This window comes from Nostoc sp. (genome assembly GCF_036917095.1).
Taxonomy (GTDB): domain Bacteria; phylum Cyanobacteriota; class Cyanobacteriia; order Cyanobacteriales; family Nostocaceae; genus Nostoc.
In genome coordinates this window covers 1-57,671 of the sequence record NZ_JBALFH010000008.1, presented here as the reverse complement: position 1 = coordinate 57,671, position 57,671 = coordinate 1, and the positions used below count along the sequence as shown (strand labels likewise).

Annotated in this window: 42 protein-coding genes and 2 pseudogenes (1 of these 44 running past the window's edge); 27 read left to right on the top strand and 17 right to left on the bottom strand. The window is 42.1% G+C overall.

Going from position 1 to position 57,671, the window contains the following annotated elements:
* From V7L01_RS02200 to V7L01_RS02160, 9 genes are all read left to right on the top strand, one after another.
* Positions 1-1,424: the 3' portion of an ATP-binding protein gene (locus V7L01_RS02200; protein WP_335031505.1), read on the top strand. Its footprint begins 346 nt before the window's first position; only the last 1,424 of its 1,770 coding nucleotides appear in the window; its start codon lies off the left edge, out of view; it ends in the stop codon at positions 1,422-1,424.
* A gap of 444 nt (positions 1,425-1,868) precedes the next feature.
* Positions 1,869-2,099: a NifU family protein gene (locus V7L01_RS02195; protein WP_012408256.1), complete on the top strand. Its 231-nt coding sequence runs from the start codon at positions 1,869-1,871 to the stop codon at positions 2,097-2,099.
* A gap of 78 nt (positions 2,100-2,177) precedes the next feature.
* Positions 2,178-4,412 carry a glycoside hydrolase gene (locus V7L01_RS02190; protein ID WP_335031503.1) on the top strand — a complete coding sequence of 745 codons (2,235 nt, stop codon included), beginning with the start codon at positions 2,178-2,180 and terminating at the stop codon, positions 4,410-4,412.
* A 378-nt stretch (positions 4,413-4,790) separates the two neighbouring features.
* A complete protein-coding gene (locus V7L01_RS02185; RefSeq protein WP_335031501.1) occupies positions 4,791-5,843 on the top strand; it encodes a serine/threonine-protein kinase in 1,053 nt (350 codons plus the stop codon).
* A gap of 563 nt (positions 5,844-6,406) precedes the next feature.
* Positions 6,407-8,464: a serine/threonine-protein kinase gene (locus V7L01_RS02180; RefSeq protein WP_335031499.1), complete on the top strand. Its 2,058-nt coding sequence runs from the start codon at positions 6,407-6,409 to the stop codon at positions 8,462-8,464.
* Between the two features lie 461 nt (positions 8,465-8,925).
* Positions 8,926-9,225 (top strand): WGxxGxxG family protein, encoded by a 300-nt coding sequence (locus V7L01_RS02175; protein ID WP_335031497.1) that lies wholly within the window; start codon positions 8,926-8,928, stop codon positions 9,223-9,225.
* A 561-nt stretch (positions 9,226-9,786) separates the two neighbouring features.
* Positions 9,787-11,043 carry an O-antigen ligase family protein gene (locus tag V7L01_RS02170; protein ID WP_335031495.1) on the top strand — a complete coding sequence of 419 codons (1,257 nt, stop codon included), beginning with the start codon at positions 9,787-9,789 and terminating at the stop codon, positions 11,041-11,043.
* A 28-nt stretch (positions 11,044-11,071) separates the two neighbouring features.
* Entirely contained in the window at positions 11,072-12,217 is a 1,146-nt protein-coding gene (locus V7L01_RS02165; protein WP_335031494.1) for a glycosyltransferase family 4 protein, read from the top strand.
* A 724-nt stretch (positions 12,218-12,941) separates the two neighbouring features.
* On the top strand, positions 12,942-13,133 hold the full coding sequence (locus V7L01_RS02160; protein WP_335031492.1) for a hypothetical protein: 192 nt from the start codon (positions 12,942-12,944) through the stop codon (positions 13,131-13,133).
* 32 nt (positions 13,134-13,165) lie between these two features.
* Here the strand turns inward: V7L01_RS02160 and V7L01_RS02155 are convergent, their stop codons facing one another.
* From V7L01_RS02155 to V7L01_RS02135, 5 genes are all read right to left on the bottom strand, one after another.
* Positions 13,166-15,793 (bottom strand): chloride channel protein, encoded by a 2,628-nt coding sequence (locus V7L01_RS02155; RefSeq protein WP_335031490.1) that lies wholly within the window; start codon positions 15,791-15,793, stop codon positions 13,166-13,168.
* 232 nt (positions 15,794-16,025) lie between these two features.
* Positions 16,026-17,339, bottom strand: a complete 1,314-nt coding sequence (locus tag V7L01_RS02150) for a TldD/PmbA family protein (RefSeq protein ID WP_335031488.1) — start codon at positions 17,337-17,339, stop codon at positions 16,026-16,028.
* 377 nt (positions 17,340-17,716) lie between these two features.
* The gene (locus tag V7L01_RS02145) at positions 17,717-18,577 is read right to left on the bottom strand and encodes a Tab2/Atab2 family RNA-binding protein (RefSeq protein ID WP_335031486.1); all 861 of its coding nucleotides are present in this window, start codon (positions 18,575-18,577) and stop codon (positions 17,717-17,719) included.
* Positions 18,578-18,998: 421 nt separating this feature from the next.
* Entirely contained in the window at positions 18,999-19,646 is a 648-nt protein-coding gene (locus V7L01_RS02140) for an HAD-IA family hydrolase (protein ID WP_335031484.1), read from the bottom strand.
* A gap of 174 nt (positions 19,647-19,820) precedes the next feature.
* Positions 19,821-21,014, bottom strand: a complete 1,194-nt coding sequence (locus tag V7L01_RS02135) for an NAD(P)/FAD-dependent oxidoreductase (RefSeq protein ID WP_335031482.1) — start codon at positions 21,012-21,014, stop codon at positions 19,821-19,823.
* A 193-nt stretch (positions 21,015-21,207) separates the two neighbouring features.
* On the opposite strand from V7L01_RS02135, the gene V7L01_RS02130 reads away from it, so the two are divergent.
* Both V7L01_RS02130 and V7L01_RS02125 read left to right on the top strand, forming a co-directional pair.
* The gene (locus V7L01_RS02130) at positions 21,208-21,831 is read left to right on the top strand and encodes a 4Fe-4S single cluster domain-containing protein (protein WP_335031480.1); all 624 of its coding nucleotides are present in this window, start codon (positions 21,208-21,210) and stop codon (positions 21,829-21,831) included.
* A 739-nt stretch (positions 21,832-22,570) separates the two neighbouring features.
* Positions 22,571-23,902, top strand: a complete 1,332-nt coding sequence (locus V7L01_RS02125) for a serpin family protein (protein WP_442936929.1) — start codon at positions 22,571-22,573, stop codon at positions 23,900-23,902.
* A 175-nt stretch (positions 23,903-24,077) separates the two neighbouring features.
* Here the strand turns inward: V7L01_RS02125 and V7L01_RS35300 are convergent.
* A pseudogene (locus V7L01_RS35300) lies at positions 24,078-24,224 on the bottom strand (AI-2E family transporter); the annotation flags it as partial.
* Here V7L01_RS35300 and V7L01_RS02115 point away from each other — a divergent pair.
* Complete coding sequence (locus V7L01_RS02115) at positions 24,223-25,239, top strand: FecCD family ABC transporter permease (RefSeq protein ID WP_335031476.1); 1,017 nt, start codon at positions 24,223-24,225, stop codon at positions 25,237-25,239. The pseudogene V7L01_RS35300 and the gene V7L01_RS02115 overlap by 2 nt on opposite strands.
* 538 nt (positions 25,240-25,777) lie before the next feature.
* Here V7L01_RS02115 and V7L01_RS02110 read toward each other — a convergent pair.
* Complete coding sequence (locus V7L01_RS02110) at positions 25,778-26,098, bottom strand: DMT family transporter (protein ID WP_335031475.1); 321 nt, start codon at positions 26,096-26,098, stop codon at positions 25,778-25,780.
* A 510-nt stretch (positions 26,099-26,608) separates the two neighbouring features.
* Here V7L01_RS02110 and V7L01_RS02105 point away from each other — a divergent pair.
* A complete protein-coding gene (locus tag V7L01_RS02105; protein ID WP_335031474.1) occupies positions 26,609-27,055 on the top strand; it encodes an Hsp20/alpha crystallin family protein in 447 nt (148 codons plus the stop codon).
* A 278-nt stretch (positions 27,056-27,333) separates the two neighbouring features.
* Here the strand turns inward: V7L01_RS02105 and V7L01_RS02100 are convergent, their stop codons facing one another.
* Positions 27,334-27,630 (bottom strand): ferredoxin, encoded by a 297-nt coding sequence (locus tag V7L01_RS02100; protein WP_335031472.1) that lies wholly within the window; start codon positions 27,628-27,630, stop codon positions 27,334-27,336.
* Between the two features lie 102 nt (positions 27,631-27,732).
* The gene (locus tag V7L01_RS02095) at positions 27,733-28,587 is read right to left on the bottom strand and encodes a uroporphyrinogen-III synthase (RefSeq protein ID WP_335031544.1); all 855 of its coding nucleotides are present in this window, start codon (positions 28,585-28,587) and stop codon (positions 27,733-27,735) included.
* A gap of 753 nt (positions 28,588-29,340) precedes the next feature.
* Here V7L01_RS02095 and V7L01_RS02090 point away from each other — a divergent pair.
* The 4 genes from V7L01_RS02090 (at position 29,341) to V7L01_RS02075 (ending at position 33,755) form a co-directional block, all read left to right on the top strand.
* Positions 29,341-30,252, top strand: a complete 912-nt coding sequence (locus V7L01_RS02090; RefSeq protein ID WP_335031470.1) for a S1C family serine protease — start codon at positions 29,341-29,343, stop codon at positions 30,250-30,252.
* Between the two features lie 330 nt (positions 30,253-30,582).
* A complete protein-coding gene (locus tag V7L01_RS02085) occupies positions 30,583-31,419 on the top strand; it encodes a S1C family serine protease (RefSeq protein ID WP_335031468.1) in 837 nt (278 codons plus the stop codon).
* Complete coding sequence (locus V7L01_RS02080; protein WP_335031467.1) at positions 31,416-32,048, top strand: response regulator transcription factor; 633 nt, start codon at positions 31,416-31,418, stop codon at positions 32,046-32,048. The genes V7L01_RS02085 and V7L01_RS02080 overlap by 4 nt, the downstream gene beginning before the upstream one ends.
* A 489-nt stretch (positions 32,049-32,537) precedes the next feature.
* Positions 32,538-33,755 carry a glycosyltransferase family 4 protein gene (locus tag V7L01_RS02075; RefSeq protein WP_335031465.1) on the top strand — a complete coding sequence of 406 codons (1,218 nt, stop codon included), beginning with the start codon at positions 32,538-32,540 and terminating at the stop codon, positions 33,753-33,755.
* A 221-nt stretch (positions 33,756-33,976) separates the two neighbouring features.
* On the opposite strand, the gene V7L01_RS02070 is transcribed toward V7L01_RS02075, so the two are convergent.
* A complete protein-coding gene (locus V7L01_RS02070) occupies positions 33,977-34,258 on the bottom strand; it encodes a hypothetical protein (RefSeq protein WP_335031463.1) in 282 nt (93 codons plus the stop codon).
* Positions 34,251-34,484, bottom strand: coding sequence for a hypothetical protein (locus tag V7L01_RS02065; protein ID WP_335031461.1), 234 nt, complete (start codon positions 34,482-34,484; stop codon positions 34,251-34,253). The genes V7L01_RS02070 and V7L01_RS02065 overlap by 8 nt, the downstream gene beginning before the upstream one ends.
* A gap of 861 nt (positions 34,485-35,345) precedes the next feature.
* On the opposite strand from V7L01_RS02065, the gene V7L01_RS02060 reads away from it, so the two are divergent.
* The 4 genes from V7L01_RS02060 (at position 35,346) to V7L01_RS02045 (ending at position 40,711) form a co-directional block, all read left to right on the top strand.
* Complete coding sequence (locus V7L01_RS02060) at positions 35,346-36,452, top strand: calcium-binding protein (protein WP_335031459.1); 1,107 nt, start codon at positions 35,346-35,348, stop codon at positions 36,450-36,452.
* A 271-nt stretch (positions 36,453-36,723) separates the two neighbouring features.
* Positions 36,724-37,533 (top strand): hypothetical protein, encoded by an 810-nt coding sequence (locus V7L01_RS02055; RefSeq protein WP_335031457.1) that lies wholly within the window; start codon positions 36,724-36,726, stop codon positions 37,531-37,533.
* Positions 37,534-38,317: 784 nt separating this feature from the next.
* A complete protein-coding gene (locus tag V7L01_RS02050; protein WP_335031455.1) occupies positions 38,318-39,538 on the top strand; it encodes an MFS transporter in 1,221 nt (406 codons plus the stop codon).
* 174 nt (positions 39,539-39,712) lie between these two features.
* Entirely contained in the window at positions 39,713-40,711 is a 999-nt protein-coding gene (locus V7L01_RS02045) for a hypothetical protein (protein WP_335031453.1), read from the top strand.
* Between the two features lie 167 nt (positions 40,712-40,878).
* On the opposite strand, the gene V7L01_RS02040 is transcribed toward V7L01_RS02045, so the two are convergent.
* Positions 40,879-42,918, bottom strand: coding sequence for a bluetail domain-containing putative surface protein (locus tag V7L01_RS02040; protein WP_335031451.1), 2,040 nt, complete (start codon positions 42,916-42,918; stop codon positions 40,879-40,881).
* Positions 42,919-43,304: 386 nt separating this feature from the next.
* Entirely contained in the window at positions 43,305-44,750 is a 1,446-nt protein-coding gene (locus tag V7L01_RS02035; protein ID WP_335031449.1) for a deoxyribodipyrimidine photo-lyase, 8-HDF type, read from the bottom strand.
* Between the two features lie 210 nt (positions 44,751-44,960).
* Here V7L01_RS02035 and V7L01_RS02030 point away from each other — a divergent pair, with 210 nt between their 5' ends.
* Entirely contained in the window at positions 44,961-45,515 is a 555-nt protein-coding gene (locus V7L01_RS02030; protein WP_335031447.1) for an acireductone dioxygenase, read from the top strand.
* Positions 45,516-45,624: 109 nt separating this feature from the next.
* Here the strand turns inward: V7L01_RS02030 and V7L01_RS02025 are convergent, their stop codons facing one another.
* Complete coding sequence (locus tag V7L01_RS02025; protein WP_335031445.1) at positions 45,625-46,422, bottom strand: hypothetical protein; 798 nt, start codon at positions 46,420-46,422, stop codon at positions 45,625-45,627.
* Between the two features lie 383 nt (positions 46,423-46,805).
* Here V7L01_RS02025 and V7L01_RS02020 point away from each other — a divergent pair, with 383 nt between their 5' ends.
* The 4 genes from V7L01_RS02020 (at position 46,806) to ftsH4 (ending at position 50,366) form a co-directional block, all read left to right on the top strand.
* The gene (locus V7L01_RS02020) at positions 46,806-47,246 is read left to right on the top strand and encodes a TOBE domain-containing protein (protein WP_335031443.1); all 441 of its coding nucleotides are present in this window, start codon (positions 46,806-46,808) and stop codon (positions 47,244-47,246) included.
* 482 nt (positions 47,247-47,728) lie between these two features.
* Entirely contained in the window at positions 47,729-47,863 is a 135-nt protein-coding gene (locus V7L01_RS02015) for a hypothetical protein (protein WP_335031441.1), read from the top strand.
* A gap of 342 nt (positions 47,864-48,205) precedes the next feature.
* The gene (locus tag V7L01_RS02010) at positions 48,206-48,391 is read left to right on the top strand and encodes a DUF2949 domain-containing protein (RefSeq protein ID WP_335031440.1); all 186 of its coding nucleotides are present in this window, start codon (positions 48,206-48,208) and stop codon (positions 48,389-48,391) included.
* Between the two features lie 91 nt (positions 48,392-48,482).
* The gene (ftsH4, locus tag V7L01_RS02005) at positions 48,483-50,366 is read left to right on the top strand and encodes an ATP-dependent zinc metalloprotease FtsH4 (RefSeq protein WP_335031439.1); all 1,884 of its coding nucleotides are present in this window, start codon (positions 48,483-48,485) and stop codon (positions 50,364-50,366) included.
* A 56-nt stretch (positions 50,367-50,422) separates the two neighbouring features.
* Here the strand turns inward: ftsH4 and V7L01_RS02000 are convergent, their stop codons facing one another.
* From V7L01_RS02000 to V7L01_RS01990, 3 genes are all read right to left on the bottom strand, one after another.
* Positions 50,423-51,622, bottom strand: a complete 1,200-nt coding sequence (locus V7L01_RS02000) for an MFS transporter (protein WP_335031437.1) — start codon at positions 51,620-51,622, stop codon at positions 50,423-50,425.
* A gap of 328 nt (positions 51,623-51,950) precedes the next feature.
* Positions 51,951-53,123, bottom strand: a complete 1,173-nt coding sequence (gene moeB, locus V7L01_RS01995; protein WP_335031435.1) for a molybdopterin-synthase adenylyltransferase MoeB — start codon at positions 53,121-53,123, stop codon at positions 51,951-51,953.
* 139 nt (positions 53,124-53,262) lie between these two features.
* Entirely contained in the window at positions 53,263-53,748 is a 486-nt protein-coding gene (locus tag V7L01_RS01990; protein WP_335031433.1) for a M67 family metallopeptidase, read from the bottom strand.
* An 837-nt stretch (positions 53,749-54,585) separates the two neighbouring features.
* Between V7L01_RS01990 and V7L01_RS01985 the strand changes: the two are divergent.
* Positions 54,586-57,255: pseudogene (locus V7L01_RS01985) on the top strand (beta strand repeat-containing protein); the annotation flags it as partial.
* Positions 57,256-57,671 lie beyond the last annotated feature (416 nt).

Below are 57,671 nucleotides of genomic sequence, written 5' to 3'. Positions count from 1 at the left end.
CGGTTATGCCGAGTTTGGGAACAACTGCCACTACAGTTTTAGTGATGGGACGGTTAGTACAAGCGACACTCAACAAAAAACAAGTGCGTGTGGCATCAAAAACACCCACACAAATAGAGTTAGCTTTACGATCGCAACAACACCAAAAACTGGTAAATAAGATTACCAGAAATATTCGGCGGACATTGGATTTCGATATTATTTGGCAGCAAACAGTTGACAATTTGGGGAAAGCACTGCGGCTAGAGCGCTGCATTATTTGTCCTTATCAGCCCTCAAACTCAAAAGTGAAAGTAAAGGCTGAGTATCGCCAGCCAGAACTGAAATCAATGCTTGGCTCAGAAATAGATATAGTTTCTGAGCCTGCCTTTGCTCAAGCCTTGGCAACTCTAGAACCAGTTGTAATGGAAGTGCCTGGATACACAGAGTCTACGCGGCAGAAAACTTTGGTGGTTGCGACTTGCTATCAAGATCAGCCTAATGGATTGGTTGCCTTGAATTGGCAGGATGAATGCTACACATTAACAGAATCGGAATTAGAACTAGCAAAAGAAGCAGCAGATCAACTGGGAACTGCGATCGCTCATGCTACTTTATATAAAGAATTAGAAGCAGCGCGTCAAAAAGCCGAAGAAGCTTCCCGCCTCAAAAGCGAGTTTCTGGCCAATGTATCTCATGAAATTCGTACCCCCCTCAACGGCATGATTGGCTTCTTGAAGCTGATTTTGGAAGGGATGGCAGATGACACAGAAGAACAAAACCAATTTTTGGCAGAAGCTCACCACTTATCGATACATCTGCTGAATATCATCAACGATATTTTAGACATTGCCAAAATCGAAGCTGGCAAAATGGAGCTAGTTTACGCTCCAGTCAAGCTAGATGAGCTATTCAGTGATGTAGAAGGTTTTATGCGTCCCCAAGCAGAAATAAGAAACCTTAGCTTCCGGATGCAAATGCCTGCTACCTCCGATGAAATCATTGTCCAAAGCAACTACCAACGGTTGCTACAAGTTATGCTCAATTTGGTAGGGAATGCCATCAAATTTACCCATGAGGGTGGCGTCACCGTCAGCGCCGATTTAGTACTCAAAAAAGCAAAGCCGAACTTTCAAGGTCAGGAATTTCCTGGCATGGTGAGAGTCCGTGTGGCAGACACTGGCATCGGTGTTTCTTTAGACAAACAAGATAAACTATTTCAATTATTCTCTCAGGTGGATGGCTCCCGCACTCGCCAGTACGGCGGTACAGGTTTAGGACTGGCAATATCCCAGAAGCTAGTGGAGGCAATGGGCGGCGAGGTACATTTTTATAGTCTGGGCGAAGGACTTGGCTCAACAGTCACATTTACAGTGCCACTATATCAACAACCAGTCATGGTTTCATCTAATGATAGCGACTCAACAAACAGTGCTGAGTGCTAAATTAGTCATTAGTCATTGGTCATTGGTCGTCTGGAATATTAAAAGTACTGGGTTTTAAATTTTTTTAGGAATTATTATTTAATAACCATATTGGGCATGGGTATTGGGAAAAAATTTTCCTTGTGCTCACCTCCTTGCGTTCTCTTCAGTACTTTAAAGGCTAAAGTAGAGTAGGAGGGCTTGCACGACAAATTGTTCAGCTAATCTAATATCAAATTGCTAAAATCAGCAGTGGTTTAGTCAAAAGTCATTAAAAACTGACACCTGGCAATCTCGCAGCAATTAGATTTAGGATCGATTTAACAAAGCTGGAAAATAAAACTTTGGATAATGGTTAATGAGTAACGGCGCATAGGGCACAGAGATCATTATTATTCAATGCCCTATTCCCCATGTCCCATGCCCGATCCCCAATCCCCATCCCTAACTTAGCAGGTCTAAACTATGGAACTCACAATTGACAACGTTGAAACAGTCTTAGATGAAATGCGCCCTTATCTTATGTCTGATGGCGGCAATGTGGAACTCGTAGAACTTGATGGGCCTGTTGTCAAACTGCGCCTGCAAGGTGCGTGTGGTTCTTGTCCCAGTTCTGCAATGACCCTGAGAATGGGTATTGAGCGCCGCTTAAAGGAAATGATTCCCGAAATTGCAGAAATTGAGCAAGTGGTGTAAAAGTTAGGAGTTAGGAGTTAGGAGTTATGAGTTTTGAATCAACTCCTAACTCCTTATTCTTAACTCCTAACTATTCTTATGTCCCATCCTCTCTACATCGCTTTTGTCTGGCATCAACATCAGCCGCTGTACAAATCTCCTGGCAGCGGCGTTTCGCTATCTCCGAGTCAGCAGTACCGCCTACCTTGGGTACGTTTGCATGGAACTAAAGATTATTTGGATTTGGTATTGCTCTTAGAGCGATATCCGAAGTTACACCAAACGGTGAATTTAGTTCCATCGCTGATATTGCAACTCGAAGATTATATTGCTGGCACTGCTTTTGACCCTTATCTCACAGCCAGCTTGACCCCTGATGAACAACTCACCCAGCAACAGCGCGAATTCATAATCCAACACTTTTTCGATGCTAATCACCACACCCTGATCGATCCCCATCCCCGCTATGCCGAGTTATATCAGCAAAGACAGGAAAAAGGTCAAGCTTGGTGTTTAGCCAATTGGGAATTGCCAGATTATGGTGATTTGCTAGCTTGGCACAATTTAGCTTGGATCGATCCACTGTTTTGGGATGACCCGGAAATTGCTACTTGGTTAAAACAGGGTCGAAATTTTACTTTAAGCGATCGCCAACGCATTTATTCCAAACAGCGAGAAATTCTCAGCCGCATTATCCCCCAACATCGGAAAATGCAGGAGGCGGGGCAGCTAGAAGTTACCACCACGCCTTACACCCACCCGATTTTGCCTTTGCTAGCTGATACTAACTCCGGTCGGGTAGCTGTGCCCAATATGACACTACCTAAGCAGCGTTTTCAGTGGTCAGAAGATATTCCCCGCCACTTGCGGAAAGCTTGGAACTTTTATAAAGACCGCTTTGGACAAATACCTCGTGGTTTGTGGCCTTCGGAACAGTCAGTAAGTCCGGCAATACTTCCAGATATTATTAACCAAGGATTTAAGTGGGTATGCTCAGATGAAGCAGTCTTGGGATGGACACTGAAACACTTTTTTCATCGGGATGGGGCGGGGAATGTGCAGCAACCAGAATTGTTATATCAACCCTATCGCCTGCAAACCGCAGAGGGTGACTTGTCAATTGTGTTTCGCGACCACAGATTATCAGATTTGATTGGCTTTACTTATAGCGCAATGCCAGCAAAAAAGGCAGCTGCGGATTTAGTGGGACATTTGCAAGCGATCGCTAAAATGCAAAGAGAAAGTCAAAGCGAGCAACCTTGGCTAGTTACCATTGCCTTGGATGGGGAGAATTGCTGGGAATTTTATCCCCAAGATGGCAAACCCTTCCTAGAAGCTTTATATCAAAGCTTGAGCGATGAACCCCGCCTCAAACTCGTCACTGTCTCCGAATTTCTCGAAGAATTTCCAGCCACAGCCACCATTCCCGGAGGACAACTACATAGTGGTTCTTGGGTGGATGGCAGTTTCACCACTTGGATTGGCGATCCCGCCAAAAATCGTGCTTGGGATTACTTGACAGAAGCAAGGGAAATGCTTGCAAGTCATCCCGAAGCGACGGAAGAAAACAACCCCGAAGCATGGGAAGCATTATATGCCGCAGAGGGTTCCGACTGGTTTTGGTGGTTCGGTGCAGGACATTCCTCAAATCAAGATGCCATCTTTGACCAGTTGTTTCGAGAACACCTGTTTGGCATTTACAAGGCATTAAATGAACCTGTACCGCCCTATCTCAAGCAACCAGTAGAAACCCACGAAGCACAGGGAAACCACACCCCACAAGGGTTTATTCATCCCGTCATTGATGGTAAGGGTGACGAACAAGATTGGGACAAAGCTGGACGCATAGAAATCGGCGGGGCGCGGGGGACAATGCACAATAGCAGTGTCATCCAGCGACTTTGGTATGGGGTAGATCACTTGAATTTCTATCTGCGGCTAGACTTTAAAACTGGCGCTGCACCAGGGCAAGATTTGCCAACAGAGTTGAATTTGCTGTGGTTCTATCCAGAAAAAACAATGGTCAATAGCCCAATTCCCTTGGCAGATGTACCAGATGCAGCCCCACTTAATTACCATTTCCACCATCTTTTAGAAGTTAACTTGCTGACGCAATCGATTCAGTTTCGGGAAGCTGGAGACAATTATCAATGGCATCCCCGTTTCAGTCGCGCTCAAGTAGCTTTAAATAGTTGTTTAGAGTTGGCAGTGCCGTGGGCAGACTTGCAAGTTCCGCCAGATTATCCCCTGCGCCTGATTGTGGTGCTTGCAGATGAAGGGCGTTTTTCCAACTATTTGCCAGAAAATGGTTTGATTCCCATTGAAGTGCCTTAGAACTTTTTTGATTTCTGCAAATCGCAAGGCTCAGATCCGTGGCTTATTAAAGAAGTCGCGGATCTCGTTGTTGACGAATGATTAAGTAGAGCTAATGGAAGCGTAGCAAGGATTTTGGGCAATCTCTCAAAACGCTGCCTAGACTGCTTTTCACGTTAAGTTTACACAAATGACAAATGTACGCCCCTACAACCAATTCATCTGTGGTAAAGAATTTAAATCATATTTTACCTTTTTTGTCAATCTGTAATTTCTGCAAAAATTTCTTTTTATTTTTTGAAAAACTTTGATGATTTCGCAAAGTTACAGTAATGTTACCGTCGCCAAGGAATAATTGCCGTAAAATTAGAGACATTTCAGAGCAGATATCCTATACTAATGAATCGCTTTTATCAGAAAATAACGGATTCTCTAGAAAGCATTTCACAGCAAACTCAACTTGGTAAAATGTGCGGTTCCAAGCGGCTATTTCGCGATCGCTATGAAATATTGCAAATTTTGGGTAGAGGTGGTTTTGGCATCACGTTTTTAGCCAAAAATGCTGTATTACCTGGGAATCCGCTGTGTGTCATTAAACAGCTTTGCCCGAAAGTGACTAATCCTCAAAGTTGGCAAAGGGCATGTATACGCTTTGAAAAAGAAGCAAGAACTTTAGGTCAACTCGGTAGTCATTCGCAAATTCCCATGCTAATAGACTACTTTCAGGCGTATGGGGAGTTTTTTTTAATTCAAGAATACGTACCAGGTTTAACTTTGGCACGAGAAGTGCGGCAAACTGGGCCCAAAAGTGAAGCCTCAGTTAAACAGTTTTTACGGGAATTATTACCTGTATTACAGTATCTTCATAAAAATCATGTGATTCATCGGGATATTAAGCCCCAGAATTTATTGCGCTGTGAGTATGACGGGCGAGTTGTGCTGATTGATTTTGGTGCGGTGAAAGAGCAATTAGTTGATGCTTGCGAAAACTCAATCAATCAACCTGCAAATACCAACTTTATCGGGACTAGGGGATTTGCACCACCAGAACAGTTTTCTCTACGTCCAGTTTATGCCAGTGATATTTATGCTCTGGGTGTAACTTGTATTTATATGTTGACTGGTAAAAGTCCTTTAGAATTTGACTATGACGCAAATACTGGCGAGATATGCTGGCGAAAAGAGGTAAATGTTAGCAACAGTTTCGCCCAGATTTTAGGCAAAATGGTGAAAGTTATGTTAGCCGATCGGTTTAAGACTGCCGATGAAGTGATGAAAGCTTTAGGTAATGAAACCTATTTGTCTACTTTGGCTAGCTGTCTAACTACCCAAAAATTAAACAATAACAGTATTATACAACACGAAAGTTCTCACGAAACTCCTGATGTATATATGCCACCTGTCGCCAGAACTGCTAGTGCTATTCGGAAATGGAGAGCAAAGCTAAAATAAACGAGGTCATCAGGGACTTCCAAACAAAAAGATATCCCATTCCTTTTAGGGCACTTAGCAGGGAGCAGCGGGAGAAAAAGTAGTTTCGATCCCAAACATTAGATAATTTATTTTTTGGAGTTCTGTAAAGTTAAGTTGAAGCTTGATTGAGTTAAAGTATCAAATTAACAATTAATAATGTCTGAAATAAAATATCAAAAATCAATTTAGTAAGCATTTTGACTAGATTTCATCATCAGTGATGGTTAATTAAGCAGGGTTTCACTTAATACTTAGTCACTTATCGCTTGCCAAGATACAAGCAAAATTACTAGGGATAGCAGTCCAGAAAAATATTTATATTCAGATTATTATATAATCGATAGAATAATTAATCTTATGGCTCTCGTAGTTTTCCACAGGTAAGGAAGACTGACTACTATTTACAAACGCTAACTATATTAAGTAATTCCCCAATCCCCAAACCAGGGTTTTCTACCACAAGTAAACGAGAGTCAATTTTCTTAAGGGAAAGTTCGGGGCAAACTTAGCCTAAGTTGTCATGCAGTCGCGCCTGTCAGATCATGATCTGCTGCTTAAATCCCGATTGCCCAAATCCCCTGAATCCCAATGGAAAGAAGTTTTGCCAAAGTTGTAGCACCCCATTGGTGTCACTTTTAAGAAATCGCTTTCGTGTCATCCGAGTCCTTTCAGATGAGGGGGGATTTGGCAGAACTTATCTATCAGAAGATGTAGATAAACTCAATGAACGCTGTGTTATCAAGCAATTAGCTCCAAAATTCCAAGGAACTTGGTCGCAAAAAAAGGCGATGGAGTTGTTTGCTGAAGAAGCGCAGCGACTACAAGACCTTGGGGAACATCCCCAAATTCCGACTTTGCTAGCTTATTTTGAGCAAGACGGCTGCCTATATTTAGTGCAGCAGTTTATCAATGGAGAAAATCTATTAAAGGAGTTGCAACAGCGCAAAGCGTATAACGCCAGAGAAATTCAATCTATTTTGCTAGACTTACTGCCCATCCTGAAATTTATCCACGATCGCAAAGTCATTCATCGCGATATCAAGCCAGAAAATATTATCCGCCATAAAATGGATGGGCGTTTAAGCCTGATTGATTTTGGTTCCTCAAAGCAATTCACCGCAAAAGTTCAGCAGAAATCTGGCACATCCATTGGTTCGCATGGTTATTCTCCCCTAGAACAGATTAGAGATGGTAAAGCTTTCCCCGCCAGTGACTTGTTCGGTTTGGGTGCTACCTGCTTTCATCTGCTAACGGGAAATTCGCCCTTTCAGTTGTGGATGGAATCTGGGTACGCCTGGGTGAGTAATTGGCGGGAATATTTGCGGAGTCCATTAAGCCCTGAGTTGGATTTTGTCATCGACAAGCTTTTGAAAAAAGACATCCAAGAACGTTACCAGTCAGTGGATGAAGTTCTTAGAGACTTGACTCCAAAACAACTCCTCGCACTGCCACCAGCCGGTAAGTCATCCGGAAAAATACCACCAACTAAAGCTCCATATTTACCAAAAACTTATCCCTTACTGAGAACTTTAATCTTGGTAAGTGCTTTTATTCTGTTGTTCGGATTCCAAGAATCTTGGTATAAATATTTTCGCCGAATCCAAACCAGTTTGGTCTCTAGGCTGAGTCAGCACAATAGTTCTGGCAAAGATGAAGCGTTTTTAAGTCAACCACCTAAGATTAGTTTCGATAAGGTTTCCTTAGCTAATACCCTCCAAGGACATGAAAACTCGGTTTTATCTGTCGCCATCAGCCCTGATGGCAAAACCATTGCCAGCAGTGGCGGCGATGTGTACAACGGGCAACGCCTACGCAAAATCAAACTTTGGAATCTCGCAACCGGAAAACAAATCTCTTCACTCAACGGGCATTTTCAGCAAGTGAATGTCGTGGTAATCAGCCCAGATGGCAAAATTCTGGTTAGTGGCAGTGATGACAACACTATCAAAATCTGGAATCTGGCAACGGGAAGACAAATTCGGACTTTGGAGGGGCATTCTGACTCAGTTCATGCCCTAGCCATCAGTGCTGATAGCGAGACTCTGGTTAGTGGCAGTGATGACAACACGATTAAAATTTGGGATTTAGCAACAGGCGAGCAAATTCGGACATTGGCAGGGCATACATTCTGGGTGCGATCGGTAGCTATCAGCCCCGACGGCGTGATTCTTGCCAGTGGCAGTTTTGACAAGACGATCAAAATCTGGAATCTAACAAAAGGATACCCAATTCGCACACTAGAAGGAAATTCTCAAACAGTAACAGCCGTGGCTATAAGCCCAGATGGTAAAACTTTAGCCAGTGCTGGCCGCGATCGCACCATCAAATTATGGAATTTACTTACGGGTAAAGAAATTCGTACACTAATGGGACATGCCAACACTGTGACAACCGTAGCCTTTAGCGCCGATGGTAAAATTATTGCTAGTGGTAGCCGCGATCGCACCATTAAACTGTGGAATGCAGCCACAGGAGAGGAAATTCTCACATTAGCGGGGCACACCAACACTGTCACATCTGTTACCTTCAGTCCTGATAGCAAGACCCTTGTCAGTGGTAGTGAGGATAATACGATTAAGATTTGGCGGTTGTCTGAGTAGGGGCGCATAGCTAGCGGTGCGCCCCTACAGTGGTCTATTTAGCTGAAAACGACAATAAAGCGGTAGTTTCAAGTAACCTAAATTATTAGAAAATAGGAAATCTGTATTTACCGAGTTCCTGGGGATTATTGGAAATAACAACTATATAGGAAGTATCATCTTCAGGCAAACTAGCTCGGTTATTCAATTATCGGCATCTGTCATACCTGAAGACGTATTTTTATCTTTTAATAAAGAAGATTTTTTTTGTAGAATTGAGCTAGTTTTAATGCGATTGGCGACTTCAGCATTGCACAATTTACCATGCACAGTAATTTCTTGTATGCCAAAATGCTTATTTGCTTGAGCACAAATACAACTTTAAGTGGATTTATATTTGCAGCTAAAGATTGATGTTGGCGCTGTCATAACTTAATAAACTTTTAGTATTACTTGCAACAATTCAATTGAGGAATGCGAACGTGAAACGCTTTAATGTCTCCAAAATTTTGGGAAGTACTGTTCTAGCTCTTAGTTTAGCTACCTTGCCCACACTTCTACCTGCTTCTGCTCAGACAACAACCTCTGGTGATGCTACTGTTACAGATACTACTACAGACCGTACTGTTACCGACAGAAATTATCGGGATGGTGATTGGGGTTTACTGGGCTTGCTCGGTTTATTTGGTCTGTTTGGTCGCAAGAGCCGCAAAGCCAATGAGACTGTAGGTTATAGCGATCCTAATGTGGTAGGTTCTCCTGGCTCCCGTTCTAACTATTAATAACGAGTTGCGTTCTAATTTGGCGTAAGTTCTAAAAATAATTACGGGTAAAGCCTGCCAGTGCAGGCTTTGTTTTTGTGTTTACATGGCTCCAGCTCTTCGAGAGGGAGAGCTGTCCGAGTCTGGTTGAATTGTTAATTGGGATTTACCAGAAATAAAACGCACTGCAAATTGGTAAACTTAGGGGCTAGCGATCGCTCTTAAGTCTACCTTGAACATAGATATTTGAAAAGCAAATTATCAGCTGATTTCGGCGGATTTCATTCCCTTGTTAAAATTTCCAATTGCTAAGGGGTTTGAAAGTTTTTTGATTTTTGTACATTTGCCATTATTATACTTTATACCACTTTTTGCATCCCCATCCAGAATATTTAGCTCGGATAAAATCTAAATTCACTTATAGCTTCAAGAGATGATATCGCCGACGACCGTAATATGATAATATTCTTTACGTGCTCAGGATTTTAGCTGGAAAGAAATATCAAAATCTCTGTTTAAACTTGCGAGTGTGGGTTTAATCTAGATTTTTGTTGTCAAGCAAGTATCCAAAACTACAAAGTTATGATTAATATCTTTTTCCTACTGATACTGTTTTCTTCGCTTTTAGGGCGAATTAAATTTCCGGGAATAAATATTGGTATTCATTATTTATTACTTCCTGCATTTAGCTTTGCCATAATTAGTTTGTCTGTAAAATCAATCCCAGAAGTTTTAAAAAAACATAGAGTCATTCTGATATATATGAGTCTACTGTATTTTTGGATGTGGCTGTCCTCATTGATTAGCTCGTTTCCAAACACAGCTATTACTTACAGTTTGAAATATTCTACTTACTTTATAGTATTTTTTGCTTTTTTAGTTCTGACTTTTAAAAATATCAAAGCATCCTCTTTAACTTTTTACTATCGTTGTATATTATATCTATTACAAATAATTGCGGCTTTTGGTTTTTTAGAAGCTTTATTTCCCAATCATTGGATTTTTGAATTATTAAAATTTCCAAGTTATTATCCTCAGATTGGTTCAATCATGCAAAATCCTAATCAGTTTGGGGTAATAGTCTCTATTGGATTATGTTTAAGCCTAATTTTAGAAAAGCAGAGAAAGATATCTAAATTTGAATTATATATCAGCGAATTTGTTTTTCTCATTTCCCTAGCTTTGTCTGCGAGTAGAAATGCTTGGTTAGCTTTTATTCTGGGGATATTTCTCTTATTAATATATAAAATTATTAGTATTAGAAAAATGGTTTTTATTATGAGTTTATGGCTTTTATGCATTATATCCATACCAGTATCTACATATAGAATTGGTTTGGGAAATAGCAAAATATTTCCTTTAATTAATTTATTTTTAACCAATAGCAGCGAAATAGTACTTCCTAGTCCTGTTGGTACAGCCTTGTCAAGGTTTGCACTTTGGCACGCAGCTATTATTGAAACTATTAAAAGACCGATTACTGGTATAGGTGTAGGAGTTTTTGCAGAACATATAGGAGTGAAAGTCTTTGGAGTTAAAGGTTATCACGCACATAATATATTTTTAAACGTATTAGTAGAGCAAGGAGTTACTGGATTATTTCTATTTGCAAATTTTTTAGTAAAAATAGCATCTCAAGTTAAACGTGCGAATCCGATAACGGTAATTCCAATTATTATGTTTTTAGCCTCTCAACTGCCAGATTATTTTGCTGAAGACTATACCTTTACAACTATTGAATTTTATTTTTTGGCAGCAGCTATCAATTCTAAAAAAGATTTTGTTATTGAATCAAAACCTGAAATTATTTACAATGTTCAACACAGCTATGAGAAATAAACCTCATTTTCAATTAATATTCCCGAATATGTTTGATTTTAAGGGAGGTATTCAAGTTTACTCAACATTTTTGCTTCAAGCTTTACAAGATGTATATCCTGAAGCTAATTATGATGTGTTTTTGAAGTATGACAAGCACAATTCAAGACGGCAGCAAAACTTGCAATTTTTAAGTTCAACAAAGTTTCATTATTTTGGAGGTTTGCCAAGATTATTGCAAACGATTATATTTGCCACCAAAATTATTATTTTGGCTATTCTCCAACGTCCCACTATAGTCATATCAACTCATGTTAACTATGCCACTGCTTGTTATATTCTAAAACTTCTGACTGGGATTCCTTACTGGGTAGTTGCTCATGGTTTAGAAGTTTGGGATATTGAAAATAAAGCTACAAAATTAGCATTACAAAACGCAGATAGAATTATTAGTGTTAGTAATTACACTCGCCAGCGCTTGCTTCAAAATAAAAATATCGATCCAGATAAAATAGTCCTCTTACCTAATACGTTTGATGCCAAACAATTCAAAATAAATCCTAAGCCTACATACTTGCTAAAACGATATAAATTAACAGCTAAACAACCTGTAATTTTAACAGTCACCCGGATGGGGCGCATGGCAAAATACAAGGGTTATGACCAAATCCTTCATGCTTTACTTAAAGTGCGGTTGCATATCCCTAATGTTCGTTTTATTCTTGCAGGGAAAGGCGATGACATACCTCGAATAAAAGCTTTAGTTAGCAACTTGAGTTTACAAGATTGTGTCACTATTGCAGGATTTGTACCAGATGAAGAATTATGCGATCATTACAATCTCTGCGATGTTTTTGCTTTGCCTAGTAAAGGAGAAGGATTTGGTATTGTTTATCTAGAAGCTTTAGCTTGTGGTAAACCTGTGCTGGCGGGTAATCAAGATGGTTCTATAGATCCTTTGGCTGAGGGGAAACTGGGGTGTTTAGTCGATCCCGATAATGTTGAAGAAATTGCTGATAATCTAATTCAAATCCTGCAAGGCGACTGCTCTAACCCAGTAATTTACCAACCCAAATACTTGCAACAAAAAACTATTGAAGCTTTTGATTTTAGCCAGTTTCGTACAAGTTTAGCAAAGTTAGTTGGTGGTCATCAGTTACAATCTAAGGAAATTCTCAAACAAAATCGGCGGTAATCCCATGCCTTTAAGGGGGGTGTCCGGGATAGCCGACTGCCCCCAAAGTCATTAGTCAAGAGGTCATGTGTACTAATGCAATGCAGTTCAGTTAACCGCAAGCCACTCCACGTCTATGTTTTTCTTTCTGATACTTCAGCCCTAATATGATTTAGCGCATCATTCTATAGAATTGGTATAAGAGGTTGTTTTAAAAGTCCTTTCGTCGGTAGCAAAACGTTATCGATCCCCCCTAGCCCACGCCAGTCGCTCCACTTGGGGAGACCCCAAGACCGCGCTGGCTCCCCTTAAAAAGGGGGGAACCGGAATTAAAGCCCCCCAATTTATCGGGGGGTTGGGGGGATCTGAAAGTGTCTAAAGTTACAGTGAAATACTTTTCAAACATCCTCTAAGCTCGACTTTATCCAAAATTAAGAACTCGCTTTCTTTATCCGGCAAAAACCCTAGCTTTTTGGCAAATACTTTTTCCACGTCACAGATTATAGATGAAGTTAAAAAAGTAAAACTACTACCCTACTAAGGTTTCAGCTTAAGCGATCGCGTTGCGAAAAAAATGGATAAAGTCGAGCTAAGATAGAGAAGATTTATCCCAAGCGAGGGATGAAAGGTCGTTTCTAAGATTTACCAATAGAAAGTGCGAGCTAATATCTCAGCTATTTAGTCAATAAGGTGATGAATTAAAATTTCTTTTACAGTTATTTTGTATAAATTTAATTGGTGAAAAATGGAAGATTCAGTGTTCGTTATATTCCTTGGTTTTGGGTGTATTTGGATTTTGATGGGAGTTGTAGGTTGGATTGCATTTTTAAAATCTGAGGGTGAAGAAATTAAATTTGGTAAGTGGGGACTTATAGTTGCTATTCCAATCTTAATACCAATAATTGTTGCTCTGATTATCGGTATACTTTATAAGTAATAAAATGAATAATTATTTTTAATACCTTAATATTACTTATTAATTTTAATTGCACCCCTAACCAAAATCACTGTACTTTCTACACCAGAGGCGATCGCTTCTGGAATATTACCTTGAATCGCCTGCTGCAACAATCCGTCGCGCGAAGCTCCCAAAATGACAACATCGTAACCTTCGGTTTTCACTAAGTTAATCACACCTTCAGGAACTGAATTAGCTTGCACTGGGAGAGCAACTACAGTACTGGACAATTTTCGCCGCCGCATCAAATGGCGAATGGCTTGTTCTGAAACTGACATATCTGGCTTGAGTTCAGATGGCTTAAATACTTGTGTCAGGCGAATTTTCGGATCGTTTCCCAATGTAATTAAAGCCGGTAGTAATTTAATCGCCAGTGGGGAATTGGGGCCACCAGCCATCGGGACTAGCCAGCGGTTGAAGGCTTGCCGAGTAGTGCCTAATTTTACTAACACTACTTCGCAGGTGGCTTGGCGAATTATGGTGTCTACAACGTTGCCAAAAATCCGACCAGGGGTAGATGTGCCACCTTTCCATCCCATTAAAATTAGGTCGATGTGTTGTTCGTTGATTGTCTCCAAAACTGCCTGCGCTACATCGTGGGTAACTCGTATCTGCGTGTGCAAGGGAATTTTCCACTTTTTTGCTAAGACTTCCGCCTGTCGTAGCAAGCGGCGGCTTTTTGCCGTCCTTACTTGTGTTTCTGATGGGGAACTATGGCGGGGTATCAGTATTACTTGCACGCAATCTATTTCATAATCGCGATCGCGGGCAATAGCTGCTGCCATTTGTAATAAAATACCCGCTGTTTCGGGATTAGCTACTGGCACTAATAATCTACCACTGCCGATGCTGGGCGATCGCGTTTGATAAACTACATAAGAAGGTTGTGGTCGCAGTTTAGGAGTCCGGTTATCACAATTGAGATGATCTGCTTCCGCCCGAATAATATCTGCACGAGTAATAATCCCGATCAGTTTCCGTCCATCCACCACTGGTAAGCGACTGATTTGATAGCGATCGAGTAAATACAGCACATTACTCAGAGTGTGGATTGGTGTTACTGTCATCGGGACAGGCGTCATAATTTCTTTTAAGAAAATATCGGCTAAATTGCGATCGCTCAGTGTATGCTTTGTACTCTCGCGTATTTTCAGCAAATCTGATTGCGTCACAATCCCTACTAACTTGCTATCTTCTACCACAGGGAAACCGCGATGATGGGAACGGGCAAAAGACTGCATTGCTTCTTCCAAGCTCATCTCTGCATCCAGAGTTTCTACCCGTTCTTGCATCACATCTTTTGCAGTTAGCTTAGTTAATGCTCCTTCTATAGGAACTTGTTTGGTGAGAGTGATGCCCTTTAATTCCAAAAGTTTTTCATAAAGCGAACCAGGCATTACCTTATCCGCAACTAGGTAAGCTGCTACACAAACAATCATCAAAGGTAATACCAGATTGAAATCTGTAGTCATCTCAAACACAATCACAATTGCTGTGATTGGCACTTTGGAAACGGCGCTAAAAAATCCACCCATACCCGCAAGCGCGTAAGTAGCAGGAGAACCGACTCCGGTGATGTTTAACTCAAATACACCAATAATGTGTCCTAAACAAGAACCCAAAATCAGACTGGGAGCGAATAATCCCCCCGGCGCTCCCGAACCAAATGCTATGAGTGTGAGGATGAACTGGGCTGCAAAGGCGATCGCTGCTACAGTAGGTTGAGAGCCTCCAGTAATTAAGGACTCCCGTAATCCCGTATTATCACGAAAGGGTGCCGGGAGCATCGCCACGACAACACCAGAGATAAATCCAGCTAAAGCTACTTGCAGCGGTAAGCTGATATGTAATTTTCTATAAAATTTAATACTAAATATTAAGCCGCTATTAAATAATGCAGCCAACAACCCTGCCAAAATACCCAATAGCACAAAAAAGGGAATTTCTGGAATGGAGAATTGACTGGAAGATTGTGCCAATTGCAGGTTAAGGTCTAAACTGCCACCACCTAAAAGTCGGGATATCACCCCACCAATAAAGGAGGCGATAATCGCAGTTCCCAGAGTCAGCCCTGATAAATCCTGGAGTAACTCTTCAACGATAAACAATACACCTGCGATTGGGGCATTGAAAGCAGCTGCCAAACCCGCACCCGCACCAGCTGCAATCATTTGCCGCCGATGATCTGGGGAAGTCGGAACCCAGCGACTCATCCCTGCTGCCAAACCGGCCCCTACCTGGACGGTGGGGCCTTGTCGTCCCAGAGTCATGCCCGAACCTATGGCGATAATGGCACTGAGTAACTTCACACCTGCCACCCGCCAGGATAATGTCACAGGCACATTGGCAAGACTCGCTTTGACTTGCGGGATACCGCTACCAGAAGCCTCTGGTGCCAATCGATCCACCAACCATCCAGCTATAAATCCCAGAACAAGACCAATTGTCGGTAGTGCCAGCCATGCCGGTAAAAAGTGGGTAGTATGGACTCGCCATGTCCCCAGCCATCCCGATCCTACTTTCAGAAACACCGCAGATAGGGCAGCAACCAGACCGATAACACAAGCTTCGGCGATCGCTAAACCTCTTCTAGGCTGCCACCAGGTACGAAAACGCTGATTCAGAACAGGAAGAGACATAAAGGACTTCCAACTAAAAAAAATAATCCCATCGTATTTAGGGCAGGGGGCAGGGGGCAGGGGGGAGAAACTAGTCGTGTTGAGTCCAGAAATTGGGATAATTTATTTTTTGGAGTTCCCTAATTTGTGAGAATTAGGGCATTGGGCATTGGGCAATAATCGTTCTTCTTCCCCTGCTCCCCCTGCTCCCCCTGCTCCCCCTGCCCCCCTGCCCCCCTGCCCCCCTGCCCCTTTAATTACTTCTCCCCGTAGTGGATAGCCCTTCTACTATCAGAGATGGAGTATAACAAGAACCATTCCAATCAGCATCATTGCCCAGTGTAACCAATTGCTTGAGGGCTGTGTAGACATTACCTGCAACCATCGTATCCTTAACGCGCCCAATTACCTGACCATTTTGCACGCGGTAGCCTAAATCAACATTGATTGAAAAATCTCCAGAAATACTGCCGCCACCACCCAACATTTGATCCACAATCAAGCCATCATCTAGTTGTTGAATCAAATCTGGTAGTGATGCCGAACCTGGCTGGATGAGAAAATTAAATAAACCAGGGGTGGGATAGCTACCTAAACCAGGACGAAAACCATTTCCGGTGGTGTGAGTACCCAGTTGGTTCCCGGTGGTGCGATCGCTATAGAAATGCTGTAAAGTCCCGTTTTGGATAAATACTAAAGATTGAGTAGGAGTGCCTTCATCATCAAAAGGACAACTGTAAGGGCCCGCTTCTGGATCTTGGTAGAGGGTGAGGCTGGGTGCAACTACTAAAGTACCCAAGCGTTCTGCCCAAGGCGAAGCTACTTCTAAAACTTGCTTGCCATTCAAAGCTGCTTGCACAGTACCCCAAAGCATATCGGCGGCTTTAGAAGTGAACAAAACCGGGACTCGACCAGTAGGAGGTGAGACATTTTCTCTGGCCCAAATTAACCGCTGTAAAATTTGATTAGCTAATCTCTCTGGGTGGAGTTCACCCCGCTGAGTTTGTCCATCGGAAACATTCAAAAAATCATCGCCACGCACCCATTCTGCTGATATGTAGCAGCTAAGGGTAGTGTCGGTATAGTGACAATCTAAACCTTTGGTATTGATTAGTCTAGTGGTTTCAACATCACATTCCCAATCACCATTGCATACAACATCTGGATAGGCATCGCGGATGAGTGCGATCGCTTCTGTGCCCCAGCCTACCAAAATCTCTATCGGCACACTTTCCCCTAAATTTGGGTAGGAGGGCTGAAAGTTAGAACCTAATTCTACTGTTTCTGGATAATTAAGTTGACTTAGAGCAAGAGCTTTTTCCACCATTACTTCGGCTAGGACAGAACCGTAAGCCACCGTGAGTCCCGGACGCCCGTTTCGCCAAAGTCGTAGTGCTGTGCCTTCAGATTGGTTGGTTTCTAGCTGTTTGAGTCGGTTTGCCTCAAAAAAGACTGGACGAGAAAGCGATCGCGACTGATACACCTCAGCAGCTTCTGCTCCAGATTTTATAGCTAGTTCCAGCAACTGTTCTGCTAGTGTATCTTGTGACAAATTTTCAGAACCCATGACCCTTAGTGAATTGTGGATTTTGAACCGCATATCAACGCTGTCTGTTGAAAGTCTGAACCCTAGCGTTCAGGCTTTCTGCTGATGAACGCAGATAACTATCCAAAAATCATCAGCGTGTTTCGGCAGTTGCGATTTAGAACCGCAGATCGACGCTGATGGACGCAGTTAATTATCCCAAATCATTGCCATCTCTCGACGTATCTAGTCATTAGTCATTAGTTATTAGTCATTAGTCATTGGTCATTGGTCATTGGTCATTAGTCATTGGTCATTGGTCATTGGTCATTGGTCATTAGTTTTATTCTCCCCCTGCTTCCTCTGCTCCCTCTGCCTCCCCTGCCCCTGCCCCCTGCTCCCTGCTCCCTGCCCCATTTTCAGAGATTAACCTCTTGCAACAGCCAAAAACCAGCAAAAGATTCTGCTTTGGGATCGGACTGTATACCGATAAAATGCACTCCGTTAGCTTTTTGCTTGGCTTCTTCAAAACCTTTGGCTTCTGCTAAAATTTGAGGTTTTTTGATATTTGCCAGAATCCAGCTTTCAGTTACACCAGTTTCTAAAAGCAATTTCGCTTCTTCGCTGGTGTCTAATCTTAAGAAAGCCAACTCCAAACCAGACATCCAGCCTGCCAAGGGCAACGCTCTAGGTGAGAAAATCAAAATACCAGGAATACGAGCTTCGGGTGAAGCTTTCGCCAACTCTAAGGGGAAAGCTTCACCAAAGCCAATTTCCCACTCTGGCATTTCTGCCAAATCCGCAGCATCTAAAGTAACAAATACCCATTGCTGTCCTTCCAAAGCATCTGGTAAACGTTGCGGCAAAGGTTTTTCTAAGCGGACTGAGGGATTAGTTCCTCCTTGATACCCTGGTTCTTGAGGATACACTTCCTCCATTCGCTGTTCTAACCATTGGTTGAGAGCCAAAGTGCGGCGGCTAGGTTGGGCGGGAATGCTCAAGTCTTGGCAAGCTTTAGTAATCATGTTGTTCATTTGGCGGCGGAAAAAGCGGATTTTAATTGGTGCTTTTCCAGCTTGATTAATAGCCTCTTGCAATGCTGTCCGCAACCAACCCGAATTTACCTGGGTACTGGGACAATATTGAGCATAGCGAAACAAAGAATCTGCTTTTGTGGCAATATCCAAGGGACTTTCGCAGACTAAGACTTCCCAAATTTTTTTCTGATTATCGTCCAAAATCGGACGGGAGTAAAAATCGATTTCCCAAATACTGCCCATGTTTTGCGGTAAAAATCTGGCTGTTATGTTTTCTTGATATCTCGATCATACGAGTGTTGGGGCAGCATGGAGAAATGGTGAAGATAAGAGGGGGCAGGGGGCAGGAAGTAGGGGGCAGGGGGAAAGAGGGTTTGAGTTTTATTTACTTTTGTTCATATAGTTTGGTTTTATTGTGCCGACTTACTTAAAGAGTTTTTACCTCCTGTAAGAACTGCCTCCAAACCCGTAGCTTTGTACTTCAGACAAAAGAAAACTGCTGTATCAGCCGATACTAGCCCCGAACACAGTGCTAAGTTTGCCTTTAGCAGCCGAATCTGGAGAGCAAGAAATTTTGGGGTGGGGGATTTGGGCGACAATTTAACGAGCTTTTGAGGCGTTTGACGTGCGGGCGATAAAAAATAGCGATCGCCAATCTATCCTCTCATTTTCCACGGTTGATCCAAACGCCTCTGAGTCCGGCTGCTTTGGCTCCCTGGTAGTCTTCTATAATGCTATCGCCAATATGCCATGCTCCCTCTGGGGAACATTTATGTTTGTCTAAGGCAATGGCAAAAATTTGTGGGTCGGGTTTAGCTGCACGTACCTGCGTAGAAATGGTGACGGAGGTAAAAAACTCTCTCAATCCCAAACTTTGCAATACTGAGTAAATCCGAGAATCAAAATTGGACAGCACCCCCAAGCTAACTCCCAACCGCCGCCAGTTGATTAAAGCTGGTAAAACATCGGGATAGACAAACCACGGTTCGGCAGTCCCAAAGTGGATGTAAAGTTCGCTAAAAAAAGCCGAAAAGTCAGAAAATTCCTTGAGAACTCCAGCACTTTCAAAAGTGTTCAGGGCAATTATCCGCCACCAATCAAACTCGCGCTGGGGAATATCTTGCAGTTCTGCATCTGGAAATATCGGTGGCGGCGCTCCTTTAAAGCTTTTGATGAAGGCTGTATTCAATGTTTCGGCTGAAACTGTAACGCCAAATTCCTGGGCTATCTGACTATAAACTTCGCCCACACTACCTTTGACATCGAAGAGTGTACCCACAGCATCTAAAAAAATAACTTTCGGTTGTTCCATCAAAGTTTGAAAATTTTGAATGTTGAATGTTAGATTTTGGCTTCTTAAAGAGCTTCTGTGGGTAGAGTCTAGCATCTGCTAAGTAGGTTGGCGAAAATCAGGCAAATCATTCTAAATGTCTTGGTTCTTTACCAATGCCCAACCTTAACAAAATAATTGTTTATCCTTAGCAACTTACTTGGCAAGTGCTTCTACGATCGGACGGACTAGCCAATTAAAACCAACTTTGAGTTGATGATCTAAAGTTGGCAGCCTATATAAATAGGCAATCCGCCGGGCGACATATGCCAAGCGCCCATCTAGTTTAATTCCCAAACCAGTGAGAGTGGCGTTGTCTATTCCTAGTGCCATCATTTCTCCTAACTGTTGGTAGCGGAAGGGAAGGAGAGGGCGATTAGTCAAACTTGCCCAGATATTCCAAGCAGTATAATCAGCTTGTTGAAAAGCCGCTTGGGCGGTGGCGGGGACTTGCTGTCCTTCAATATCATGACAGTCTGCTAAATCTCCCAAGGCAAAGATTTCTGGACGATCGAAGACTTGCAGAGTAGATGTAGTACTGATTTGACCGCGCTGGTTTTGTTTGAGGGGAAGGGATTTCACTACGGGCGCAACCCTAGTTCCCACAGTCCAAATTACCAAATCCACAGGAATCGTATCTAACTGGTTTTTGTACTCTAGGGAAATCGAATTTTGCTCTATTGATTCCACTTTGGTTTCTAAATCAAGAAACACACCACGGGTTTCTAAAGCTTTCTTTGCGGCTTCCCGGTTAAACTCTGGAGAAGTTCGCAAAATTTGGTCGGCAATTTCAACGATCCGAAAGCGTCCTCTTTCACCTAGTCTGTCGGCTAACTTACAGGCTAACTCTACGCCACTGTAGCCAGCCCCAATAATTGCCACCCTAATTTTATCAGCATCCGATTCTTCTAAAAATCGCAGGCGTTCTTCCAAACGATAAACATCAGAGATTGTGCGGAATGGGTAGGCGTAGGATGTTGCACCAGGCACTATATCTAGCGGTGTTTCACCTCCTAACGCCAGCACTAAGCGATCGTAAGGGATTTCCGGCCCTTCCTGGATATTCACCAGTTGCTGGTCGATGTCAATTCCAGACACAACTCCTTGATAAAAACGCACCCCCGTGCCTTGTAAAAGTTCTTCAAACGGTGGGGCAATTTCCCAGGTTTGCAGTTCGCCAGTGAGTAATTCGTAAAGTAAAGGAGAGAATAGGAAGCGATCGCTTTGATCTACCAGAACAATTTCGGGTTTTTGCGTAGATTCCCAAGGTAACTGGCTTAAGCGCAAGGCTGTGTAGAGACCACCAAAGCCTCCGCCAAGGATACAAATTCTAGAAGTTTGTTGAGTCATCGATTCTATCTATAGGACGGTCAATGCTAGCTGGGCAACTAACTTCAGTCTAGTAAGTTAAAGCGGACTTTTCAAAATCCCACAAAGTTTTTGAGGGATTAGTCATTAGCCATTTGTCATTAGTCACACTTATATAACTGGAGATTCGCTATAGTTAACGGTTAACAGGCAACGGCTAAAAGGAGTTAAAGAGATGGAAATTAAGCCAACTGACCCATCGCTAGCACTCATGGAAATTCCCCCTGGCTATCTCAACATTATGGGTTACGTCGATCGGTCAGAAGTTAATGGCCCTGGTTGTCGTGCTGTCATCTGGGTACAAGGTTGTCTTCGTGAGTGTCCTGGCTGCTTTAATACTAACTCCTGGTCATTTGAGGCTAACCAATTGATTGCTGTTGATACCCTTGCCGAGAATATTCTCAGTAATCCCCACAACACGGGTGTAACGTTCTCTGGTGGAGAACCCTTTTGGCAAGCAACTGCATTAGCGTCTTTAGCTCGGAAGGTAAAAGCTGCTGGATTAAATGTAATGTCTTTTACTGGTTTCACTCTCAAGCAACTACAGTCTCAATCTGCGCCGCCAGGTTCCCAAGCATTGTTAGAACAACTTGATATTTTGATTGACGGGCCTTTTGTGCAATCTCTGGCAATTAATTCTCCTAACTCTCCAGTTTCTTCTAGCAATCAACGGGTTCGGGTGTTAAACCCGGCTTTTCAAGACCAGATTACTTGGGCTAGCGACCAGATTGAGGTTCATGTTCTCAAGGATGGTGGACGCATAGTTACTGGCTATCAAGGTGGGCTGGAATTGACGTAGGGGGGCGGGCACAATCATGCGTGTCAACTTAAGGTTAAAGCCAGCCTAGAACTAGCTTTTAGAGATTGTCTCGTCAAGAGTCTCTGAGTGGGAATGCCTAATGAGTGGGCTGCCGCAAGTTAAGAGGCGGCAGCAGCCCAATGAAAAGTATTTCCAGCCTCTGACTAGAAACGAGGTTTTATATCATGTCCGGCTAATTAATTATGATTCCCAAATCTATGCAGAAAGCCTAAAAACCCCTCCCCTCTGCTCCTCTGCTCCTCTGCTCCTCTGCTCCTCTGCTCCTCTGCTCCTCTGCTCCTCTGCCCCTCTGCGGTCTTAATGATAAGTCTTTAACCGGACATGATATTAAAGGGTTTGGGCTTAAGTTGACACCAATGCACAGCCGTGTGTCCATACAAAAGTTTGGTATTTCGTGAACTGACAAACGTAATTTTATCTTTAACAAACAAGAGCACTGATTATTTTGCGATCGGGTAATCTACAATACTTTTATATTTAAATAGGAACAATTCCTAAAAATCGAGAGTTTTTATAATTCGTCTCCATAGCCACCTCAATTAGGAATTAGCAGGTCTAATAAATTGTGTTTAATTCCTCTAAGCTAATAACTTACTGTTACAGTTATTGTAACAGTCTCATTTGATCTATTAGAGCAAATGCAATAAGTTAATCTTTGACACAGTATCTGCGTCAACTATTAGTACAGAATGTAATCTTTGGCAAGTGAGGTGGTAAAATAAATCGGCAGAAATTTAGTAGTGTAAGAGAAAATTTTATGCAAAGACGTTACGGTGTTAGTCTCGGCAGACGTTATGCTCTGGCAGTTGCAAGTGTTGTTCTATTTAGTGTATTAGGGTATTGTCAAATCGATAGTAATAAAAGTGCCCTTGCCAAATCTAGCTTACTTCAGCCAGAAACTCCATTGCAAAAAGAGACAGCTAAAACTGATATAAAAATCGTTGCGTCTAGCAATAAGTTTGGCTTCAAACTATTTTCAGAAGTTCAAAAAGCTGATAAAGGTGAGAAGAATGTTTTTATCTCACCTTCGAGTGTTGCGATCGCTCTAGCTATGACCTACAATGGCGCGAGCGGCACAACTCAACTAGCGATCGCAAAAACCCTGGAATTACAGGGAATGAATCTACTAGAAATCAACTCTTCTTACGCAGCATCATTAAAGCAGCTTTTAGACAATTCCGATCCGAAAGTGCAACTGAATATTGCTAACTCACTTTGGGCAAATAAAAACTTTAGCTTTCAACCAGACTTTCTCCAAAGAGTCCAGTATTTCTATAAAGCTAAGGTCAGCAATTTAAATTTTCAAGATCCCGCAGCGGCTAATATTATCAATAAATGGGTTAAAGATAATACTAATGGTAAAATCGATAAGATAATTGAAAAAATTGAGCCAAGTCAGGTGTTATTTCTGATTAATGCCATATATTTTAAGGGGAAGTGGAGCCAAGAATTTAATAAAAATCAAACTGCTCAATACCCTTTTTACAGGACATCTGGCAGACCAAAACAACACCCGATGATGTCACAAAATGGTAACTATCGATACTATGAAAGCCAACAATTTCAGGCAGTTAGTTTACCTTACGGCAAAGATGGGAAATTCAGTTTTTATATTTTCTTGCCGAAACAGAACTCTAATCTGAAAGCCTTCTATCAAAACTTGAATGTTGAAAACTGGGAAAAATGGATGACTCAGTTCAGCAAACAAAAAGGGTTTATTCGCCTACCCCGCTTCAAAACAGATTACGACATTACACTTAATGATTCCTTAAAAATTTTAGGTATGGAAGAGGCTTTCAGCGACAAAGCCAATTTTTCCGGTATGGGTAAAAATCTTAAGATTAGCGAAGTTAAGCATAAAACTTTTGTCGAAGTGAACGAAGAAGGCACGGAAGCGGCTGCTGTTACTTCAGTTGCTGTAGGAATAACATCTTCTATTGATATAAACCCACCATTCCAAATGATTGTTGACCGTCCCTTTTTCTGTGCCATTAGGGATAATCAGACGGGAAGGGTTTTATTTATGGGTTCAATTATTGACCCACAGTAAAAAAGTCAAAACTTCTTCATTTTTAATTTAACTTTAGGGTAATGTCACTTCCGAAATGCTCAGAGTGTTTTTAGCGTCAGCTTTCGCGGACTCGTTTGCTGCAATAGGTGCAGTTATTTCCCCAGTGGTACTGTCGTTTGTCTCGCTGCTTAGGCTCCCAGGACGCAAGGCGCTTAAGGCCGAATAGTAGACCAAACGGCACTTTCAACCACAATAAGGTAGGGATAAGGGCTGATGTTATATAGATAGACAAAATTAACTGGGTGACGAAGAAATTTTGGAAGCTCAGGCTGACTGTTTTGGAGAAAGGATCGCGAAACTTGACTAAACCATTTCAGACAATTTTCACTGAACACCGCGTACTTTGGGCTGTTTTACTCCTTGGTACAGCGCTGCTGGTAACGCTAGCGCTGTCGCTTTCTCAAGGAGCAGTACCTTTAAGTATGTCGGAATTTTGGCAAGCCATACTCCGCAAAGGCGATCCGGTTAAACAGACAATTCTCTGGGATTTGCGTCTGCCACGCATTGCAGCTGCTCTCCTTGTCGGCGCAGCTTTGGGAATGTCAGGAGCACTGCTGCAAGGAATGTTACGCAATAGTCTTGCCGATCCATTTATTTTGGGGATTTCAGCAGGTGCAGGATTAATTGTAATTCTGATGATTGTGTGGCAAATATTCCCGATCGCAATTCCTTTAGCTGCGTGGATGGGAGCTATTTTGACTTCTGCGATCGTTATTTTGCTCGGTCGTGCGGGGTCGGGAATTTCTGTTGATCGGTTGATTTTAGGCGGAGTGGCGGTGAGTTCTTTGTTTGGTGCTGTACAAAGTACATTGCTACTTTTAGCTGAAGACGGTCAAATTCAAACTGCGCTGAGTTGGCTGGTTGGTAGTCTTAACGGACGGGGTTGGCAAGAAATTGCTACGTCTGGCCCTTACATCATCGTTGCATTGCTAGGGGGATGCTTACTGGCGCGATCGGTAAATGTGCTGGCTTTGGGAGATGATTTGGCTGTGGGTTTGGGGGTTTCGTTGACGCGATCGCGTCTGTTAATTGGTGGTGTCGCCACTTTATTAGCCGCAGGTGCAGTCAGCATCAGTGGCCTGATTGGATTTGTTGGTCTTGTTGTCCCTCACGGTGTCCGCCTCATCGTTGGTACAGATCATCGCTTTGTTTTACCACTTTCTGCCCTTGCAGGTGCATGGTTACTAACTTTCGCAGATTTACTCTCTAGACTAGGTGCAGTAGAACTACCAGTAGGTTCCGTTACTGCCTTGCTGGGTTCACCGCTATTTATTTGGTTACTTTATCGTCGTTCTGCTGGGTTTAATAAATTTTGAGCTAATATGCTGGGGTTAAACTTCATCTATATTTACTGCTGACTTTTCACATTATGTGGAAAAGCCAACGATTGACCTAACCCCCTTCCCGACGCGGGAAGGGGGAAAATTCAAAGTCTCTCTCCTAAAAGGAGAGAGGTTTTCCAGATACCGTGAAAAGTCAGATATTTACTGAGGTTTACTAACTTTTAAGAGCATTTAGCTAAGTCTGCTCATTTTGCTCTGCTAGCGGAACAATAAAAATTGCTGGTGTATTCGCTACAACAGCAACAAGCAGAATGATCAGTTTTGGTTTATTTACCTCGTCTATTGTAACATGGGTGAGGTATTTTTTATTTGACGCAATGTCAAATCTCATGTGCGCTTAAAGACTTATTATTTAGACTGACGCAAAGAGATTCTCACGATCGGTGATTAGTCAGACATGATATAACGACAAGCCCAGAGAATACAGGAAACGTCTCCAGCTTTGACACTGCGTGTCTCCATTTTTATCAGTGAATCCAAAGATACTTTTCTAGACTCATACTTGTGTCATTTATTCACTTGCATTTATGCCAATTACCCCGATGATTATTAAGGCGATTGACAGAAGTTTGATGAGTGTGGCAGATTCACGAAACCAGATAATACCAATAATAGCAATTAAGACAGTTCCCAATCCAGCCCAGACAGAATAAGCCACACTGACTTCAAGTTTTTTGAGAGCAAAGGTCAAAAAAGTAAAACAAAGTCCATAGAAAACAACTATTAACACCGAAGGAACTAGTTTAGTAAATCCTTGCGATAACTTCATGCAAGTTGTGCCTGAAACTTCAAAGAGGATTGCTGCAATAAGGTAAATCCAACTTGTTGACATATCTGTTATCAGCAGTTTGTGAGGAATCTTTTATTATCCCTGTGAAATAAAAAAAATACAACAGGTTAAATTCTTCTCATTAGTCGCGGAAATCTACTAAACATTTGTAGGATAGACTACGCGTTGCAAGCTTTAAGAGGATGCTTGAACAGTCTTCTTGTAGGCATCACAAGTTTTAAATCCCTCTAAAACGCCCTTTCTAAGGTGGTTTATGGGGAATATAAAACTGCTTAAATTGAGATTTAAATACTCTTTAAATAACCTCCAAGAACAGGGAGTAGGTAACACTTATACCGACATTTTAAATATAGTTACTAGATTTACAGTCTGCTGTTGTCGAACTTACCGAACCCCAATAGTTCAGTTTTCCGTACATTTATAGTAAAGAGATTTTTGGATCGGCAATCATCATCACTCAGGTGATAAAAACCGAATTCACGCCACTTTTATTTTTAAATACTATGAGAACAAAGCAAGGAATCAAATCCAGTGATTATCCGAGGTAGAGATATGGCATTAGTACGTTTGAACCCCTGGCAAGAATTTAACGCGATACAACGTCAAATCAATCGCTTATTTGATGAAGATATACCAACTGCATTTTTGGATAGAGGTTTATCCAGAGTTCCTGCTGCTGAGTTAAAAGAAACTGAAGATGCAATTCACCTGAAGCTAGAACTTCCAGGAATTGAAGCTAAAGACTTGGATTTGCAAGTTACAGAAAAAGCTGTATACCTGAGCGGCGAGCGGAAGTCTGAAGCAAAATCTGAAGAGAAAGGTGCAATCAAAAGCGAATTCCACTATGGTAAATTCCAACGTGTAATTCCTTTACCTGCTCGGATTCAAAATACCAATGTTACGGCAGATTATAAAGATGGCATCTTGAACCTGACGCTACCCAAAGCTGAAGAAGAAAAGAATAAAGTTGTCAAAGTTAATTTAGCATCATCTGGCTAATTTTAGCTTTATATCTGCTAGCTATCTATTAAAGTAAGTCAAAAGCGCTCCCCTTTTGGAGAGCGCTTTTTAGTGTGAATTACTCAGCCTATACAGATTTATAGGAAAGTGCAAAATTTTAAATCTTTTAGAGTGTGTTATCGCGTATGGTAACCTACCATTTGAGATTTTAGGTGCGTTAGGACATTTGTCCTAACACAACGGCAGTTATGATGGGTGGCTTCCACCGCTCATCCTGCTTCCCCTACTAAACTTGCTCTTTATTAAATCCACATTTCTTAGTTAAGCTCTTCTTCTTGATGGGTTTGGATGACGCAATCAGAAGTGGGCCTGGCAACGCAGGTGAGGACAAATCCCGCGTCCATTTGATCGTTGTCTAAGAAGTTCTGATCTGATTGGTCAACTGTACCTGAAATCAGCTTCCCGGTGCAGGTAGAGCAAGAACCAGCGTTACAGGAATAGGGCAAGTCAAGCTCGTATTCCTCGTTAGCGATCTCTAGAATGTAGTCATCTTCAGGAACGTCAATTACTTGTTCGCCGTCTGGGGTCTTTAATGTAACTTTATAAGTTGCCATGTAACAATCCCTAACTCATATAAACTCCATATTCGATACTACGGGTTTATGTGCTGCTAGTCTAGAGTTAAATGTGGTTGATTTATTTACATCCTTAAGCGCTTAGTGTGAACTGGAAGTTAGAGTAAAAAATTCTGCGATCGCTTCAGCAAATCCCTCAAATGAACTATAATCCTTAGCCACGATAGAAACATTCACACCCAACTTTCGCGCATTAGCAGTTGTATAAGGGCCGAAACATGCAATTACACAGCCCTGATAATCGCTTTGCGAGTTAACCATTGTTAAAAAGCTTTCTACTTCCGCCGTGCTACTAAAGGCAATTACATCGATTATTCCTTGACGAATCAAGTTTAATTCAATACTGTAGATACTTGTGTTTAAGCCCTGTGTAATATATGTGGGTACGCGAGTTACTTCTATGCCCAATTGCTGCAAATCGGTAATCAAATTGGGTACAACATCAGGCTCAGGCAAACCAACAACTTCTGGAGCAGGTATCAGTACTTTTTTCTTGTGAATTTGCGGAAGTTTTGCTAATTCAGCCACAATTCCGGCTGGGCTAGATTCTGTGGGAATTAAATCCACTTTGCCACAAAAAGATAATAAGCTTTCTGCGTCTTTTCCTAAAGCACATAATTGACATTTTTGCACCACAGATACAGGAATATTTAAATCATTCATCCGGTGAAAAAATGCAGCGATTCCGTTTCTACTTGTAAAGACAATCCAATCAAATTCACCTATGTGCTTTAGAGCAGTATCTAACTTAGTGTAGTTTGACAAATAAGAGGTTTCGATAGTAGGCATAAAAATAGGTAAACCACCTTGTTTGATGATTTGTTCAGATAACCTATAAGCATAATTTCTCGGTGCTGTGACTAAAATCCTTTTGCCATATAGAGGTAATTCTCTAGATGGAGTCAGCAGGTTGATTTCTCTTGATTGGGCGTGCATTTGTTTATCTGCCATTTCATTGCTATTCCACTTTAGAATGCAATATGCTTGGTGTTCGTGATATTTTGCCGACATTTTTGTAATAGTCAAAGTGTCGTGCTGACCGATATCCCGCCTGGGAATAAATTCCAAGGCTAATAGCTCAAGTCCACTTAAGTGGACTGAGATTTTTATCAAAATCCATTTTTTAACGTAGACGCGTTGGCGTTGGCGTAGCCTCTCGTAGAGGCGCAGAGGAAACAGAGAAAAGAGAAAAAATGCTTAACCCAAGGGGAGTATCCCAAATGTGCAAGTTTATTTTTATAGGGGATTTTGGCTTAGAACAATAATGAAATAACGAACCGCCAAGGACGCCAAGAGCGCTAAGGAAAGAGGTTTGTACAGGGTTTTTGTGTCAGTTCTGTACCTTTTGGCAAAATTGGGATGCTCCCTAACCCAAGCGTATTGGTATTTAGTCTTCTTGAGAGGACTTGAGCTATTAGCCTCGGAATTTATTCCAAGGCGGGATGGCAACGAAGCAGAAGATTGAAAAAATGCTGATATTGAGCAATCCTATTTGATTTGTGAGAATTGCAACCCGCAGCAACGCGGATTATTTGAGAAGTCACGGATCTTTTTCCTCACCAATGATTCAGGATTGCTATATAAATCCTAGCCATTTTTCTAGGATGAATTCTCCCCATTTTTCCGATGTCATCTGGGTTGATAAAACGGGACGATATGAGTATCTAAGAAAGTTGGCAGAAAAATCTTATGTCTTCATTACTGGCTTTATCCAACAGTTTAGCTGATACCGTAGAACAAGCTGGAATTGCTGTGGTTGCAGTTAATGCGGGTGCTCGTGTTTCCCCAAGTGGCATTCACTGGCGTAATGGCATCATTGTTACCTCTGATGAGTCTCTCCAGCGCTATGATGACATCACCATCACTTTATCAAATGGCAGTACTGCACCAGCAACACTCATCGGTCATGACTCTAGCACTGATATCGCTGTTTTTAAGCTAGAAAATGTAGAAATACCTGTAGCAAAAGTTGGCGATGCCAAAACGCTCAAAGTCGGTCATCTGGTGTTAGGACTGGCAAGAGGTAGCGAAGGGGACTTAAGGGCGGCGATGGGTGCGGTGAGTGTGGTTAGCGGTGCTTGGCGGAGTATGAATGGCGGGAATATTGACCAATTCATCCGTCCAGACATCACCCTTTACTCTGGCTTTGCAGGCGGGCCGCTCGTAGATGCTGCTGGTTTTGTGGTAGGTATGAATACATCGGGGCGGCGTGGTACTGCTTTGACTATTCCTACTGCTACAGTCGATCGCGTAGTCGATCAATTAGTAGCAAAAGGACGCATTTCAAAAGGCTACTTGGGTGTGGGAATGCAACCTGTACGTTTACCTAAGAACCTGAAAACTGCTCTCAATTTAACTTCTGCAACTGGGGTAATTGTCGTTAATGTTGAGCCTTCCGGGCCTGCTGACAATGCAGGTGTGTTGCTTGGCGATGTTTTGGTAACGTTCGATGGCGTAACTGTGGGAGATACAGGTGATGTACTGGCGCTGCTCAATAGTAGCGATCGCATTGGTCAAACTGTCAACCTGCAAGTTGTCCGGGGTGGAGTGTTAATTGAGTTAGCGATCGCAGTTGGCGAACGACCTACTAAGGAAGAATAATCCAATTTGGGATGGGTTTAACTAGCTGTGTCAAGATTTATCTAAATTTTCTATTCATTCGAGCTTTTGAACTCGGAACTTCCACCTTTTTGCTCGGACGTTGAGCCTTTGAACTCGGAACTTCCACCTTTTTACTCGAACGTTGAGCCTTTGAATTCGGAACTTCCACCTTTTTACTCGAACGTTGAGCCTCTGAACTCGGAACTGTCAGAATTTGCTTTCTAAAGTTGGGCTGACTGATATTTTGCAGCATTCTCAATTATCCCAACCCGACTAAAAACTATTGTCAGCCAACAGATTCTACTTTGACATGGGGAAAAATTGTATAACATGGCAAACACAACATTAACTAACATCGCTGCTGAATTAACAGAGGTAGCTGCTAAACTACGCGATCGCACTGTCAAAGTGAAAAGCGGCTCTCTGGGAGTCGGTTCTGGTGTAATTTGGCAATCTGACGGACTAATTATTACTAATGCCCATGTCGCAACCAGCAACCGCGCAACTGTGGAATTGGCAGATGGAAGGGTATTTGATGCGGTGCGTACACAATTCGATCCACAGCAAGATTTAGCAGCCCTAAAAATTGTCGCCACTGATTTAACTGCTGCAACTATTGCTAATTCTGAGGCGCTACGAGTGGGTGAATTAGTTTTAGCGGTGGGTAATCCCTTTGCTGACAGTGGTGCTGTAACAACTGGAATTATTCATGCAAATAATCCACGGGCTGTTATGGCTGATTTGCAGCTGTATCCTGGAAACTCTGGGGGGCCACTTGCCGATTGTCAAGGCCGAGTTGTGGGAATTAATACGATGATTGTTAATGGTTTGGCTGTAGCAGTTCCCAGCAACACCGTTGAGCGTTTTTTACAGGGAAATAGTCGTCCGCAACTGGGAGTTACACTGCAACCTGTGCTTTTAAGTAGGCGTAGCTTGGGTTTATTGGTGTTGTCAATCCTACCTAACAGTGCGGCAGAAACTGCTGGTGTACAAATTGGTGATGTTTTAATTGGAGTTTCGGGGCGATTATTCACTAGCATGAATGATTTAACTAAATATCTCCATGACAGTAAAGGATCTGTGCCGCTACAACTCCTACGCGGTGGGAAGCAATTCGCGATCTATGTTGAGGTGCAGTCTGGGAAAACTGCTGTGGAGGCGACATGATCCGGGTGATGGTAGTTGCCACTTCCCCTGTAGTGCGGGCAGGGTTATCCGCTGTGGTGGCTACCAATCCTCGGCTGATGGTTGTGGGGAGTGCATCCGATTTGGATGTATTGGCAAGGGAAGTTGGGCAATTACAACCAGATGTGGTGCTGGTAGATTTGAGTGGCAATCTTCAACAATCGGTGTGGGAAAAATTGCTGATTATTCAAGAACAGCAATACCCATTAGGAACGATCGTCATTGTTGAGGAACTCGACAGCATTGATTTAGAGACAGGGTTACGTTCTGGTATCCGGGGGATATTGCCCAGTACTAGCACAGAGTCAGAAATTGTTGCGGCTGTGGAGGCGATCGCTTTTGGTTTGGTGGTGCTGCACCCGGATGCTATAGAATTACTCTCTATCCGAGAAAAAGTGGTGGCAAATCCCGTACAAACCTTGACACCACGGGAGATAGAGGTTTTAGGTATGCTTGGTTCTGGGTTGGGGAATAAAGCGATCGCTAAAAGCTTGCATATTTCTGAGCATACAGTTAAATTTCATCTCTCATCCATTTTCCAAAAGCTCGCTGTCTCCAGCCGCACTGAGGCTGTTGCTGTGGGTGTGCGACTGGGTTTGATTATGCTGTAATTTGTAATGAATAGGACTTACGCAATAACTCTCTGAAACTCTCATTCCTTCGTGTCCTTTGCGCCTTCGCGGTTCGTTTTTCCATTATTTTGCGTAAGTCCTGATGAATTATCGGTTAGATGCAATAGACCTCTTGTATACAGCGATTTTCAGTTGAATAGACTATAAAAAAAGACCTAACCCCCAGCCCCTCAATACGGTTCGGTTAAGGCAAGAGACGCGATAAATCGCCGTCTTTACAATAATCAGTCCTTTGTAGAGACGGCGATTTATCGCGTCTTTGCGATTAGCGGCAAAACCGTATTGCCCAGCCCCTTAAGAGCTAGCGTTGGGGAGTAGCCTCAAAGCCTCTCTCCTTTTAGGAGAGAGGAATGGAAGTGAAGTCAAAAATTAAGTTGCACATCGCATGAGGTCTATTCAATATCAAATGATGACATACAGCCTCCAATGAGGTCATGGTGTATGTATCACATTTGATTCATCACTTATATGAACATCTTAATGCTATCTTCCACCTTTCCCTACCCACCAACGCGCGGGGGAACCCAAGTCAGGACATTTAATTTACTTAAATATCTCAGTCAACGCCATAGTATTACCCTAGCGACTCAACGCGAGGGCGATGTTACAGACGCAGAAGTAGCAGGATTACGCGATTGTGTGGAGCATCTAGCTATTTTTGAACGCCCGCCAGATTCTGCAACCACCGGAATATTGAAGAAAATACAGCGATTTGGTACATTTTTGCAACAGGGAACACCACCAAGCGTACTCAACCGCTACTCAGTTGAGATGCAAACGTGGGTTGATAACTGGGTGGAAGCAGGGAAATGTGATGTAATTACCTGCGAACATAGCGTCAATGAAATTTATGTACGTTCGCATTTTCAGAAACAGCTAAAAACGATAGTTGATGTTCATAGTTCTGTGTACGCTACCTGTCGAAACCAACTATCAACGGGAATTTCAGAAAATTCCCTCAGAGACAAAATTAATCTGCCACTTTTGCGGCGTTATGAGCAAAACTACTGTGCTAAATTTTCGGCAATTGTCGCGACAACAGAAGAAGATAAAATTCAACTACAAGAATTTAACCCCAATAGTGAAATTACAGTTATTCCCAATGGCGTAGATTTAGTTTCTTTCCCCAACCGTACCACCGATCCAGGTGGACACCGTTTAATTTTTATTGGTGCAATGGATAATTTGGCAAATATTGATTCTGTCTGCTTTTTCAGCAACGAAGTTTTACCAGAAATCCAAAAATTGTATCCTGATACAACTTTCGATATTGTCGGTTCTCATCCGGTGCCAGAAGTTTTAGCACTTGATAAAAAACCAGGAGTTAATGTAATTGGGCGCGTGCCTTCGATGGTAGAGTATTTACATCAAGCCACCATCTGTGTTGTACCAATGCGGACTGGGTTTGGCATTAAAAACAAAACTTTAGAGGCAATGGCAGCTGGTGTACCGATAGTAGCTAGCGATCGCGGCTTAGAAGGATTAGCCGTAGATGGAGCTAGTCATACATTACGGGCATTACGAGCAAATAAACCAGCAGAGTACATCACCGCTATTAGTCAACTATTCGATCGTCCAAATCTGCGTTTAGAATTGTCTCACAACGGCAGACAACTGGTAGAAACAGAATTCACTTGGGATATCGCGGGTAAAAGCTATGAACAAGTTTGTCTTCAAAGAGAGTAATACTAATTCGTAATGGGCTACGCTAATGTAATTAGCACACAGATAATGCTTGATTTAATACAGATCCCACCACTAGCTTCTAGATAAATTCTAATTGTTTTTTCTTATCGGTGTGGAACAGATGTATGTAGAGACGTTGCAATGCAATGTCTCTACATCAGTCATAGAAATTATCTTATCTAAATCGTATTGGTTCAGGATTAGCTTGTAAAAAAAACACATCAATTATTGTCGTATTTAGTAGAAGCACCTAACACAAGTAATTTCTTATGCTTACGTTTCTTCTTGTTTTTGAGGGTAGTCAAATAATTATCAACGTAGCGGAAAGCTGCTGCACCATCGTAATCAGCAATGGCTATAGCTTGTAAGAAAACCTTTGAAGGAATTTCAAACGCTAAAAATTTTTCTGTTAAAAGTAACAAATCTTTATCAGTGGCAGGAAAAGTAGTTTCTTCTGCCTCTTCTGGATCGTAAAATATATCTTCAATTAATGCTTTATACATTTTGTACCTCCCCAAAAGCATAAGACGCAAAGCCTGTGATAAAGTTAAGCTGCTGATCGCGAGTTTGTAAGCTAACTGGGAGTTCAGTACCAGGACATCCTATCTCCCGCAAAATCTCCAAACAATAAGCACCGAGTTGAGTGTATGGAGCTTGCTCCAATTCTTGAGCTACTTCTAGAGCCATCTCCAGATTGACTTGGATAACCGTCTTTACAGGGTTGGTCATAAACACGCCCTAATAAACTGGATGCTCTTAGTTTTGATCGCAAATACAAATAGCGTAACGGTGTTTTTGCGGAATTTATGAAGAGGGAAAAATAAAGTATCAGCGCATTTGCGGTAATGTATCCGAAATTATGGAAACCAGTGTGAGAGTTAGTCAATTTCGATCTAGGTGCGATCGCTGTTCGTGTAGCAGATGCACCAGAAGGTGTTGGCGTAACCCTTTGAGGCATTATGTCGTTGATGCAGCCTCTCGTAAAGAAGATAAGCGATCGCTCACCAAAATCAAGTATGAATAACTCAAAAATAACAAGCTATACAAAATAAATCTTTAGCATATAGGAGTATCCCAATGCAAGCAAGAACATGTTTGTTATTGCCTTTGCCCTTGGCGTTCCCGTAGGGTACGAAGCGAACACTCCACCACGTTGCGATCGCAATAATAATTTATAATCCAATACGGTTCAGTCAAGCACATTTATCTGTTAAGGCAGGCAGGGGGAGAGAAAAAAGCTTAACTGAACTCTGTTTGACATAGAAACCAAAATAGCAGATATGGTCTTCCAGACTTATAGCTAGATTTTTCAATTACCTTTTGGCGATGCCTCTATATACCCTGACACACAAGATGATTATTTTGTAAAGTGCGTAAGCCCTAATTTTATTACTTCTCAATATTACCCACAGAAAAACGCATTTTTGGCAAAACTGAATCCTTATTCATCTTTTGTCGATCGGATATATAAAACAACATTAATTATGTTGAAGGTGATTTCATCAGAATTTTACAATTAACGGGCTTGTATTATGCAACTATTACAACGATAAAATACATTCGATCTGTAAAATTACAAAGGGATATACTATGGCCATTGTTCTTCAAACTTTTAACAATGATTCTTTGCCCATCACTGGTGGTAATATTTTTGGTGGAGGCAATGGCAATATCTTTCTTAAGCAGGAAAATAATGTAATCGATGGTGGAAATGCTAATAACAGCATAGATGTATCTCAATCTTTGTCTGGGGTATCTATTACCGCTGACCTAGAAGCCCAAACTCTCTCTGCCAATAACGTTCCTGGCTTGGGAACATTAACATTCAATATAGTCAACATTACCAATGTCATTGGCACAAATGAGGCTGACAGCATTAAGGGTGATAGTCAAAATAATCAATTAACTGGTCTGGCTGGGGATGACCTAATTGATGGTAAAGGTGGCAATGACCTGATTGACGGTGGACTGGGAAATGACACGTTGATAGGTGGTGCAGGCGATGATACATTCAAGGGCAGTCGCGGTAACGACAGCATCAATGGCGGAGATGGCTTTGATAAAGCAGACTACAGCAAACTAGGTAAAGCCATCACCCTCTCAGGTGTAGGGGCAATTACCAAAGCTGATGGATTTGGAACAGATCGAGTCTTTAAAGTAGAAACAGTTATTGCTGATGCTGGTGTTGCCGACAATACCATAGATGCGTCTCAATCTTTGTCTGGGGTATCTGCCACCGCTGACCTAGAAGCCCAAACTATCTCTGCCAATAACGTTCCTGGTTTAGGAACATTAACATTTAATGTAGTGAACTTTGACAATGTTATCGGTACAAATGAAAGTGATAGCATTACTGGCGATAGCCAAGATAACCTATTAGTTGGTAATGCTGGCAATGACACTATCTCCGGTGGCTTAGGTAATGACACCATCATCGGTGGAGAAGGTAAGGATATTCTTACAGGTGGCGTTGGTGCAGATAAGTTTACTTTCAGCAGTGCTAACGAGGGTATTGACATCATCAAAGATTACAACTTTGCTCAGGGCGACGTAATCCAAGTTTCTAAATTAGGGTTTGATACTACTAAGATTAGCGACTTTTTCTACGACACCTCTAGCGGTAACTTGTCTTTTTTAGGAAATCAATTTGCCTCCCTTGAAAATATTTCATCCAATGTGAGTATTCAGTTGGTGTAAAATTACTACAAGTCACAATTTCATGAGAAATTAAAGCTTTTTGTCCTTTATTCCCAGAGTAAAAGTTTTGTTATAAAAAAATAGATTGGACTGATAAAAGTATAAATTGTATCAGATATCAGCAGCTAGCCCTAAAAAACTTTTTGCAACATAACCACTGAACATGGCAGTTGTTTTAACTCTCTCGACCAGAGCAACGAACTGCCTCATCCTGGGTGTTGAATTCTTGCATTTTGATGATATTATTCTAAAAAATTTAGGAATAAACTTTGTGGCATTTACGAACAATCAACTATTTAACTTATTTGTCAAATACTTACCAGCGATCGCAGCTATAATAACGGTTTTTCCATTACCAGTTAAAGCAGCTACATTCTTAGTAACTGAACGCGCTGTTTTAGAAAGCAATGATGAAGTTAACTGGGGAAGTTTAGGTAAAGTATTCAATCCCACCTCTCCTGACTTTTCTGCTTTTTTGCCTAACTCTTTTTTAGCAACATCGCAAGGTGGTTTAGGGTTAAATATAAATATAGCTCCAACTAATAAACCTCAAATTACTCCACCATTTGTCTTTCAAACTTTACCTCCACCTGGCATTCGGACTAACTTCGCTCAAGGAGATTTTGTTCTCTTCGGAGGCATAGACCCAACAGGTTTTCAACCTCTTCCTCCTGGTGCTCCCGATCCTCGGACTCAGGGGAACGGAGGGCCTTTGAGCATTAGTTTTGCCCAGCCTGTTTTTGGCGCTGGTACTCAGATAGCTGTAGACATTAGTAATTTAGAAGTTGAAACTTTTATCAGCGCTTTTGATAATGCCAATAACTTGTTGGGTAGTTTCTCAGTTTTAAGTACCTCATCGCTAGCATTAGATAATTCGGCAGTATTTTTGGGGGTTCGTAGTGACACTCCAAACATCTCACGGCTCGTTTTTAGCAGTTCTGCTCCAAAATACGCCTTGGCTATTAATCAGTTAAGCATTATTGGAGTTCCCGAACCAACTTATACCTTGGCGATATTAGCTTTTGGTATTTCAGGTACTATTTTGAAACTACGCCAACGCACTGGGCAAAATAATTCGTAATTAGTAATTGAAGAATGTACAGCAACCCACACCAAAATATCTGATTGGGCGATCTGCAAGACGCTCTCTACGAGAAGCTGCACGTAGCTTGTTTTCCCGTAAAGATACGCGGACTCCCTTTCTCATATCGCTATCAGTGATGAGCCTTTAGCTCAAGACATTTCGGAATAAGAAATTACCAGGTCAGTTAGAATAGTCCTTTTCCCTGTAGGGAATAAAAACAGACTTAATCAGTCTATCGGGTAAGTTATTTTCCGGAAATTGCTTAACACTGATTGTAATTACGAATTACGTTAGCGCAGCGGTAGCGAGTCCCCTTATCCTTACCAGAAAGCAAGCTACGCGCAGCCTTTCGTAGAGAACGTCATTATCAATGACGAAGAATTATTTGGACACTGTGAGAGTGTCAAAATAATTTGTCATTGAATAAGCTCGATTTTTGAGCATACTCAAATTTCTCTCAGACGTAAGTTCCACATAATTCTTATCTTCAGCCAAATGAAACTCTATGTCATACAAAGAATTAGAACATATCATAGACGCTAAGATACAAAAAGCTATACGGAAGCACGAGATAGTAGTTGCTTTTATTAGTAGTATTATTGGCTTGATTTTTATAATGGGTTTGTTCCATGCTATTTTGCTCAACCACACTCAAATTCAATCATTTTGCTTGAACTGATTACTGGTTGTATTCAATGGATGTTTTTTATATAAGTGTTCCTTGATGTCCATAAAACTCATCAAAATTACACATATTTTTTAATAAAATGGAATTGCACCTATGGAGAGTAAAAATAATAGCAGGGCTATATTTGTCTTATTTTTGACTATATTTATAGACTTGCTCGGTTTTGGAATTATCCTGCCAATACTGCCTTTATATGCCGAACAATTCGGCGCAAAACCGAATGAAGCGACTCTACTTATAGCTATTTATTCTTTAATGCAGTTCTTATTTGCACCATTATGGGGCAGATTTAGCGATCGCTACGGTCGCCGTCCGATTTTATTACTGACTTTATTCGGTTCGGTAATTGCATACGCAGGCTTAGGTTTTGCCAACTCCTTATGGATTTTATTTATTGCTCGTAGTCTTGCTGGGGCTATGGCAGGGAATATTGCTACTGCTCAGGCGTACATAGCAGATATTACCACGCCAGCTAATCGATCTCGTGGTATGGGCATAATCGGAGCAGCTTTTGGTCTTGGCTTCATTCTCGGCCCAGCGATTGGAGGTCTTCTGATCGGTTCCGATCCGAACAACGCTAACTTTCATTTACCGTCGTTGTTCGCAGCCGGATTATCTTTATTAGCATTTCTTTGTGCTTTGATATTACTTCCAGAATCTCTAAATTCTGAGACTAAAGCTAAAATCCAAGTTCATCGCCACCGTCAGCAACGGCTGAACTTGCTACATCTGTCACAGCGTCCACAGTTTTGTATGCTTGTTGGCATCTACTTTTTAGTAACCTTTGCTGTTGCGGCTATGGATTCTACATTGGCTTTATGGTCTAAGCAGCAATTAAACTGGGGGCCTCAACAAACTAGTTATCTTTTTGCCTTCATGGGGATTGTGAGCACAATCATTCAAGGAGGACTAATCGGATTTCTCAAGAAACAATTTGGTGAAATCAAATTACTTATCTTAGGGATATTAGGGTTAGGTTCAGGATTACTGTTAATTGGATTCTCACAAAGCCTAATTTTATTGTTGGTCGCCACCACGCTTATAGCATGGGGAATTAGTGTCAGCCAACCAATATTGAACAGCCTGATTTCCCAGATGACACCCCCAGAAGAACAAGGGCAAATATTAGGAATTGCCAGTTCTTGCTCTGCATTGGCACGCATCGCTGGGCCAACATGGGCAGGGGTGAGTTTTATAAAATTTGGAAGTTCTGCTCCTTTTTTGAGTGGAACTTTAGTAATGGTAGTAGCTTTGACTCTTAGTTTGCGAGTAACTAAAAGTGTATCTGAGCCAAACAGAGAACGTGTAGCCTGATAATCTAGGTCTTAGAATATCTAAAGTTATGGTCGATGTATCCAAAACTTTAGATCCTCCTAAATCCTCCTTAAAAAGGAGGACTTTGAGAAGGTTATTCCCCCTTTTTAATTAAAAATTACGTTAGCGCAGCGTTAGCGAGTCTTTGAGCGTCATTACGAATTACGAATTAATATGACAGGTCGCCGAGTATTATTTTTAGGCATCTTTGTAAGCATCCTCCTCACCTACGCAATCTGGATTGGTGGGAGCATTCCTGCAAGTATCCCCAAACTTCCTGACCAAGGATTAAACTGGTATTACTGGAAGCTTCCCCAACCAACCTTTTGGAGTCGAGCGACGGCTTGGGGCATGTACCTTGGGCATCAGTTTAGCATCTGGGGATGTATCTTGTGGGCGCAGCGATGGCTACGCCCGCCGCAGGCATCGCAGTTGAAATACAAATCAGCCTTGCACCCAATTAATTACCTGATGCTTGCTATTAACGGTGCATTCATCGGTTTACACTTTCTCCAAACATATATTTGGTACGATGCTCTAGCTCAAGATACTTCAATTTGGGCTTCTCAAGGTGCGGTTGTGCTTCTACTGGTGTTCGTACTGATTTTAGAAACACCTCGACGCGGTTTATTTTTTGGCAATTCTGTTCCCTTCCATCAACAGTTTTTGCAAATTATCAAGCTGTACCACGGCTATTTTTTCTCCTTCGCCGCTATCTACACCTTCTGGTATCACCCAATGGAAGCGACTTGGGGGCACTTGATTGGTTTTTTCTACATGTTCTTGCTTTTGCTCCAATCGTCGTTGATTTTTAACCGCACCCATGTAAACCGTTGGTGGACATTTACTTTAGAGGCTTCAGTGCTTTTACATAGTGTAATCGTGTCATTAATACTAGGACAAAGCAAGTGGCCCACATTTCTCTTTGGTTTTTTTGGCATTCTGGTACTTACTCAGCTTCACGGTTTACCTGTGGGTATTTTGACTAAACGTACTATCTACGGAGCCTTTTTAGTGAGTGTCCTGACCGTTTATGGACTGACTGAACGCGGCTTGGGCAGAATTTACGAAGTAACCTATATTCCTCTGATTGAGTTTGGATTAGTTGGCGCAATTTATTTAATCTTTCTGCTCATCTTATGGACAATTTCTCGTTTACCAGTCAAGACGTAATAAGCTGAAAAACATCTAATATCAAGTTCGGATAATTAGTTATGATTTCTACAGTGCCCGCCCTAATTATGCAAGTTAAATGCACAACAGCTTATGATGTCCGTTAATATAAATTCAAATTTGGACAAAGGGTACGAACCGACGCTCTAGTTTTGGTCAGCATGAAGTTAGACAACTGCTAAATTATTCAAGCTGCCTTTATAGCCACTAATCTCAATCACAGCATCCGTGAGGGCAGAGAATCCATTAGTGTTATCGTTGAGTGCCAGAAAAGCCTGCCCCTTATTGCCTGTACCAAGGGTAAAAGTTGCCGCACCTTTAGCTACAAAAGCAGTTGCAGTCAATATCTGTTGTACATCGAAAAGATTTAGACTCGCAACAGTGCCAAGTTGAACTAAATTAGCAGCGCTAACTGCATACAGCCCATCAATTTTATCTTGAGAAATGTTCAAATCAGTTATTTGATCAAAGCCAGACAGCAGCGAATCACTCAGACTACTGAACACAAATTTATCAGCGCTACAACCGCCTGTGAGGATATCACGCCCAGCGCCACCATTGAGGATGTCATTACCATTACCACCAACTAGTTTGTCATTTCCGGCTAATCCAAAGAGTTGATCGTTGCCGTTTTTGCCGGAAATTTGATCGTTACTAGCCCCACCACTGAGTTGATCTGCACCCTTACCACCGTTTAAAGTAATCTTTGGCACATTTCCGTCTGTGGTGGTTTTGCTGATTAATTGACCATTGGTATCATACAGATAAGTGGCAACTGCATCAGTAATGCCATCACTGTTGTTGTCAATATCTGCGGAAATTAGTTTGCCATTGCGATCGTAGTTGAAAGTGGTAATCTCATCAGGGATGCCATCATTATTTTTGTCAGCTACCTGTGCAGTCTGTTTGCCGTTAGCGTCGTAACTATAAGCGGTGACTTCATCAAAGATGCCATCATCATTATTGTCAATTTTTTGTGATTTCAGGTTGCCGTTAAAATCGTAGCTGTAGATGCCAACAGCATCAATTACACCATCATTGTTGAAGTCATAGCTAGCGGATGCGCGTCCATAAGTAGAGGTTGTGACAGAATCAACTTTGCCGTCGCCGTTGTTGTCGGTGAATGTCAGGTTGCCCTTGGCATCATAAGTAAAGGTATCGACATAATCAACTTTGCCGTCGCCGTTGTAGTCACGGCTAGCGGATGTCTGGTTGCCCTTGGCATCATAAGTAGAGGTATAGACATAATCAACTTTGCCGTCGCCGTTGTCGTCACCACTAAAGGATGTCTGGTTGCCCTTGGCATCATAAGTATAGGTTTGGACAAAATCAACTTTGCCGTCGCCGTTGTTGTCATTGCTGTAGGATGTCAGGTTGCCCTTGGCATCATAAGTAGAGGTATCGACAGAATCAACTTTGCCGTCGCCGTTGTAGTCACGGCTTATGGATGTCCGGTTGCCCTTGGCATCATAAGTAGAGGTATCGACAGAATCAACTTTGCCGTCGCCGTTGACGTCATAGCTGGTGGATCTCAGGTTGCCCTTGGCATCATAAGTAGAGGTTTGGACATTATCAATTTTGCCGTCGCCGTTGGTGTCAGTGTTCGTGGATGTCAGGTTGCCCTTGGCATCATAAATAAAGGTTTGGACATAATCAACTTTGCCGTTGTAGTCACTGCTAAAGAATGTCCGGTTGCCCTTGGCATCATAAGTATAGGTTTGAACAGAATCAACTTTGCCGTCGCCGTTGGTGTCACTGCTTGTGGATGTCAGGTTGCCCTTGGCATCATAAGTAGAGGTTTGGACATAATCAACTTTGCCGTCGCCGTTGTTGTCACTGCTTGTGGATGTCTCGTTGCCCTTGGCATCATAAGTAGAGGTTTCGACACGATCAACTTTGCCGTCGCCGTTGTTGTCATAGCTGTAGTATGTCAGGTTGCCCTTGGCATCATAAGTAGAGGTTTGGACATAATCAACTTTGCCGTCGCCGATGTTGTCATAGCTGTAGTATGTCAGGTTGCCCTTGGCATCATAAGTAGAGGTTTGGACATAATCAACTTTGCCGTCGCCGTTGGTGTCACTGCTCGTGTATGTCAGATCATAGCGGTAGGTAATAACTGAGTCTATTATCCCATCACTGTTGTTGTCTGTCCTCTCAGATATCACTTTGCCATCGACATCATAAGTGTAAGTTGTGGTTGAGGTCATAAATTGGTGTTCCTTATCTGTTTGATTCCAGTTGTTTTACTACTGCATTTATTATCTAATTTGTCAATGCGTAAGAGAGAGGTAGCAGTGCTACGTCTCTCGTCAATAAGTAGTCGGACAAAAATATTTACAGTCATTGCGATCGCTCGCAATGATATTGTGTAATTAATTCTGTCTGACTACTTATTTAAATGCGATCGCCCTATAGCAAGATTCTTATTATGATACGGCGTTGCTGATTAGATGTATGAATCTTGGTGTAGAGACGTTGCAATGCAACGTCTCTACAAGGGTTTTGAAATCACGCAAAATTATTTTTATACCTGGATTCAGCAACGCCTATGATACAATATCAACTCTAAATTAACATTAAAAAACTAACAATTTTACTCACTACTACTAAGAATTTTTTGCTGTTGATAACGCTGTTTAAACTGCTGTTGCTGTATTTTATGATCCACAATTGGGTCAGGATAGCCAACAGCATGACGTTCTAAAGGTGGAATTTTCCCAGTAACTAAATATTCTGTATCTACAGACCGCAATTCTGATACCCATTGCCGAATATATTCCCCTTCTGGATCGAATTTTTGTGTTTGACTGGCTGGGTTAAAAATCCGTACAGGTTTGGGGTCCATGCCGCTAGAAGCACTCCATTGCCAACCGCCATTATTGGCAGATAAATCACCATCAATCAGGTGCTGCATAAAGTATTTTTCTCCCAATTGGGGATTAATTAATAAGTCTTTGGTGAGGAAACTGGCGACAATCATTCGACAACGGTTATGCATCCAGCCACTTTCATTCATCTGGCGCATTGCTGCATCCACAATGGGATAGCCAGTTCTCCCCTCACACCAAGCTTGGAAGTGTTCTTCGTTAGTTTGCCAAGGAAAATTCTTAAAGGTGTCGCGGAAAGCACCATCAGCTAATTCCGGGAAGTTATACATTGCATGTTGATAAAACTCCCGCCAAGCTAATTCCTGTTGCCATGTGCGGATATTAACTGCTGTTTCTTCACTGCGGCTGTTTTCTAATGCTTCTACCGTGGCTTGCCAAACGGTGCGAATGCCAATTACACCAAATTTCAAAGCTGCACTCAGTTGCGATGTTCCGTCAACTGCGGGGAAATTTCGCTGTTCTTGATATTCAGTAATAGCTTTATTAGTAAATTCCTCTAGCCGTTCTTGCGCCGCCGCCTCTCCCGGTGAAATAATCAATTCTCCATCCCAAATAAATCCTAAATCTTTTGCTGAAGGTAATGCGATCGCTCCTGCATGTTTAGCAATTTCTTGTTCAGCTTCTGTTAACCCTTCAACATTTTGTAGTGTTTCTACTGGCTGGCTCTTCGGTTTGGCGATCCAATTTTTCCAGAAGGGGGTGTAAACTGTATAACGTTGATTACTACCAGTGCGGATCTCATCTGGGGAGTTGAGAATTTGATCCCAGTTTTGGTTAAGAAACTCAATGCCTTTTTCTTTGAGGGCATTTATAATAGTGCGATCGCGTTCTTGTGAATAAGGTTCTACATCCCAATTCCAAAAAACAGCTTTGGCATTTATTGCCTCTGCTAAAGCTGGTATCGCTTGTACAGGATCGGCATGGAGTATTAACAACTGGCTACCAACTTCGGCATATCTCTCTTGGAGTTTCTGCAAACAGCCAATCATATAAGTTATTTTCACAGGAGCAACATCATCCCGTTCCAAAATATTCGGATCGAGGCAAAACACGCCCACCACTTTCGGACTCTGCCGTTTTGCCGCAGCCAGTCCCGTATTGTCAGAAATGCGTAAATCGCGCCGATGCCAAAACAGAATTAAGTCAGACATTCCATATTACATATAGTTCACCCGTACTAGCTTAGATGCTAGTGGTGCCAATAGCATCATTCTGGCGATAAATTTCTTCTGTGAATGGGGATTGGGAGTGAATTAACAGGAGTCACTAAAAAATTAAACCCCGGTTTGTCAGTCGGGAATAGTGGCTTTTTAGATCGAAATTGAGTATACTCTTCTTAACAGTTAATTAGTCTTTTTGTCATGGCTAACCTACTACTTGACGACGGAACGATTGAGAGCGATTTAGGCGAAATAACTCGCGAACTTGCCCCTCTTGGCATTCAACTCAGACACTACGACCCAGGAACGTCGCTTCTCTTCCCCAATCTGCTAGCCCAGGACGTTTTAACTGAGTCCGAAAAACGTTATTGTGTAGAACTCCATAACAGCGTCTTTGAATTTATTCAGTACGAAAATGGCGCAATCTGGTGTGATTTACTGAATGTGCATCCAGGTTCCTTCAATCTTCACCACCTGATAGCAACCTACGGGCGTTACCATACTCATCCTGCCGCTGAACCCCTCTATGTGTTGGCAGGAGAAATGATCTATGGCTTTGTGCGACCTGATGGCAGTCAGGTACAGCTTTTAGTTCAGGCACAAGACTATCTCTACATCCCCGCCGGCGTTGAGCATTGGTCTAGCCCAACTGCATCGTTGAATTTCAAAGGAGTACGCTATTTTGCGGTTGCCGAAGGTTGGGTTCCCAATTATACAGGAACTCAAGTGAGTGATTCGCTCAACAAGCCGCGTTAAAGCTCAATATTTTGCGATCGCAATTACAAGGTTTGAGCGAAGCACTATTTAGATTTCTCCACAGCACGGGACTTGACACAATAGTTAAATAATGGTATTGCTGAAAAATTCACTCAACTTCTTCACAGAGAATTAACAGCGTTTCCATTTCCTTTGCTAGAGAAATCAACTCTGTCCAAGAGGAACCACTAACTAAATTTTGGGCATGAGCTAATCGGTTTCGCAGCTGTTCCGCAGACTTGAGGAAGCGTTCGCCAAACCGCTTGGACTTTAGCCCTAGTTGCTGGAGAAGTTCTGGTTGATTTAAAATCAACTCTCGCTTATCACAGAATTGCAAATAATCTAACAAATCGGTAGCTTCGTTTCTTTCTTGGCTCTCTCGCCATAGCCGTTGAGCAACTTCTAGGCGTTCAGGTTTGAGGATTTTTTGCCAGGAATCTTGGGGATAGTAAATCCGCACCAACCGCAGCAAATTCATTTCTAGCAGGGTCACCAAGCCAAACAGTAGCATTCGCGCGGGTGCTTTCTGCAAGTCGCCACAGGTAACAATCCCACTTACTTGATTGCAGTCCAAGACAAACAATCGCGGAGTTTGTTGCAAAATGGGTAGCAATTTCATCAGTGGGGTGGAAACGGCTATTAGTTCTTTGGGATGAAACACTCGTTGATAGTCGCCACATTTGCCTTCTTTGCCTTGAATCAAACTAGAGCGTTCTACATAACCGCTAATAATATCTCCCGTTTCAACGCCGATAACATCAAAATTTTGTGCCTGCATCCAATGCAAGACTTCTTTAACCTCGGCATCAGCTGGCATAGCTTTCAGGGGTTCTGCCACGTATTCAATGGTGATATTGTTCTCAAATAAACTCCGCAGGTCTTGAGAACGCGATTTTAGGTGTTTCATCCCCCGGCTGTGAACTCACGTTAAATAATCCTACGGCACTCACGCGATGTCTACGACGGGCTACGCCTACGCCAGCGGAATTTTCTGCCAGATTACCTTGGGTAGGCGTAGCCTGTGGTAAATATAGCTATTTCAACAAATACTATAGCTCAATCTTATACCATCCTAGTTGGTATTAAATGTAGTGATTAGACATTTTCAAGTAACAAAATATTTTGCACCTACAAAAAAATAAATATTTATGTACTTATCTGTATGAGATAAGTTGATTAATTTTCGCTAAAAAAATCGAAAATCCTGACAAAAAAAATGTTATTACTAAAACGACATATCGAATTGATACTTGGTAGAATTTTACCAAGATAACCAAAATTGATAATATTATGCCAAGAAAAGAACAAGGATGGGTCACATTTCAAACCTCAGAGGACGAGCGGAAGATTCTAGAGGAGTTCTGCGAACAGTCTCAACGCACCAAAACTGAGATTCTGCGAGAACTCGTGCGTAGTCTTAATCAGCACTCATCAGCACCAATATCACCACCAACTCATCAGGAAGAAGAAGATATTTACGCTCAAAAGCCTGAAATAGAAAGTAGTATTCAAAAGAAATCACTAAAAGTTAGCTCTCGGAATATTCTTAAAGGTGTCGTTAAACGAGTCGTTTATGGAGCAGTTAATAGTGAGGTGACTCTGGAGATTATTCATAAAGTACAATTAACCTCGATTATCACCAGAGCTTCCGCAGAAGAGTTGGAACTATCTGAGGGAAAAGAAGCTTATGCAGTCATTAAGTCTAACGATATTGTCATTGCTAGAGAATAGAAATACTTTATTTTGGACGTTAGCTATTAAGAGGATAAATTATCATCACTAACATTTTTAATTTTGGAGAGATGCAAGATAAATTGAGTATTTATAGTTTATGCAATGCCTACGATGGGCTACGCTTACGCAGATGTATCAAGTGGTAATAAACATTGCTTAGGGATTAACCTAGAGGACTCCGATTTGATTTTTTAAATCCACGTAGGGTGTGTTAGTGCAGAAAGTACGGCATCATTTACGTTTTGCTAATACACTCTACAAGACTACTTAGATTTTTTCAAGAACAATTTAGCATTCGTTATATATTAAGTAGCGTCATTAGGCTAGATGTAATTCTGGTAAAATTATAGTTAACTTTATTACATGTAAAGTAAAGTTTTTCTGTAGGCGTAGCTCGTTGTAAATATCGCTTTCTCAGATTGTGTACGTATCTATCTAAAGATAGAAATCATTGGTGAAAAATGAACGTAACACGGAATATGGAAGAGAACATAGGGATTTTTGGCGTTGCATATTTGCGGGATGATTTTGCTAGTTTTGTGGGATGGGCATCTTGCCCGTCACTTGTATTTCAGGGCGCTCGTGTCGCCCACCCTACAAGAATCATCCCTTGATTCAGCAACGCCGGATTTTTCTTTGGGTTTCACAATCTCTGCGTCTTCTTTGACAGCGTTCTCTTCACTAAATTTTTCTCATTTCAAGTGGTATTAATTTTTTGAGTACGGTAAACCGTATTTGCTCGTTAGTTCCCAAAGATTAATTTAATTGTTAAGTTTAGTTACATAAATAAAAAAATGCTGCAAACAAACATTGCTAAATGGGAGAAATTATGAGAACCAGTAGTATCCTTGACAATCAAGACAAACTGAACGACTTTGCGATGCAGCTTGGACATTACATCACACAAGTCAAGCTCTCTCAGAAATAAGGTTTATTTAATATTCTTTAACATTGCGATGAAAGCTATAGATCAATTGGTGCATTTTTTAAAGGAAGAGTTAGGCATACCTAGTGGAGCAATTTCTCTTGCTTTGCGACATTGCGAGCAGACCCCCAACTTCCTGGCCATGACCCTTTGGCAGTACGGACTGGTAACACTCGATCAATTAGCCCAAATTTTTGATTGGTTGGAAACAGTATAAATTGCTGCTTTAACTATTCCGATGGTAAATAACGAACTTTCCCAGAAAGTCAGATTCTCAACAGTTTTCATTCTAAGGATTGGTAACATCAATGGCAATTAAAGAACAGCCTAAGTCACCTCGGTTTCGGATCGTTGCTAATATATTACTGGCAGTATCAGGGCTATTCCTGCTTTTAAATTTATTTTTGCCTGGTTTATTTGCTTCTGGCCCTACAGGTGTTCCCTACAGCTTATTTATTCATCAAGTACAAGAAGGCGAAGTTAGCCGCGTTTCCGTTGGTCAAAACCAGATTATTTACCAACTAAAAGCAGAAAATGCCGAGCCGGCCCAGGTGTTTGCAACAACACCAATCTTTGATTTAGAGTTACCCAAACTGCTAGAACAAAAGGGAGTTGAATTCGCTGCTACACCACCACCCAAGAATACTTGGTTTACAACCCTCTTAAGTTGGGTGATTCCACCACTGATTTTTATTGGTATTTGGCAATTCTTTCTCGCCCGTGGTGGTGGCGGTGGCCCCCAAGGTGCGCTTTCTATTGGTAAGAGCAAAGCTAAGGTTTACGTTGAAGGCGAATCCGCTAAAATCACCTTTGCAGATGTGGCTGGGGTAGAAGAAGCGAAAACTGAGTTAGTGGAAATTGTAGATTTCCTCAAGACTCCGGCGCGGTTTACGCAAATTGGCGCTAGGATTCCCAAAGGTGTGTTGTTGGTTGGCCCTCCGGGTACTGGTAAGACACTTTTAGCGAAAGCCGTAGCAGGAGAAGCAGGAGTTCCATTCTTCAGTATTTCTGGTTCGGAGTTTGTAGAATTGTTTGTCGGTGTCGGTTCTTCCAGAGTGCGGGATTTATTTGAGCAGGCGAAAAAACAAGCTCCTTGTATTGTATTCATTGATGAATTGGATGCGATCGGTAAATCTCGTAGCAGTAACGGCTTCTACGGTGGTAACGATGAGCGAGAACAGACCCTCAACCAATTATTAACGGAAATGGATGGGTTTGCGGCTGGTGATGCAACGGTGATTGTACTAGCAGCTACTAACCGCCCCGAAAGCCTTGACTCCGCATTGCTGCGTCCAGGTCGCTTTGACCGCCAAGTATTGGTAGACCGTCCCGATTTATCTGGTCGTGAAGCAATTCTCAAGATTCACGCTCAAAAGGTAAAATTAGGAAATGATGTAAATTTAAAAGCGATCGCTACTCGTACTCCTGGTTTTGCTGGTGCAGATTTGGCAAACTTGGTTAACGAAGCTGCTTTATTAGCAGCTCGTAATCTCCGTGAAAGTGTTGCTCAAGAAGACTTTGCTGAAGCAATTGAGCGGGTGGTTGCTGGTTTAGAGAAGAAGAGTCGCGTGATGAACGAGACTGAGAAAAAGATAGTTGCATACCATGAAGTTGGTCACGCAATGGTCGGGGCGCTAACCACAGGAAACGGTCGCGTAGAAAAAATTTCGATTATTCCTCGTGGGATGGCAGCTTTGGGCTACACTCTGCAATTACCAACTGAAGACCGCTTTTTGATGAATGAAGAGGAACTGCGGGGTCAAATTGCGACTCTGTTAGGTGGACGTTCCGCCGAAGAGATTGTGTTTAACAGTATTACAACAGGTGCTTCCAACGATTTGCAACGAGCAACTGACTTGGCAGAACGGATGGTAACATCTTATGGTATGAGCAAAGTCTTAGGGCCATTAGCTTACCAACAAGGACAACAATCGATGTTTTTGGGTAATGGTGGCGCTAATCCCCGGCGGGCGGTGAGTGAAGACACATCGAAAGCTATTGATAGCGAAGTCAAGGAAATCGTGGAAACAGCCCACGAACAAGCCCTAGAGATTCTCAGACAGAATCGAGACTTGCTAGAAGCGATCGCTACTCAACTCTTGGAAACAGAAGTCATTGAAGGCGAAAAACTGCACAGTCTGCTGAGTCAGGTTAAACCTGTAGCTAAAACAACTGCTGATTCTATCGCATAATTAGGTTGAATTTTAAATGCAGAGGTACGCAGAGAACAACTTTGCGTACCTCTGCGTTAAACCTCTGCGTTCCTGTGCGTTTCAGAAATGCCACTCACCGCAATGCAAATACCAGCTAGGAAAAATGCCAATGCACCCCCAACTGCACCGACAAAAGGTGTTATCCCTTGCGGTTGGGGAAATAGGACGCCAAACAAACTCATCGCTAAAGCGAACCCACCAAAATACATTCCAATTCCTAATCCCGCCCACTGCTGGGGTACCAACCCTAAAGCAAAAGGAATTGCTCCATTGACAATTAAACTAAAGCCAGCAACGATTACTACAATTATTGGAATTCGTGCGCCCACAGATATCATTATCAGTAACGAGGGAATGATTGCAGAGATCCCACAAAGCATTGCTTGACGATTCCCAATTTTGACGGCGAAGATTCCTGCTGGTATGCTGGCAATTGCGATCGCTATTCCAATCCAAACCATTTGCACATCAACATTATCAGTATTCAGTTGCGTTTTTAGTACTTTGCCCAAGACATCCATCAGAAATCGGATACCCCAGGCGACACCGAAACCAGTTACTAAAATCAAAGCCAATTTCTCTAAGGGCAACTTTACCGTTTCTGCCTGATGTTCATCCACTGGTGCTTCTGGAGGATTAACTAACCGCAACACAGCCGCCGCCCCCAGCATCACAAAAGAACCGATCGCAAAGGTATAAACTGGCCCTAAGCTAAGAATAAACTTGTAGCTTATCGGTCTAAAAGCCCCAATTACACCACCTGCCAAAGTGATAACACTGACTGCTAAAGGCAACTGGGCTGGTGTAGAATACATTCCCAACAGGCACATAACTGGAGAGCGAAATATTGTCATTGCCAATGCCCACGCTACCAATACTATAAGTAAGAGCGATCGCATCACGGTAGTAGGTGGAATCAAACTTACAACGCAAGGTATAGCAATAAACAAAGCCGATGCCAAAATCATACCTACTGAAATGAAGGGAAACCGAGTTCCTACCCAGCGTCTAGCTTGGTCTGAAAGTCCACCCATCAATGGTTCTAGCACCGCACCAAAGGCATTTTCGACTAACACCAAAGCAACTGCCAATGAGGCGGGAAAACCAAACTGAGTCAAAAGTTGTGGCAGATATATATTATAAATTAACCAAGTGAGAGTAATTGCTCCCTGCACTACTGCTAACACCCAAACTTGCACCCATAAAATATTGAGATGAGATTTTGAGGTAGTCAAGTCGCTTCTCTACGAGACGCTGCGCGAACGCTCCAATTAAAAATTAAAAATTATTAATTAAAAATTTCAAGCCGCTCTCTACGAGACGCTACGCCTAGCTTGCTTCTTTGCAGGAGTACGTGGCCTCGCTAACACTACGCTATCTATCATTGTTAGCTCTGTAGCAAAATTAATTAATTAAAAATAGAATAATTTTTAATTTTTAACTTTTAATTCCAAAAAGGTCATCAGGAGATGGGAAGTGGGGACTTAAACCGCAAACTCGCTCTGCTCAAGGCAGAAAACAGAGGCTAGTATTCCTCCTGCCTTCTGCCTCCTGCCTCTCTTGTTAATACTCTGGAACTGAAGGATCGATTTCTCGACTCCAAGCGGTAATTCCACCTTTGACATTCGTCCCAACAATCCCGGCTTCCTTGAGGATGGCGAGGGCTTTTGCCGATCGCCCGCCCATCTTACAATGAGCAATTAAGCGGTGACCGTTCAATATTTCCTTCACTTTAGCCACGCCATTCCCATTTTCAATGTCTGGTAAGGGCACTAACACCGAACCAGGAATCTTGGCAATGTCGTACTCATGAGGGTTGCGGACATCTAGCAGTACAAAATCCTTTGCACCGCTATCCAGCAATTCCTTCAAATCTTTGACGGTCATTTCTTGACTTTCCATCTGCTGTTTTGCCTCCTCTGCCTTAGCTTGTGGAATCCCGCAGAATTCTTCATAGTCTATCAGTTTTTCAATCACTGGGCGAATCGGGTTAGGACGCAGCTTCAACTCCCGGAATTTCATATCTAGGGCATTGTATAGCAGCAACCGCCCACTGAGAGTGTTACCTTGTCCCAGAATGATTTTGACAGTTTCGGTTGCCTGAATTAAACCAATAATTCCTGGCAAAATCCCCAATACGCCACCTTCTGCACAAGAGGGAACCATTCCTGGTGGTGGTGGTTCTGGGAAAAGATCGCGATAGTTGGGGCCACCTTGGTAGTTAAATACAGTAGCTTGCCCTTCAAAGCGTAAAATTGAACCGTAGACGTTGGGCTTATTCAGCAATACGCAGGCGTCGTTAACTAGATATCTGGTGGGGAAGTTATCAGTACCATCCACTACGATATCGTAAGGTTCGAGGATTTCCAGGGCGTTTTCGGAAGTCAGGCGGGTTTCGTATAAATCAACCTGACAATAGGGGTTAATCTCGTGAATGCGGTTTTTTGCCGATTCAATCTTGGGTTTACCCACCCAGGATGTACCGTGGATTACTTGGCGTTGCAGATTGGAAGTATCGACAACATCGAAATCGACAATCCCGATGCGTCCAATACCCGCCGCAGCTAAATATAAAAGTAGTGGTGAACCTAATCCACCTGTACCGATACACTGTACGCTGGCAGCTTTCAGGCGCTTCTGTCCTTCTAGTCCTACTTCCGGCAAAATCAGGTGTCGGGAGTAGCGTTCGTAATCGTCTTTGGTCAACTGGATTTCATCCAGATTAGGATTGAGCATAGCAGTTATGATCTGGGACAGAATATTAATCCTATCGAAAAACTGTATCTCCTATGGAGATAGAGAGAGGGGGAAGACGAGTTTTCATCCGTAGTGGCGGCTAAAACCGCTACGAGTGACTGTCTTTAAACTAAGCCAGTTATTTTATATTTTCAATTGCCTCTGCTTGAAACTGATGAGTATCATCAAGGCTCCAGCTTTGGAGTTCTCCAGCTTTACCGTTTTGGACGGAAACTATTATATACGAGTATCCCTGCCAAGCGTATAGGCGATCGCATTCTGAAGGGATAGCAGGATGATCTGGGTGGGAATGAAAAATGCCGATAATGTTGAGTGAGCGAACCTCGCTACCGCGACGAGCTTCGCTAACGCGTGCTTCCCTTTGTGTTTTTAACATAACTTCCGGTGCGATCGCATATTGCCGTTTTTTACTTTCTGCTGTGCGTTCCCCTGGAAACTCAGCCGCCGCTTCTGTATTCCAAACATTTTCTGTTGGCATAATTTCTAGCACAATTTTGCCCTCAGTCCCCAAATACCCTAAAATTATACCGCAGCATTCGTCTGGATAAGTGCTTTCGGCATGGGTGCGGATGATTTGCAAGTGTTCTTGGCTAAGTCGGATCATGTCTGCGTTTGTAATTTTAGCAATTTAATATCGTTATGCACTGCTTTTATCTCGATCCTAGCTTAGGCGTAACCCAACCCAGGCATCGCTGCGATCGCTTGCTCTCGATCGCAGCATTGCTTTACTCCAACCCAGGCGATCGCTAAAAAAAATACGTATTTTATTATCCCTCCTGCGGACATCTACCTGCCTGCTGCTTTCTGCAAATTATTTGACCATCAAAATATAAAGAATACATAAAGCTCAGTAGTTATGCGTACATTTAACAGCAAATAATATGAAGAGTATGCAAAGATTTTATTAAAATATAGACATCTAAGTAAATATTCAGTATTTAGTTATTATAGAGTTATTTTAGATGTTTCCTATTTTCAAGCTAAACATCAACGGGCAATAGCCTAGAACAAGGAAATAAAGATTCCTTATTTTATGCCCTATCAAGTAGATTTACACATTTACATCAACCAAATTATGGACTGTGGGTTTCAGGCATTCAAGCTTGATTTTTCAACTTTTTTTCAGCGATGCCTACGGTTTTTACTAGCCGGGGCTACTGATGAATAATGATTGAAAGAAGCCTGAAACTAATTGTTTTTGTGAATCCGCATGTTTATGAATTTGTCCAGAGCCTAGAACTTAAATAGTTGGAGATAGTTGGATAAGTACTACTTGCAAGCCAATCAAGGGCGAATCTTCCAAAAAAATTCGGAACCCTCAATGGTGCTATGAAAGTATGTCGAAATGTCACATTCGGCGAATTTTTATGCCCTCAAAAAGCACTAACTGCAACTTGAAAATTTAATTTACTGAAAAAATCGATTTAGACAGGAAAAAGTAATGGCAAATATCATTGGAACCAACGGGAATGATACCCTACTGGGCACTAACAGTGCAGACACAATTAAGGGTCTTGCAGGTAATGATACCATCACAGCTAAGGAAGGCAACGACACCTTGACTGGTGGAGGCGGCAAGGATAAATTTGTTTACAACTTGGGCAATGGCATTGATACCATCATCGATTTTGGTGGGGTAGGTAAAGGAACAAACCCAACAGCAGCAGTAATTGCCGGAGTGGACACTATCAAATTCCTTGGTGCTGACTTCACTGCCCGAAATCTGCTACTCACCCAGAATGGTAATAATCTAGAAATCACTTTTCAAGGGGTAGATGGTACAAAAGTCATCCTGCAAAACTTCAAATTAGAAAATTTAGATAACCTGAAAGCTTCTGGTACAAAACCAGCCATTGGTAATATCTTGTTTGATGGGCAAACTAGCATCACAGACAATTTTAATGTCCTCGATGCCAACTCTACTGATACTAGCTTGGGCATCAAGAATACAGTAACTTTCCTCAATGACCTCGACAACAACATTACGGGTTTAGACAACTCAGATGATGTCGTTAATGGTCAGGGAGGTAATGACAAAATCGACGGTAAGAGTGGCAATGACCTTTTGAGGGGTGGTACGGGCAACAATACTCTTATTGGTGGTGTAGGTAATGATATCCTGGATGCTTCCTATTCTTCTGGAAATAACATTCTCAGTGGAGATACAGGGGATGACTACCTTAATATTAAGTACTCTACTGGCAACAATACGGCTTCAGGTGCAGATGGCAATGATACCCTAGATGCTTCCTATTCTTTCGGAAATAACATCATCAGGGGAGATACAGGGAATAACTACCTTGATATTAGTTTCTCTACTGGCAACAATACGGTTTCAAGCAGAGATGGCGATAACTACTTTTACGCCTATGAAGCCCAGGGTAGAAACACCCTTGATGGAGGAGATGGTAGCGATCGCTTCATTTTGTCTGCCCCAGATACTGCCTCTTCCTCCTTAGCAACTCAAACAGTAGATGGAAGGATAGGTTTCAATTCTTTAAGTATATATTATACCAAAGCTAACGGAGGAATCACTTCGACTTTCGATCCTGCTACTAACTCTGGCTCGATTACAGCGGGCACTAATCAGGTTAACTACAAGAATATAGGAGTATTAGATATTACAGGTACAACCTATGATGACTATATTGTGGGGAGCAATGGTGACGATTTACTTTTTGCGGATAATAGCGGTGATTTTACAAATTATAGCAATGATACGATTTTTGGCGGTGCTGGTGATGATTACTTGAATGCTGGCTCTTCGACAGGCAATAACATCCTCAACGGTGGTGCTGGTTATGATACCTTGATAGCTGGTTCAACAGGTAATAACCTACTTTCTGGGGGTGATGGCAATGATAATCTCTCAGTCTCTGGCTCCTCAAGCAATAACACTCTCAATGGTGGCGCTGGTGACGATACCTTGAGTGTTGCCTCTTCAAAAGGCGATAACCTCGTCAATGGAGGGGATGGCAATGATTCTCTCTCTAACTTTGCTCAGAGCTTCAACTATTTTACCTCCGGCAATAACACCCTCAATGGTGGCGCTGGTAACGATACCTTGGATGCTGTCTATTCAACAGGCAATAACATCCTCAATGGCGGAGATGGCAATGATTTTCTGTCTGCCACTGGCTACAACGAAAACTATACCGTAACCGTATTTGGTAATAACATCCTCAATGGAGGGGATGGCAATGATTCTTTCACTTTGGTCTTATATCCTTCTCCCTCTTCCTTAGCAACTCAAACAGTAGATGGGGGGACAGGTAACGATTTGTTGAACGTCTCGTCTATCGACCCTGCTGGGGCAGTCACTTCGACTTTCGATGCTGCTACTAACACTGGATCTATTACGGTAGACACGAATCTGATTAACTACAAAAATATCGAACAATTAGTAATTTCAGGTACAGGCTACGATGACTTGATTACTGGGAGCAATGGCAATGATACTCTCTCTGTGGGCTATGGTGGCAATGATACGGTAGATGGGGGGACAGGTGACGATTTGTTGAGCGTTTCGTATTACGATCCTAGCGAGGGTAGCGCAATTACTTCGACTTTCAATGCTGCTACTAGCGTTGGCTCAATTACGGTAGGCACGAATCGGGTTAGCTACAAGAATATCGAACGATTAGATATCTCAGGTACAGCCTACAATGACTACATTCTGGGGAGCAATGGCAACGATACGCTCAAAGGGGGCGATAGTGGCAATGATACCCTCAAAGGTGGGAATGGCAATGACTACCTCATAGGTGGCAACGGTAATGATGCCCTCTATGGAGGATCTGGTATTGATACCTTTGCTTTCAGTAGTTTCAACGAAGGTGTTAATAGACTTTATGACTTTAACGCGACTAATGAACTGATTCAAATATCGGCTGCTGGTTTTGGTGGCGGGTTATCAATCGGTTCGCTCTCAGCTAGTGAGTTTACTCTTGGATCGTCTGCAACCAATAGCACTCAGCGATTTATTTACAACAACATTACAGGTGCATTGTTCTTTGACCAAGATGGCAGTGCCAGTGCCTTTACTCAGGTACAATTTGCACAAGTTTTAAGTGGATCGTCACTAACCAAAAACAATTTTGTGGTTGTTTAATCCCGATTAACGCTCTAGTATCACTAAGCGGTACGGAATGGGAGGTACTTAAAATAGCACCTTCCATTTGATGGTTCAATGTAATTACTGTTATTAACAGAGAGTAGATGTTGGGTTTGGTTCCTGAGGTTTCGGCATAGGTGCGGATGGGAGAGCAAGTGTTCTTGGCTAACTCTGATTATGTCTGCGTTCATAACTTAGATCGACTATAACGATTATTGCTTAGATACAATACATCACTATGCGTAGGCGTAGCCTGCCTTAGGCATCACTGCGTTCAAACAGGAAGATATATCGGCTCACTCAGAGATTTATGTATAACCCTCTTATGTCACTTTCCGAGTATTCTTAATAAAAGGATTAAAAGAAAAAACTCTGGAAGGTAAGCAGGGCAATGGATGTAGAATTACAAATCC

What these genes read in the sequence shown, in the direction of transcription:
- V7L01_RS02195 (WP_012408256.1), top strand. Translation starts at nt 1,869, where the DNA reads ATGGAACTCACAATTGACAACGTTGAAACAGTCTTAGATGAAATGCGC.
- V7L01_RS02190 (WP_335031503.1), top strand. Translation starts at nt 2,178, where the DNA reads ATGTCCCATCCTCTCTACATCGCTTTTGTCTGGCATCAACATCAGCCG.
- V7L01_RS02185 (WP_335031501.1), top strand. Translation starts at nt 4,791, where the DNA reads ATGAATCGCTTTTATCAGAAAATAACGGATTCTCTAGAAAGCATTTCA.
- V7L01_RS02180 (WP_335031499.1), top strand. Translation starts at nt 6,407, where the DNA reads ATGATCTGCTGCTTAAATCCCGATTGCCCAAATCCCCTGAATCCCAAT.
- V7L01_RS02170 (WP_335031495.1), top strand. Translation starts at nt 9,787, where the DNA reads ATGATTAATATCTTTTTCCTACTGATACTGTTTTCTTCGCTTTTAGGG.
- V7L01_RS02165 (WP_335031494.1), top strand. Translation starts at nt 11,072, where the DNA reads ATGTTTGATTTTAAGGGAGGTATTCAAGTTTACTCAACATTTTTGCTT.
- V7L01_RS02160 (WP_335031492.1), top strand. Translation starts at nt 12,942, where the DNA reads ATGGAAGATTCAGTGTTCGTTATATTCCTTGGTTTTGGGTGTATTTGG.
- V7L01_RS02155 (WP_335031490.1), bottom strand. Translation starts at nt 15,793, where the DNA reads ATGTCTCTTCCTGTTCTGAATCAGCGTTTTCGTACCTGGTGGCAGCCT.
- V7L01_RS02150 (WP_335031488.1), bottom strand. Translation starts at nt 17,339, where the DNA reads ATGGGTTCTGAAAATTTGTCACAAGATACACTAGCAGAACAGTTGCTG.
- V7L01_RS02145 (WP_335031486.1), bottom strand. Translation starts at nt 18,577, where the DNA reads ATGGGCAGTATTTGGGAAATCGATTTTTACTCCCGTCCGATTTTGGAC.
- V7L01_RS02140 (WP_335031484.1), bottom strand. Translation starts at nt 19,646, where the DNA reads ATGGAACAACCGAAAGTTATTTTTTTAGATGCTGTGGGTACACTCTTC.
- V7L01_RS02135 (WP_335031482.1), bottom strand. Translation starts at nt 21,014, where the DNA reads ATGACTCAACAAACTTCTAGAATTTGTATCCTTGGCGGAGGCTTTGGT.
- V7L01_RS02130 (WP_335031480.1), top strand. Translation starts at nt 21,208, where the DNA reads ATGGAAATTAAGCCAACTGACCCATCGCTAGCACTCATGGAAATTCCC.
- V7L01_RS02110 (WP_335031475.1), bottom strand. Translation starts at nt 26,098, where the DNA reads ATGTCAACAAGTTGGATTTACCTTATTGCAGCAATCCTCTTTGAAGTT.
- V7L01_RS02105 (WP_335031474.1), top strand. Translation starts at nt 26,609, where the DNA reads ATGGCATTAGTACGTTTGAACCCCTGGCAAGAATTTAACGCGATACAA.
- V7L01_RS02100 (WP_335031472.1), bottom strand. Translation starts at nt 27,630, where the DNA reads ATGGCAACTTATAAAGTTACATTAAAGACCCCAGACGGCGAACAAGTA.
- V7L01_RS02095 (WP_335031544.1), bottom strand. Translation starts at nt 28,587, where the DNA reads ATGCACGCCCAATCAAGAGAAATCAACCTGCTGACTCCATCTAGAGAA.
- V7L01_RS02090 (WP_335031470.1), top strand. Translation starts at nt 29,341, where the DNA reads ATGTCTTCATTACTGGCTTTATCCAACAGTTTAGCTGATACCGTAGAA.
- V7L01_RS02085 (WP_335031468.1), top strand. Translation starts at nt 30,583, where the DNA reads ATGGCAAACACAACATTAACTAACATCGCTGCTGAATTAACAGAGGTA.
- V7L01_RS02080 (WP_335031467.1), top strand. Translation starts at nt 31,416, where the DNA reads ATGATCCGGGTGATGGTAGTTGCCACTTCCCCTGTAGTGCGGGCAGGG.
- V7L01_RS02075 (WP_335031465.1), top strand. Translation starts at nt 32,538, where the DNA reads ATGAACATCTTAATGCTATCTTCCACCTTTCCCTACCCACCAACGCGC.
- V7L01_RS02070 (WP_335031463.1), bottom strand. Translation starts at nt 34,258, where the DNA reads ATGTATAAAGCATTAATTGAAGATATATTTTACGATCCAGAAGAGGCA.
- V7L01_RS02065 (WP_335031461.1), bottom strand. Translation starts at nt 34,484, where the DNA reads ATGACCAACCCTGTAAAGACGGTTATCCAAGTCAATCTGGAGATGGCT.
- V7L01_RS02060 (WP_335031459.1), top strand. Translation starts at nt 35,346, where the DNA reads ATGGCCATTGTTCTTCAAACTTTTAACAATGATTCTTTGCCCATCACT.
- V7L01_RS02050 (WP_335031455.1), top strand. Translation starts at nt 38,318, where the DNA reads ATGGAGAGTAAAAATAATAGCAGGGCTATATTTGTCTTATTTTTGACT.
- V7L01_RS02045 (WP_335031453.1), top strand. Translation starts at nt 39,713, where the DNA reads ATGACAGGTCGCCGAGTATTATTTTTAGGCATCTTTGTAAGCATCCTC.
- V7L01_RS02040 (WP_335031451.1), bottom strand. Translation starts at nt 42,918, where the DNA reads ATGACCTCAACCACAACTTACACTTATGATGTCGATGGCAAAGTGATA.
- V7L01_RS02035 (WP_335031449.1), bottom strand. Translation starts at nt 44,750, where the DNA reads ATGTCTGACTTAATTCTGTTTTGGCATCGGCGCGATTTACGCATTTCT.
- V7L01_RS02030 (WP_335031447.1), top strand. Translation starts at nt 44,961, where the DNA reads ATGGCTAACCTACTACTTGACGACGGAACGATTGAGAGCGATTTAGGC.
- V7L01_RS02025 (WP_335031445.1), bottom strand. Translation starts at nt 46,422, where the DNA reads ATGAAACACCTAAAATCGCGTTCTCAAGACCTGCGGAGTTTATTTGAG.
- V7L01_RS02020 (WP_335031443.1), top strand. Translation starts at nt 46,806, where the DNA reads ATGCCAAGAAAAGAACAAGGATGGGTCACATTTCAAACCTCAGAGGAC.
- V7L01_RS02015 (WP_335031441.1), top strand. Translation starts at nt 47,729, where the DNA reads ATGGAAGAGAACATAGGGATTTTTGGCGTTGCATATTTGCGGGATGAT.
- V7L01_RS02010 (WP_335031440.1), top strand. Translation starts at nt 48,206, where the DNA reads ATGAAAGCTATAGATCAATTGGTGCATTTTTTAAAGGAAGAGTTAGGC.
- ftsH4 (WP_335031439.1), top strand. Translation starts at nt 48,483, where the DNA reads ATGGCAATTAAAGAACAGCCTAAGTCACCTCGGTTTCGGATCGTTGCT.
- moeB (WP_335031435.1), bottom strand. Translation starts at nt 53,123, where the DNA reads ATGCTCAATCCTAATCTGGATGAAATCCAGTTGACCAAAGACGATTAC.
- V7L01_RS01990 (WP_335031433.1), bottom strand. Translation starts at nt 53,748, where the DNA reads ATGATCCGACTTAGCCAAGAACACTTGCAAATCATCCGCACCCATGCC.